The sequence below is a fragment of the Limnothrix sp. FACHB-881 genome, assembly GCF_014698135.1.
Lineage (GTDB): Bacteria > Cyanobacteriota > Cyanobacteriia > CACIAM-69d > CACIAM-69d > CACIAM-69d.
In genome coordinates, this window is sequence record NZ_JACJSN010000006.1 from 1 (window position 1) to 57,671 (window position 57,671).

General features: G+C 54.5%; 41 protein-coding genes, 2 tRNA genes and 1 riboswitch (1 of these 44 running past the window's edge). Of the genes, 16 read left to right on the plus strand and 27 right to left on the minus strand.

Going from position 1 to position 57,671, the window contains the following annotated elements; genetic code table 11:
* Positions 1 to 362: 362 nt before the first annotated feature.
* Positions 363 to 1,085 carry a response regulator transcription factor gene (locus tag H6G52_RS07435; RefSeq protein ID WP_099533157.1) on the minus strand — a complete coding sequence of 241 codons (723 nt, stop codon included), beginning with the start codon at positions 1,083 to 1,085 and terminating at the stop codon, positions 363 to 365.
* 846 nt (positions 1,086 to 1,931) lie between these two features.
* Here H6G52_RS07435 and H6G52_RS07440 point away from each other — a divergent pair.
* On the plus strand, positions 1,932 to 2,552 hold the full coding sequence (locus tag H6G52_RS07440) for a CPP1-like family protein (RefSeq protein ID WP_099533156.1): 621 nt from the start codon (positions 1,932 to 1,934) through the stop codon (positions 2,550 to 2,552).
* Between the two features lie 225 nt (positions 2,553 to 2,777).
* Here H6G52_RS07440 and H6G52_RS07445 read toward each other — a convergent pair whose 3' ends face one another.
* Both H6G52_RS07445 and H6G52_RS07450 read right to left on the minus strand, forming a co-directional pair.
* On the minus strand, positions 2,778 to 4,343 hold the full coding sequence (locus tag H6G52_RS07445; protein ID WP_190527465.1) for a trypsin-like peptidase domain-containing protein: 1,566 nt from the start codon (positions 4,341 to 4,343) through the stop codon (positions 2,778 to 2,780).
* Positions 4,344 to 4,547: 204 nt separating this feature from the next.
* The gene (locus H6G52_RS07450) at positions 4,548 to 6,356 is read right to left on the minus strand and encodes a tetratricopeptide repeat protein (RefSeq protein WP_190527467.1); all 1,809 of its coding nucleotides are present in this window, start codon (positions 6,354 to 6,356) and stop codon (positions 4,548 to 4,550) included.
* 375 nt (positions 6,357 to 6,731) lie between these two features.
* On the opposite strand from H6G52_RS07450, the gene rpiA reads away from it, so the two are divergent.
* Both rpiA and H6G52_RS07460 read left to right on the plus strand, forming a co-directional pair.
* Complete coding sequence (gene rpiA, locus H6G52_RS07455; RefSeq protein ID WP_099533153.1) at positions 6,732 to 7,442, plus strand: ribose-5-phosphate isomerase RpiA; 711 nt, start codon at positions 6,732 to 6,734, stop codon at positions 7,440 to 7,442.
* Between the two features lie 448 nt (positions 7,443 to 7,890).
* A complete protein-coding gene (locus H6G52_RS07460) occupies positions 7,891 to 8,748 on the plus strand; it encodes a cyanophycinase (RefSeq protein ID WP_099533151.1) in 858 nt (285 codons plus the stop codon).
* Between the two features lie 258 nt (positions 8,749 to 9,006).
* Here the strand turns inward: H6G52_RS07460 and petM are convergent, their stop codons facing one another.
* Positions 9,007 to 9,111 carry a cytochrome b6-f complex subunit PetM gene (petM, locus tag H6G52_RS07465; protein ID WP_099533150.1) on the minus strand — a complete coding sequence of 35 codons (105 nt, stop codon included), beginning with the start codon at positions 9,109 to 9,111 and terminating at the stop codon, positions 9,007 to 9,009.
* Positions 9,112 to 9,305: 194 nt separating this feature from the next.
* Complete coding sequence (locus H6G52_RS07470; protein ID WP_370567683.1) at positions 9,306 to 10,034, minus strand: pentapeptide repeat-containing protein; 729 nt, start codon at positions 10,032 to 10,034, stop codon at positions 9,306 to 9,308.
* Between the two features lie 172 nt (positions 10,035 to 10,206).
* Between H6G52_RS07470 and H6G52_RS07475 the strand changes: the two genes are divergently transcribed.
* From H6G52_RS07475 to fba, 4 genes are all read left to right on the plus strand, one after another.
* A complete protein-coding gene (locus H6G52_RS07475; RefSeq protein ID WP_190527469.1) occupies positions 10,207 to 10,416 on the plus strand; it encodes a hypothetical protein in 210 nt (69 codons plus the stop codon).
* Positions 10,417 to 10,872: 456 nt separating this feature from the next.
* Complete coding sequence (locus tag H6G52_RS07480) at positions 10,873 to 11,895, plus strand: glycosyltransferase (protein ID WP_190355929.1); 1,023 nt, start codon at positions 10,873 to 10,875, stop codon at positions 11,893 to 11,895.
* A 225-nt stretch (positions 11,896 to 12,120) separates the two neighbouring features.
* Positions 12,121 to 12,192: transfer RNA gene (locus H6G52_RS07485), tRNA-Lys, on the plus strand.
* A 441-nt stretch (positions 12,193 to 12,633) separates the two neighbouring features.
* Positions 12,634 to 13,707, plus strand: coding sequence for a class II fructose-bisphosphate aldolase (gene fba / locus H6G52_RS07490; RefSeq protein ID WP_099533146.1), 1,074 nt, complete (start codon positions 12,634 to 12,636; stop codon positions 13,705 to 13,707).
* 292 nt (positions 13,708 to 13,999) lie between these two features.
* On the opposite strand, the gene H6G52_RS07495 is transcribed toward fba, so the two are convergent.
* From H6G52_RS07495 to H6G52_RS07505, 3 genes are all read right to left on the minus strand, one after another.
* Entirely contained in the window at positions 14,000 to 14,395 is a 396-nt protein-coding gene (locus tag H6G52_RS07495) for an aspartate 1-decarboxylase (RefSeq protein ID WP_190355930.1), read from the minus strand.
* A gap of 96 nt (positions 14,396 to 14,491) precedes the next feature.
* Positions 14,492 to 15,589, minus strand: coding sequence for a tRNA dihydrouridine synthase DusB (gene dusB, locus H6G52_RS07500; RefSeq protein ID WP_190527641.1), 1,098 nt, complete (start codon positions 15,587 to 15,589; stop codon positions 14,492 to 14,494).
* A 573-nt stretch (positions 15,590 to 16,162) separates the two neighbouring features.
* Positions 16,163 to 16,864 (minus strand): hypothetical protein, encoded by a 702-nt coding sequence (locus tag H6G52_RS07505; protein ID WP_190527471.1) that lies wholly within the window; start codon positions 16,862 to 16,864, stop codon positions 16,163 to 16,165.
* 528 nt (positions 16,865 to 17,392) lie between these two features.
* On the opposite strand from H6G52_RS07505, the gene H6G52_RS07510 reads away from it, so the two are divergent.
* A tRNA-Glu gene (locus H6G52_RS07510) sits at positions 17,393 to 17,465 on the plus strand.
* A 288-nt stretch (positions 17,466 to 17,753) separates the two neighbouring features.
* Here the strand turns inward: H6G52_RS07510 and H6G52_RS07515 are convergent.
* Entirely contained in the window at positions 17,754 to 18,194 is a 441-nt protein-coding gene (locus H6G52_RS07515; protein WP_099533142.1) for a hypothetical protein, read from the minus strand.
* A 197-nt stretch (positions 18,195 to 18,391) separates the two neighbouring features.
* A riboswitch (TPP riboswitch) is annotated at positions 18,392 to 18,492 on the plus strand.
* 10 nt (positions 18,493 to 18,502) lie between these two features.
* Here H6G52_RS07515 and thiC point away from each other — a divergent pair.
* Positions 18,503 to 19,891 carry a phosphomethylpyrimidine synthase gene (gene thiC, locus H6G52_RS07520; protein WP_099533161.1) on the plus strand — a complete coding sequence of 463 codons (1,389 nt, stop codon included), beginning with the start codon at positions 18,503 to 18,505 and terminating at the stop codon, positions 19,889 to 19,891.
* A 295-nt stretch (positions 19,892 to 20,186) separates the two neighbouring features.
* Here the strand turns inward: thiC and H6G52_RS07525 are convergent, their stop codons facing one another.
* From H6G52_RS07525 to H6G52_RS07575, 11 genes are all read right to left on the minus strand, one after another.
* Entirely contained in the window at positions 20,187 to 22,736 is a 2,550-nt protein-coding gene (locus H6G52_RS07525; protein WP_190527473.1) for a COR domain-containing protein, read from the minus strand.
* Between the two features lie 147 nt (positions 22,737 to 22,883).
* Entirely contained in the window at positions 22,884 to 26,435 is a 3,552-nt protein-coding gene (locus H6G52_RS07530) for a leucine-rich repeat domain-containing protein (RefSeq protein WP_190527475.1), read from the minus strand.
* Positions 26,436 to 26,960: 525 nt separating this feature from the next.
* A complete protein-coding gene (locus tag H6G52_RS07535; protein WP_190527477.1) occupies positions 26,961 to 28,019 on the minus strand; it encodes a hypothetical protein in 1,059 nt (352 codons plus the stop codon).
* Positions 28,020 to 28,217: 198 nt separating this feature from the next.
* Positions 28,218 to 28,922 carry a M15 family metallopeptidase gene (locus tag H6G52_RS07540; RefSeq protein ID WP_190527479.1) on the minus strand — a complete coding sequence of 235 codons (705 nt, stop codon included), beginning with the start codon at positions 28,920 to 28,922 and terminating at the stop codon, positions 28,218 to 28,220.
* A gap of 79 nt (positions 28,923 to 29,001) precedes the next feature.
* Positions 29,002 to 29,835: a pyrroline-5-carboxylate reductase gene (gene proC / locus H6G52_RS07545; RefSeq protein ID WP_190527481.1), complete on the minus strand. Its 834-nt coding sequence runs from the start codon at positions 29,833 to 29,835 to the stop codon at positions 29,002 to 29,004.
* 177 nt (positions 29,836 to 30,012) lie between these two features.
* Complete coding sequence (locus tag H6G52_RS07550) at positions 30,013 to 30,714, minus strand: cell division protein SepF (protein ID WP_099533630.1); 702 nt, start codon at positions 30,712 to 30,714, stop codon at positions 30,013 to 30,015.
* 668 nt (positions 30,715 to 31,382) lie between these two features.
* Positions 31,383 to 32,051, minus strand: coding sequence for a YggS family pyridoxal phosphate-dependent enzyme (locus H6G52_RS07555; protein ID WP_190527643.1), 669 nt, complete (start codon positions 32,049 to 32,051; stop codon positions 31,383 to 31,385).
* A 72-nt stretch (positions 32,052 to 32,123) separates the two neighbouring features.
* The gene (locus H6G52_RS07560) at positions 32,124 to 32,393 is read right to left on the minus strand and encodes a PipX family protein (protein WP_099533635.1); all 270 of its coding nucleotides are present in this window, start codon (positions 32,391 to 32,393) and stop codon (positions 32,124 to 32,126) included.
* Positions 32,394 to 33,037: 644 nt separating this feature from the next.
* The gene (locus H6G52_RS07565) at positions 33,038 to 33,583 is read right to left on the minus strand and encodes a 4'-phosphopantetheinyl transferase superfamily protein (RefSeq protein WP_190527483.1); all 546 of its coding nucleotides are present in this window, start codon (positions 33,581 to 33,583) and stop codon (positions 33,038 to 33,040) included.
* Between the two features lie 58 nt (positions 33,584 to 33,641).
* Complete coding sequence (locus H6G52_RS07570; protein ID WP_190527485.1) at positions 33,642 to 35,015, minus strand: hypothetical protein; 1,374 nt, start codon at positions 35,013 to 35,015, stop codon at positions 33,642 to 33,644.
* A gap of 138 nt (positions 35,016 to 35,153) precedes the next feature.
* Positions 35,154 to 36,413, minus strand: a complete 1,260-nt coding sequence (locus H6G52_RS07575; protein ID WP_190527487.1) for an extracellular solute-binding protein — start codon at positions 36,411 to 36,413, stop codon at positions 35,154 to 35,156.
* 354 nt (positions 36,414 to 36,767) lie between these two features.
* Between H6G52_RS07575 and H6G52_RS07580 the strand changes: the two genes are divergently transcribed.
* Complete coding sequence (locus tag H6G52_RS07580) at positions 36,768 to 37,151, plus strand: hypothetical protein (protein WP_099533624.1); 384 nt, start codon at positions 36,768 to 36,770, stop codon at positions 37,149 to 37,151.
* A 733-nt stretch (positions 37,152 to 37,884) separates the two neighbouring features.
* Here the strand turns inward: H6G52_RS07580 and H6G52_RS07585 are convergent.
* Together H6G52_RS07585 and leuB are read right to left on the minus strand one after the other, a co-directional pair.
* The gene (locus H6G52_RS07585) at positions 37,885 to 38,703 is read right to left on the minus strand and encodes a TlyA family rRNA (cytidine-2'-O)-methyltransferase (protein WP_190527489.1); all 819 of its coding nucleotides are present in this window, start codon (positions 38,701 to 38,703) and stop codon (positions 37,885 to 37,887) included.
* A gap of 166 nt (positions 38,704 to 38,869) precedes the next feature.
* Positions 38,870 to 39,961: a 3-isopropylmalate dehydrogenase gene (leuB, locus tag H6G52_RS07590; protein ID WP_190527491.1), complete on the minus strand. Its 1,092-nt coding sequence runs from the start codon at positions 39,959 to 39,961 to the stop codon at positions 38,870 to 38,872.
* Positions 39,962 to 40,102: 141 nt separating this feature from the next.
* Here leuB and H6G52_RS07595 point away from each other — a divergent pair, with 141 nt between their 5' ends.
* The 3 genes from H6G52_RS07595 to H6G52_RS07605 all read left to right on the plus strand — a co-directional run bounded on the left by H6G52_RS07595 (position 40,103) and on the right by H6G52_RS07605 (position 42,313).
* Positions 40,103 to 41,119: a thioredoxin domain-containing protein gene (locus tag H6G52_RS07595; RefSeq protein WP_190527493.1), complete on the plus strand. Its 1,017-nt coding sequence runs from the start codon at positions 40,103 to 40,105 to the stop codon at positions 41,117 to 41,119.
* Positions 41,120 to 41,452: 333 nt separating this feature from the next.
* A complete protein-coding gene (locus tag H6G52_RS07600; protein ID WP_099533621.1) occupies positions 41,453 to 41,665 on the plus strand; it encodes a hypothetical protein in 213 nt (70 codons plus the stop codon).
* Between the two features lie 90 nt (positions 41,666 to 41,755).
* A complete protein-coding gene (locus H6G52_RS07605) occupies positions 41,756 to 42,313 on the plus strand; it encodes a glutathione S-transferase family protein (protein ID WP_099533620.1) in 558 nt (185 codons plus the stop codon).
* Positions 42,314 to 42,526: 213 nt separating this feature from the next.
* Here H6G52_RS07605 and H6G52_RS07610 read toward each other — a convergent pair whose 3' ends face one another.
* From H6G52_RS07610 to H6G52_RS07620, 3 genes are all read right to left on the minus strand, one after another.
* Entirely contained in the window at positions 42,527 to 43,732 is a 1,206-nt protein-coding gene (locus H6G52_RS07610) for a VWA domain-containing protein (RefSeq protein ID WP_099533619.1), read from the minus strand.
* Positions 43,733 to 43,803: 71 nt separating this feature from the next.
* A complete protein-coding gene (locus H6G52_RS07615; RefSeq protein WP_190527494.1) occupies positions 43,804 to 45,210 on the minus strand; it encodes a hypothetical protein in 1,407 nt (468 codons plus the stop codon).
* A gap of 202 nt (positions 45,211 to 45,412) precedes the next feature.
* Positions 45,413 to 45,679: a hypothetical protein gene (locus H6G52_RS07620; protein WP_190527497.1), complete on the minus strand. Its 267-nt coding sequence runs from the start codon at positions 45,677 to 45,679 to the stop codon at positions 45,413 to 45,415.
* A gap of 889 nt (positions 45,680 to 46,568) precedes the next feature.
* On the opposite strand from H6G52_RS07620, the gene plsY reads away from it, so the two are divergent.
* From plsY to H6G52_RS07635, 3 genes are all read left to right on the plus strand, one after another.
* Positions 46,569 to 47,243, plus strand: coding sequence for a glycerol-3-phosphate 1-O-acyltransferase PlsY (gene plsY, locus H6G52_RS07625; protein ID WP_190356129.1), 675 nt, complete (start codon positions 46,569 to 46,571; stop codon positions 47,241 to 47,243).
* A gap of 344 nt (positions 47,244 to 47,587) precedes the next feature.
* Entirely contained in the window at positions 47,588 to 49,000 is a 1,413-nt protein-coding gene (pds, locus tag H6G52_RS07630; protein WP_190356128.1) for a 15-cis-phytoene desaturase, read from the plus strand.
* A gap of 49 nt (positions 49,001 to 49,049) precedes the next feature.
* Positions 49,050 to 50,003 (plus strand): phytoene synthase, encoded by a 954-nt coding sequence (locus tag H6G52_RS07635; protein WP_099533555.1) that lies wholly within the window; start codon positions 49,050 to 49,052, stop codon positions 50,001 to 50,003.
* Between the two features lie 79 nt (positions 50,004 to 50,082).
* On the opposite strand, the gene H6G52_RS07640 is transcribed toward H6G52_RS07635, so the two are convergent.
* Both H6G52_RS07640 and H6G52_RS07645 read right to left on the minus strand, forming a co-directional pair.
* On the minus strand, positions 50,083 to 55,530 hold the full coding sequence (locus H6G52_RS07640; protein ID WP_190527499.1) for an ATP-binding sensor histidine kinase: 5,448 nt from the start codon (positions 55,528 to 55,530) through the stop codon (positions 50,083 to 50,085).
* Positions 55,531 to 55,673: 143 nt separating this feature from the next.
* A protein-coding gene (locus tag H6G52_RS07645) for an ATP-binding sensor histidine kinase (protein WP_190527501.1) crosses the window boundary here: on the minus strand, positions 55,674 to 57,671 show its final stretch. Its footprint extends 3,861 nt past the window's final position; the window shows 1,998 of its 5,859 coding nt (coding positions 3,862-5,859); its start codon lies beyond the right edge, outside the window; it ends in the stop codon at positions 55,674 to 55,676.

The window sequence follows — 57,671 nt, forward strand, 5'->3', positions numbered from 1 at the left end:
TTCTCAGGACGCTATCGCAATCGTCGTCGCCGTTTTGGCTTGAGGCTTCATCTGCTGGCCGGGTTGCTCAACTACCAGGCAACACATCCAATTTGATTCGTGCAAGAGGTCTATTGACGATTGGTTTTTGAAGTCCCGATCGACCGCCCGATCGACCGCCCCAACATTTCCCCCTGAGCACCCTCGGGAATCCTGAGGGGATGGGCGAAACAGCCAAATCACAGCCAAATCGGCGACCTTGTGGGTGGCATCGATCAACGAAGACAAGGGACTTAAGCCCCTTGCCCTGATGGCTACTAGCCCCTTGGCAAGTCCTTTGGCAAGTGCCCCAAGTTACTGCTCAGGCATCCTCTTAGAGCATCCTATTGAGCCGGTGGTGCAGCATCGGGAGGATTAAATCGATAACCAACTCCGCGCACCGTTTGGATAATTTGGGTTTTCGCGCCTGCACTTTCCATCTTTTTGCGAATTTGACCAATGTGGACATCAACAACCCGCTGGTCGCCCACATAGTCGTAATCCCAAACTCTTTGCAAAAGTTCTTGGCGATTCCAGACCCGTCCTGGATGATTGGCCAAAAAATGCAAAATATTGAACTCTAAGGCCGTTAGGGTAATTAATTGATCATCAAGGGTGACTTCGTGGCGTTCCGGATCGATGACTAAGCTGCCAAAATTAAGGGAAGGTTGCGGTAAATCACGCGGAGAATTGCCCCGCCCCCGCTTGAGAATGGCACTAACGCGCACCCCTAATTCCATCAAGCTAAAGGGTTTTGTCAAGTAATCATCTGCCCCTTGACGAAACCCTTTAATTTTATCGGCTTCATCGGAACGACTGGTGAGCATCAAAACGTAGACACCCGTTTTGGCTTGCATTTCCCGACACAGTTCGTACCCTGTTGCATCCGGTAGATTGACATCCAAAATCACCAGATCGGGTTGAAACTTTTCAAAGAGCGCTAAGGCCGTCTTCCCGTCAGGAGCCGACTCCATTTGATATTGCTGTTTGCTTAAGAAGCGATGGATCAACTTTCGGATCGCTGGATCGTCATCCACAACCAGCAGCTTTGGAGGCGTGTCAGTCATCGCTTTGAAGCCAAGATAATCGGCAGAGAAATATTATGGGGCCATTGGGGGTGCGACGGTCATCGCGGGGTGGAGATTTGGGTAGCTGTGATGAACCCAAATAAATAGGGGCTGCTCAATTGTGCCCCTTTCACTCAATCAGGTGCAAATCGTTGTCCAACGATCCAACTAAAATTTGTCCAAATTTGTCCAAATAGGATGATTGTCCAAATCATTTGCGGGGCTGATTGGGGTTGCACGCCAGTTTATTGACCCTTTCTACGGGGATCAGGGATCAACCGGATGTGACCAAACGCATTTCTAGCTTATTTGGGCGCTTGATTGCTTGTGGGGGAGTGTTTAGGAAAGTTTTGGACAGTGGGCTGCATGTTATTGCGCGTATTCTATCAAACCGGCACTATTTCACTAACGGTTGTGGCGATTCGCTTTTGACCAACGGATGATTGGCAGATGATTGGCAATTGACGGGCTATCATCCCAAACCCTTGGGAGCTGACTGGTGCAAGGTTTTGGGCCAAGGATCCGACTGGTCTGGCGCAGTGGGTCGATTCTTATAGATCCGGATAGATCCGGACAGATCCCGTAGATCCGGCTGCAGATTCGGCTGATCTGGCGCAAGGCTTGGGGGGGGAGGGACTGGCTCAATGATGAGGACTTGTTGCCAATCCGAACTGCTCAGGTGCCGGTTGCTTAGAATTTAGACTAGATTTAAATAGTGTTTTCACGGTATTAGGGCGATCGCCAAGTGCCGCGATCATGCAGTGATCACTAAAACAGTACTGAACAGATAGCGTCGAAGGCGCTGTTTCACTCGATCGCCGCCAAGAGACTAGCCCCACCCAACGCATGAGCAACCCGAACCCCTACGAACAGCTTGGCGTGACCGAGGATGCGTCTTTTGATGAGATTCAATCGGCGCGCAATCGGCTCCTCAAGGAACATGAAACAGACCGCCAACGGATGGAAGCGGTTGAAATGGCCTATGACGCAGTGTTGATGGATCGGCTGCGGCTGCGGCAGGAGGGACGAATTAAAGTCCCCGATCGAATTCGGTTTGCGGAACAGGACGATCGCCCTGCGCCGGCCGCTCCCCAGCCCAGTCAGCCGCCGCAACTGCCCAATTGGTTAGCGGGGTCGATCGATCAGCCCACCCGTACCGATTGGATCCAGGCCGGCGGCACGTTTTCGGTGCTGTTGGTGCTGGGGTTGTTGAACCCTGGTGGTGATGGTGCACTGCTGCAATTGGTGCTGGCGATCGGGGCAGGGGCCAGCTTGTTTTTCCTCAATCGCAAGGAACGGCGCTTTGGCCGAGCGGTGTTGCTGACGCTGCTGGGGCTGATTGGCGGTCTGATTTTGGGTTCGTTGATCACGGGCCTGATTCCGCCTGTGGTTGGCCTGCGCACGGAGCAGTTGGTGGCGGTGGTGACGCTGATTACCCTTTGGCTCACCAGTTGCTTGCTGCGATGAGCAGGGCGATCGTCATTGCAGACAAGGGCCAAGACTCGGAATTCAAGAGCAAAATTTAATTTAAGGGCAAAATTCAAGGCAAACAGCAACAATCAAGAACCAAAGCTTGAAAGTTAGAGCCAAGCCTTAAAAGCCCAAAATGCCCAGCGATCAGAGATAACCGTTGATCGCTGGGCATTTGCCGTTTAGAGGGGTTGGTTTCTGGTTAGCTCACGGAACGCTCCCCTAGTTGCTAACCTCGCGCACCGTGAGTTGATAGCGTCCTCGCCCTTGGGGATCGTAGGCATTGACGATGATCCGGTAGGTTCCGGTGCTGGGCAACTGCACCACGAGAGCGGCGTTGGTGTTGGTGTCGCTGATGTCGTCGGCATCGGCCAGTTTTTCATCTTGGGGATCCGCCACCATGAGGTAGGGATCAAAGTCATTGCTCTCCAGCAGGATTTCAATTCGTTGGCCGGCCCGCCCATTGAATCGATATTCCTGGTAGGGGCTGTTGTCGGATTGCAGACGGGGCGAACTGGCGGTTAGGCTGCCGGCATCTTGCAGGATGAGGGAGCCGGCCTGTTGTGTACCGGACTGCGTGCCGGGGTTGGTGGCGGCGGGGCCACCCGATCGCGCCCGCAGGGTATAGCGTCCTTGTTGGTTGGTGGCGGCGGTGTTCACAAACACGGTGTACAGGCCGCTGCTGGGCAGGGTGGCGGTGACGCGGGCGTTGGTTTGGCCACCGCTGTCGTCGTCCTGGGCTAACTCTTCTCCTTCGGGATTGAGCACGATCAGGTAAGCATCGAAGTCGCCGCTGGCCAGGTCGATCGTGACTTGGTTGCCCGCTTCGCCCGTGAAGGTGTAGATGTCGTAGAGGGTTTGGTCTTGGCTCAAAACCCGATCGCCCTCGGCCAGTTCGCCGGCCAGGGGCTGATTATTCAGAGCCAGGGTGGTGACGGGGATGGAGGGGCGCAAATCTCCCGATCGCGCCTTGGCCAGGAAGTCCAACACGCGATCGGTGGAGATGGCGAAGCCAATGCCGATGTTGCCACCGCCGTCGCGATCGACATAGATCGAAGTGTTGACCCCAATCAGTTGCCCTTTGCTGTTCAGGAGTGGGCCGCCGGAGTTACCGGGGTTGATGGCCGCGTCGGTTTGAATTAGCCCTTCAATGTTGTCCAGGCGGCTGACAATGCCCACGGTGAAGGTGTTTTGGAATTTGCCAAAGGGATTCCCGATCGCGAAGGCCCGCTGCCCCACTTCTACGGAGCCGGGCGGCGCAATGGGCACCACCGGCAACCCACTCGCCCCCCGCAACTTCAGCATGGCGAGGTCTAGGCTGCCTTCCGCAAATCCCAGAATATCCGCCTCAAATTTTTGACCATCGGCCAACACCACAGTCACGGGGCTGGCGGCATCATCCACCACATGGGCGTTGGTCAGAATCAGGCCATCGGCGCTGACGATGCTGCCGCTGCCGGTGCTGCTGCTGGTTTCGATCGACACAACGGCAGGGCTGGCGGTGCGATAAACCCGCACATTCACTTCTTCATCACTGTTGCCTTGGGCCCGGTGACCGGGAACCACGGGGCGCAACGGCTCGATCGACTCGTTCGCCGGGCCTAGCCGTCCTGCGTCGGGGGGCATTTGCCGCGCTGCGACGGGACTGGCCGCCCAGCCAATGGAGCCGATCGAGAGGAGGATCATTCCTCCCAGCCCCCAGAGGGCATGGGGAAGCCGATATGGCGGCATAGGCTGCGATCGCTGATTGATACTCATGGCCCCAAACCCTTCTGCAACGATGGTCACAACGTGGTCACAACAAAACCGCCAGCGCCGGGCCCCACTGGTGGGTGCGCTGGCGTTGGCATTGTACTTTTCTTGAACTTAGCAGACCGATCGGGAGATACCGATGCGATCGCAGACAAATCCTGTCTTGGTTTCTGTCTTAGCGGCTCGCTGGGTTGGCGGTTGGAAGCTGAAGAACGTGAGGTTAATCAACCGAAAATTCACTCAGGAACGGGGCCCAAAGGGGGCTAGTCCCGATCGCCATTGGTCGATCGCCTGAGCCAAGGCGGGCCGTACCTGCTGCCAAACGCCCGCCCAATCTCGGGGTTGGAGCTGACGAAACAACCGAGCCGTGGGATACCAAGGGCAATCAGTGCGATCGAGCATCCAGCGCCAATTGGGCATCTGTGGCAACAAAATCCAGGTGGGCAAGCCCAGGCCGCCTGCCAAGTGGGTGACAGAGGTGTCAACACAAATCACCAAATCCATTTGGGCCACGAGGGCGGCGGTGTCGGCAAAATCCCGGAGTCGATCGTGCCAGGCCTGGACTTGCGGAAATTGGGCGATCGCCCCGGCATCATGCCCCACTTGCAAGCTATGCAGTTGCACCTCCGGGCAATTCAGATGCTCCACAAATTGGGCTAGGGGAATCGATCGATTGTGATAGTCCCGGCGGCCGTCGCGATTGGCTTGGTAACCACTGGCCCAGGCAATGCCCACATGAAGTCGATCGCACCGAAAGGTAAAGTCCTGCTCTGGTCGCCAGTCCGTGGCCTGGGCTGACAGGTAAGGAATCGATCGGGGAATGGCCGCCAAGCTGGGCGTGAACACCTTGGGCAGGCTCAGGAAGGAAATTTGCCAATCGAAGGCCGGCAGGGCCGCCCCTTGAACCACCACTTGCGCCACCCCTGGCAGGGCCGCCAAAATTCGGGCCGTGGGCTGCGGCGACTCCACCACCACCCTCGCGCCCCGAGCCGCCAACAGGGGCAAATATCGCGCCAAGTGCAAAATATCGCCCAAACCACACTGGGCATAGACCAAGATGGTTTGCCCCGCGATCGGCTCCCCATTCCAGGCCGGTTGCTGGAAGGGCCGCCGGGGCAAAACGTTGGGCCAGCGCCATTCAAATTCCGCAAAGCCCCGTTCATAGTCGCCTTGGTGTAACCAAAGGTTGGCCCGTCCCCAGTGAACATCCGCTTCATCGGGTTGATGGCGGAGGGCGGCTTCGTAGCAGTCGGCGGCGGCGGCCAATTCCGCCAGCTCAAAGTGGCAATTCCCGATCGCCCCCAGGGCCCGCGCCTGCACACCGGGATCGGGCGGAGCCAGGGTCAGTCCCCGTTGGTGGGCGGCGATCGCCTCCCGAAATTCTTGGCGATAAAAACAAACCCGTCCCAACTGGAACCAAGCACCGGGATAGTGAGGATCCAATGCCAACGATCGCTGAACCGCCGCATAGGCCAGCTCAGGATCGTCCCCAGCTTCGTGATCGAGCGCAATCCAACTTTGCAGCAGGTGGGCCAGGGCGCGATCGGGGTTGCGTTGCAAGGCCTGCTCGATCGCCGCCGCTGCTTCCGGCCACCGACATTGCTGGCAAAGACTTTGGGCCAGGTAAAGATGTAAGTCCGGTAGCTCAGGGTTAGCCTGAATGGCTTGCTGATAGTGCTCGGTGGCCGTTGCCCAATCCTGTTGTTGCAGGGCAATGGTGCCCCGATTAGCCCAGACTTCTGCCCAATCGGGTCGATAGTGCAAGGCCCAGCCATAGGCGCGATCGGCCGCGGCCCACTGACCTTGCCCCTGCAAACCATTGCCCAACCAGCGGTAAGGCTCTGGCCGATCGGGAATCAGCCGAATGGCCCGACGGGCCTGCTCGATCGCCCCTTGGGCCTGGCCCTGTTGCCAAGCCGCCTCGGCCGCCACCAAGGCCTGGTCAAACTCCGTCACCAGCATTTTCAAGGCGATCGGGGGTGCAGTTTTGGGGGTGATTGCTCCGATCGTTTCTTCCTGTCTGGGGGCTGTGGTTTCGCCTGCTTGCATGGATCTCCTCGCATCTCCTCGCATCCGCCCGCGTCTGGCTGCTGATAACCGGGCTGGCTCAATCTAATGGGTTAAATCGGGCTGGTTAAATCTAGTGGGGTAAATCTAGTGGGGTAAATCGGGCTGACCGAACTTGATCGCTTGGATTTTCTTGATCGCTTCAATTGGCTTGATGGAATCTGAATTGATCGAATTTGGCTGATGGCACGACACCTGCTCCAGGTCACGGTTTAGGGCCTGGGTTTCCGGATCCCGCTGCAATCTCGGCCGCCGGAACTCGCGATCGGGTCAGCCATCCGGTGTTTAATTGAACCCGGTTTGCATAACCCGATCCCCCTGAGATCAATCTTTCAAAACTTCACAGGAGTTTGACCCATGAGCCAGCTCGATCCCGCAACCATCATGAAGCAACAAGTGGCCCGGGCCGCCGTGGCCCGCGTCAAGTCGGGAACCGTCGTGGGGTTGGGCAGCGGCTCAACGGCGGCCTTTGCGATCGAATATTTGGGCGATCGGCTCAAGTCCGGTGAACTCACCGACATCATCGGCGTGCCCACGTCGTTCCAGTCGGAAGTGCTGGCCAAGCAGTTTGGCATTCCCTTGGCCACGCCCAACGATGTGGATCGGATTGATGTGGCGATCGACGGGGCCGACGAAGTGGATCCGCAAAAGAACCTGATCAAGGGCGGCGGCGCGGCCCACACCCGGGAAAAAATTGTGGACTGCTTGGCAGCGGAATTTATTGTGGTGGTGGATGCCAGCAAATTGGTCGATCGGCTGGGAACCACCTTCCTGTTGCCCGTGGAAGTGTTGCCCATGGCTTTGGAGCCGGTGAAGCGGGCGATCGTCGCCCTGGGTGGTGAGCCGCAATTGCGGATGGCCGTCAAAAAAGCCGGCCCCGTGGTGACGGATCAGGGCAACTTGGTTCTGGATGTGAAGTTCCCCAACGGCATTGACGATCCCGCCACCTTGGAAAAAGCCCTGAATAACATTCCCGGAGTCCTGGAAAACGGCCTGTTTGTGGGAACCACAGACTGCGTGCTGATTGGGGAAATTGTGGACGGGGAACCGCAAGTCCGCCAAATGTAGGATGAATGCCGTCTGGGCTAGATCGGGGTGGGTAATGCCCACCCTGCTAGTGAGTCAAGGTCTAACTGAATGCCCGACTCAGTAACTGGCTGAATGTCTGCCCCATCGCTAACCAATTCATAGAAATTCATTAGCCGCTGAACAACACTCGAACGATTGAAGGGCCCGCGATCGCCATCATGGTCAATTCTGTCGGTCAAAATCTTTGCCAATTGCAGGATAGAAAGATGATTAAATATCTGTGCGATCGCTAATTACTCCTAAGTTGGGTCTTGTGCGCGATCCTTGCCCGAATGTCTACCTGTTTCGGTCATTCGGCAGAATGACAATCCAGTCAAAATTGAGCGCAGAGTGAAGCGCAGGGTTGAGTGCCAATGCCATCTGCAACCACTCAACGCAAGAGATCATGGCTCCTCAATTTTGCTCTCCCCCTCGCACGTTTAAGCCCATGGTGCAAGCTCACACGCGAATGTTGGATCGTTCAGTTCCCCAAGCCGTAAAAGCCGCAGTCATGGTCATTGGCGGCGCAGAAGACAAGATTCACGGTCGTGAAATTCTGCACGCCTTCTTTCAGCGATCGGGCGGAACCGGTGCCAGAATCGCCATCATTCCGAGTGCTTCGCGGGAGCCATCGGTGATTGGCAGCAAGTACCGCATGATTTTCGAGAGCATGGGAGCCGAGTCGATCGAAATTCTTGATGTGCGCGATCGCGACCAAGGCTCCAACGAAAGCTATCTGGAATATGTCTACAGTTGTACGGGCGTGTTCATGACCGGCGGCGATCAGTTGCGGCTGTGTGGCCTGCTGGCGGAAACGCGGCTGATGGAAAGCATTCTGGAGCGGGTGCGGCGACGGGAGATTTCCCTGGCCGGAACCAGTGCCGGGGCGGCGGTGATGGGCCACCACATGATCGCGGGCGGTGGCTCGGGCGAGTCCCCCAATCGATCGCTGGTGGATATGGCCACGGGGTTTGGTGTGTTGCCCCATGTGATTGTGGATCAGCACTTCCACAACCGAAATCGGATGGCGCGGCTCTTGAGCGCTGTGTCCTTGCATCCCGATCGCCTGGGCATTGGTATTGATGAAGATACCTGCGCCTGTTTTGAGGATGACGGTTCGATCGAAGTGCTTGGTAAAGGCACGGTCACCATCATTGACCCGGGCGACATCACCTACACCAATCAATCCCTAGTGGGAGCCAACGATCCCGTTAGTCTGCATCACCTCCGCCTGCATGTGCTCAGCTACGGCGATCGATACTCAATTCCCATGCGGCGTGTGGTCAGCACCGGGCAACCGCGCTAGTCGTTAAACCATTTCCGTGATCTTCCGTGATCTAACGACTTTCGCGCTCCTGGGCTAAGCCAACCGAAAGAGCACTGTTCAAAACCACAAAACCCAGCCTCAGTGATGCACCGGGGCTGGGTTTTGCGTTTGAGCTTTGAAATCTTGACCCGATCGCGCGAACCGGCATTGAACGGGCAGCGAATTGAGAATCGAGGATTGAGCCGATCGACGTTGGGCTAGCCACCGATGAAATCGGCAAACGCTGTTCCAAGTTGCCTACTTATCGGCCCCTTGCAACCGCAGCAACAGGAAACCACCGCCCAAGCCAATCAAAATCAAGGTGAATGCCAAAAAAGCCGTGCTAAAAATTTCGCCGCTCATGGTGTTATTTCGGTTTCGGTAACGTGCCTCGCCATTGTATCAACGCGCGTAGGACTGGGACTCGAATTGAGACTCGAATTACGGCTTGAATGGCAGCTTGAATAGTGGCCCGAATTGAGACTTGGATTCAGCCCTTTGCTGGCCTTCCCCGCGAGCCGACTGGTGGCCTGGCTGGCCACCCAACCCAGCCAAACTTACGGTGCGCTGCGAATCAACAGAGCGGTGCTTTCCTTTTGGGTTGCCAAAATAGTGCCCTGCAAGCGAGCGTTTTCCAAGCGGGCATTCGCCACATTTGCCCCATGTAACTTGGCAAACCGCAAATCGGCATTGGTCAGGTTGGCCCCGGCCAAGTCAGCCCCTTCCAAGCTGGCGCGGCTGAGGGAAGCATTGTGTAAATTCGCATCCCGCAAATTAATCCCCGCCACATCCATCGGCACATCCATGTTGCCGTAGCTGGCCTGTTGCCACCGCAGCAACCCGGCCATGGTCTGGCGAGCATTGTTCAGGTTGGCCCCAGCTAACTGGGCCCCTTCCATGTTGGCTCCCAACAGGTTGGCATCCTGGAGATTCGCCGAGCGCAAATCTGCCAGCACCAATCCCACCAGGGTCAAATCCGCCTGTTGCAGGTTGGCTTGGGCGAGCTTAACTGCGTGCATCCGCGCCTCGATCGCGCTGGCTCGGCTCAAATTAGCGGCCGTCAAGTCCGTGCGCCACAGTTTGGCTCCATTCAAATTCGCCCCTTGCAGGTTAGCCCCAGCCAGATCAAGATCAGACAGGTCAGCACCACTCAGGTCACAATTTGCGCAACTTTTGGTTTCCAGCAGTTGGCGCACATGGGCAGGGTTTTCCGCAACGCTCGGGAGCGCCGTCACTGCCAATGTGCTGGCGAAGAATGCAACGCCCGCCACTACTTTCGTCAACACTTGAACTGAATTCATTGCGCCTTCCCCTCGTTCAACCTGCCTCTAATATCTAGGATAAATTGGGTGGGGGCGGTGACCGCTTGCTGTTGCGGAATGCGATCGTTACGCTTTAATACGCCGGCCGCCATTACAGAGCAATGGTGATCTCGATCGCACATCCCATCAAATACCCTTGGTTTCCATTGACTCGCGAAATTGTGCGGCAAAAAATCGCGATGTGACAGTTTCTGAACCAGATAAATCAACGGTTCCAGGCTTTAGTTCGGAAATCCGTCCCTACAACCGAAAATCGATTCAGCAGTCGATCGCGCCGATCATCACCACCTCGCTCGATCAAAGCAACTCAACGCTTGCGGGGATCGATTTTGTTAGGATCTGCTGAGAAAAATGATTCCTCTCCAGTAAGAACCCTATTGATTTATCCTGCATTTCAAATTCAAATTTACAGAATGTAAAGAATCGATTGTTGTTTTTACGCAACTATGATCGATTGGGTTAAACGTTGTTGCCGACTTTCAACTATTGATCTGAGTGTCGATATTAAGTGTCGATTTGAGTATTGATTACGATCGCGGATCAAGTGCCGACTTAGCGATCGACCCCATATCCACCCGATATTCACATCCCAGCGATCGGGTCTGGGCCAAAGTATTGCTTAAAGGTCAATTGGAATATTGGCTAGAGTCTGCATTGGAGAAACATCAAGTTTCGATGAAGATTCTTGACAGTTGCGCAACAATAGCTGACTGCCTTGGCCCATGGTTCTGTTACGGTCTGCCCCAAGGGCGGTAGGCTAAATGCGGGCGATCGCCCCTAGCGTCTTCCTGGCGACTGAACCGTGACTAAGCTGATTATTCAGATTCCCTGCTTCAACGAAGAAGAAACCCTGGGCATTACGCTCCAAGCCTTGCCCCGCGAGGTGCCCGGCTGCGATGTGGTGGAGTGGTTGGTGATTGATGATGGCAGCGTCGATCGCACCGCTGAGGTGGCTTTGGCCCATGGGGTAGACCACGTTGTGCGACTGTCCACCAATCAGGGACTGGCAAAGGCGTTCATGGCCGGTTTGGATGCTTGCCTGAAGGCCGGAGCAGACATCATCGTTAATACCGATGCGGACAATCAATATTGTGCCGATGACATTCCGGCGCTGGTGTTTCCAATCCTGGCCCATCAAGCAGAGATGGTGATTGGGGCCCGCCCGATCGCGGAAATTGAGCATTTCTCGCCCGTCAAGAAGGCCCTGCAACAGTTTGGCAGTTGGGTAGTGCGCTTGGCCAGCGACACGGACATTCCCGATGCGCCCAGCGGTTTTCGGGCCCTGAGTCGGGAGGCGGCTCTGCGGGTCAATGTGTTCAATGGCTATACCTACACCCTGGAAACGATTATCCAAGCGGGGCAACAGGGAATCGCAATTGTTTCCGTGCCGATTCGCACCAATGGCTACCTGCGCCCCTCGCGCCTAGTCAAGAGCATCCGCAGCTACATCCAGCGATCGATCTTCACGATCCTGCGGATTTTCATGACCTACAAGCCCCTGCGATCGTTTCTGATTTTGGGGACAGTTCCTTTCTCAATCGGGGTGTTGCTGGGAATTCGCTGGCTGCTGCTTTACTTTGGCGGCTCACCCCGGGCCCACGTGCCTAGCTTGATCCTGGCGGCGATCGGGATTTTGGTGGGGGTGCAGCTCTGGATTTTGGGATTGGTGGCGGATTTGCTGGCCGTGAACCGCAAAATGCTCGAAGACATCCAACTGCGGGCCCGCCGGGCAGAAATTGAAGCCGCCCGCCAAGAAAGCGATCCTCCGGTTAGCGGCCCCCTGGCTTCGCTATATCCCATGCACGACAACCGTTCCAGCCGCTAAAGTGACCTTGCATCACGTCGCATCACGGCAAAATTTGATCGACTGGCGGATCAATTGGGCGCAATTGGGCGCAATTGGGCGCAATGATTTGCAACGATCAGTTGACGAGCTTCAAAAAGCCTGCTAGATTAATCACCCGTGTTCGGAATTTCACTGCGACACCCAACCGGCCCGGTTGTGCTTGCAGTCCCCAACACCACCTCATAGCCCCCAACAGGGCGATGGGGGTCGCTAACTCAACGGTAGAGTACTCGGCTTTTAACCGATTAGTTCTGGGTTCGAATCCCAGGCGACCCATTTTTTTCAGAATCCACAGTCCCCAAAATAGTCTTCAGAGATAGTCTTCAGATCCTGTCTTTGGGATCCTGCTCTGGATTGAACTGCCTGGATCTTCCACAATCCGCCATGCCTGCACAACGCCCCAAGGGCTGGTTTTGGGCGATCGAGTCGATCGGGAGATCAAGTCACTTTCCACAACTCCCTGCCACAACTCCCTGCAACTCAGGATTTTCCACGGGCCAGAATCGCCCGAATCCTTTCGAGATCAGGTCTCTAGGCTTGGTCGATCGGGCGCTGGGTCAATTCGAGATCTCCAAAACCGCCAAATCGCCGAAATTTTAATTCTTGCTTCCAGAAAAACAGAGGGGCTGGCAACAATTGTTTTAAGATTAGTGCCAAGCACTCGACCGGCCGAGAGTTATCGAGGCATCGATATAAATCTATCTTAGGAGGATTCCTATGGCGCTCGTACCCATGCGGCTTCTGCTCGACCACGCGGCAGAAAATGGCTACGGCATTCCTGCCTTCAACGTCAACAACATGGAGCAGATCCAAGCGATCATGCGGGCAGCCGATGAAACCGATAGCCCCGTGATCCTGCAAGCGTCGCGTGGTGCTCGTAACTACGCTGGCGAAAACTTCCTGCGTCACTTGATCTTGGCAGCTGTGGAAACCTATCCCCACATCCCCATCAGCATGCACCAAGACCACGGTAACGAGCCGGCCACCTGCTACTCGGCCATCAAAAACGGCTTCACCAGCGTGATGATGGATGGCTCGCTGGAAGCTGATGCGAAGACCCCCGCGAGCTACGAGTACAACGTGAACGTGACCCGCGAAGTGGTGAAAGTTGCCCACTCGCTGGGTGTGAGCGTGGAAGGCGAACTGGGTTGCTTGGGTTCGCTGGAAACCGGCATGGGCGAAGCAGAAGATGGTCACGGCTTTGAAGGCAAGCTGGATCACTCCCAACTGCTGACCGACCCCGATGAAGCAGCCGACTTCGTGGAAAAGACCCAAGTGGATGCTCTGGCAGTGGCGATCGGCACCAGCCACGGTGCTTACAAGTTCACCCGCAAGCCGACCGGCGAAATCCTGGCCATCAGCCGCATTGAAGAAATCCACAACCGTCTTCCCAACACCCACTTGGTGATGCATGGTTCGTCTTCGGTTCCCGAAGATCTGCTGGCGCTGATCAACCAATACGGCGGCACGATCCCCGAAACCTACGGCGTGCCCGTGGAAGAAATCCAAAAGGGTATCAAGTGCGGTGTGCGCAAGGTGAACATCGACACCGACAACCGCTTGGCGATCACCGCTGCGGTGCGCGAAGCCCTGGCCGGCAACACCAAGGAATTTGACCCCCGTCACTTCCTGAAGCCCTCGATCAAGTACATGCAAAAAGTGTGTGCCGATCGCTATAGCGAGTTCTGGACCGCTGGCAACGCTAGCAAGATCAAGCAAGTCTCGGTGGACGAGTTTGCTCGCAAGTATGCCAAGGGCGAATTGGTGGCTAAGGCTGCTGCCAAGGTCTAAAAGGTTCGATCGGGAAGTTGGGTGATGGATGATTCAAAATGAATCGGGCGATCGCCCAACTCTGCCTTCGATTGAGCACTGATTGATCATTGATTGAGCACTAATTGATTACTGATTAGTCATTAATTGGTCATTGATTAATCACTGAATTTTTGACCCAAAAATGACAATAGCGGTGAAGCCAAGTGCCTCGCCGCCATTTTTTTGTTGAGGGGGGTTGCCTTTGGGTTATTGGCCCTTGGGTTTGTGGCTTGGGTTGATTGTTGATGTCGATCGGCCAACAGCAACAAGCTTAATGAACCGGAACCACCCAATCGTTATGGCCCGTCAGGTTGCCGCCTTGAATGTGGTATTGCATGGTGTCAGCAATGGCGTTGTTTTCATCACAAAAAACAACGGGAGCCGTGAAGGGTCGATCGCTCAAGCGATAGGCGATCGCTAAACATTTGTCGCCCACTTCTCCCAACCGCGCAGAACCACCATTGAGCGTAAATTCGCCCGGCCCGGCGGGAATGGCGTAGGTGACCCAACGTTCACCATTGCGCAGATTAACCAAATGCACTTGCTCATAGGCTTCAATGCCAGCACGCTCCATCAACGCCGCATCAATGCCGACGCTGCCGTTGTAATCCACACTTTTGTCGGTGACGCGGATACCGTGAATTTTTCCGGAAACAAAGGTCTTCATTAAAGAAGCGATAAGAGAAGGATTGCCGATGATTATTTCAGAGTCTTTCCTGTTTCAGGGCCTTTTAGTTGACAGGTTCTGAGGAGTCGATCGGGGCTAGGCCAAAACGGGTTCGTTGATTGGCTCGTTAATTGGCTCGTTTGGTTGTTCTGATTCTGGGCCGATCGCGCCGAATTCGGCTTCGTGGCGTTCAATTTGGGCAATGGTGCGATCGATCAGGGCCACCCCTTCGGCGGCCGTTTCAATTCGGCAGAGTTGGCCGCGCAACTCCGCCGCCCCATAGAACCCCTTGGCATACCAGGTCATGTGCTTTCGGGCCTGGCGAACACCCCGATCGCCCTTGTAAGCGGCCAACATGGTCAGGTGTTCTTGGGCACAACGCAACCGCTCGATCGGGCTGGGCTGGGGGCGCAACTCGCCGGTTTTCAGGAAATGGTCAATTTCACCCACCAAGAACGGATAGCCCATGGTTCCCCGCGAGCACATCACCCCATCCGCGCCGGTTTCCGCCAAACAACGCACCGCAGCCTCCACGGAAAAAATATCCCCGTTGGCAATGACCGGCACGGAAACCGCTTCCTTCACCCGTTGGATCCAAATCCATTTGGCGGGGCCGTTATAGCCCTGGGCCCTGGTGCGACCGTGAACGGTCAGCATGGCTGCGCCGGCCGCTTCCATCCGCCGGGCAAAATCCACGATGTTAATTTCGCTTTCGTTCCAGCCAATCCGTGATTTCACGGTGACCGGCACGTTCACCGCCGCCACCACGGCCCGCACGATCGCCTCGGCCGTTTCTGGGTCGCGCAACAGGGAAGAACCACCACCGTTTTTGGTGATTTTGTTCACCGGGCAGCCCATGTTGATGTCCACGGTGTCGGCCCCTTCTTCAACGGCCATTTGGGCCGCCTCGGCCAAAAATTGCGGGCGACAGTCAAACAGTTGAATGCTGATGGGACGCTCTTCGGCGGAAACCTCCATGATTTGCGGAAGCTGCCGTGCGTAGTGCAACCCGGTGGCGTTCACCATTTCGGTGTACATCATCGAGCTGGGTGCATAGCGCCGCACCAAACGCCGAAAGACCAAATCCGTGACACCAGACAGGGGCGCTTGCAACACGCGGCTCTGAAGGGTGACGGAACCAATTTGGAGTGGTTCGGCCAAACGGGCTTTGAGTTCAGGGGATAGGGTCAACATGGGCGATCGAAAGGGGCGATCGAGGCATTGGTCACCGGCTGCAACCGTGGGCAATGCGACCGGGACAGGAAACCGTGGCTGAGGGATGGGGAATTTCCCCTAAAAGTTGGCTTTTGAATATCGTCTAGGAAATATCGCCTCAAGAGGATGTCTGGAAAGTGTCTTTCGACACGGGCCAAGCATCAACCGTCGCGGGGCAAGGGGCTTAGGGCCTGTCGTTATTTCCATCGCCGTAGGGGTTGGGTCTCCCAACCCTAACCCGGGCGATCGCCACAACCCTGTCCACCCCTGGGAACGCCCAAGGATCACGGGAACCGGGCGGGGCAACCCCGCCCCTACGACTGATTGGTTTGAAGAACGAGGTCATCAGGGTTTCAGGAAATTTGGCGACAGGCCCCAAGTCCCTTGTTGACGTTGATTGATCAGGCCCGCAAGGTAGCCATTGGGGCTGTTCAGACATTCCCTAAGCATCTTTTTTAAAATCTTTCTTTAAGAATACATGGGAATTTGATCGCCCTTTCTGGAAATCGAGCGGCGGCGACAGGGCCTTAGATTGGCACTGTTGCCAAGGGTTCAGCGCTTCGTGGGGGCCCCAGCGGGCGGCAGTTCTCCACCGATGACGGTCGATCGCTCAAAGAGCAACTGTCGAGCGCGGGCGGCTCCCAATTCTCCATAAACCCGCAAGGTGTAGGAACCGGGCGGCAAGGGGCCGATCGTGCCGGTAATTTGGTAATCGCATAGACAGCGACAATGTTCCCCCTCATTGCGTTCCACGACGGTGATGATCGATTGGCCGCCTTCGCGATCGAGGGAGCGATCAAGCACAAAAGCCGCACAGCAGGTGTAGGTCAAATCATGGCCAAAGACCAGCGTTCTACCTTCGGTGCTGATGGCGATGTTGCTGACCAACTCTCGTCCCAAGGCCAAGGGGGAACGGGTCAACCCCTCGGATGCCCCACTTTTGCAGGTTAGGGCCCGAGCCGCCGCCCAAAGAGGCGCAACCGCAGGCGATATCGAGGCATCTTCGCAACCGGAAACCGAATAGTCAAACTTCAGCTCACGATCCGAGCCGGGCGCAGTCACCCGGGGCGCAGGCTGAGGTTGCCCAACCCGGTCGATCGCCCCCGGGAGTGCCTGGGCCACCGCCGATCGCCCTTGATCAATCGCCTCAATGGCCAACAGGGCCACACAACCCAGCACCACAGCCCAGCCCAAGGGTGATCGGGAGGGCGATCGCTGGCCCGATCGGTCACGCGATCGATGAATTTGTTGCATTCCCCCAATCCTCCCTTGCGCCTCGTGCAATTTACCAGTTCCCGATCGCCCCAATACTCCACTTATTCATGGCTGCCCGTCGCCATTCCGCCAGGGTGGCCAACCAATCTCGCTCGATCGCCCCAGGCTTCCGCAGTCAAACATCAAACGGGCTGGTTTGGGATCTGGCCGGCGCTGAATCGGGCTGGTCTTGGATTTTGTCTAGGATTTGCTCCAATCATAACGAGCACCCCCAAGCCGGAGTCATCCATCAAAGCAGTTGCCACCGCGTCCTGAACCGGTGCATCGTGCAGGTTAATGAATTGACCGCTGGCTGACCCGAGCGATCGGAATGCTGAGATTAATTATTAACGATTGTTAAGAATTAATTGAGTGCTTGACACTTCTAGAGGAGTTCGCTAATTTAGATATCGCGAAAGGCGCGGACGGCAAGCAGAACGCGAGCGAAACGCCCACAGCAAAAGAACTCAAGCGATGGTAAAGTAAGTTTACCGAGCCTGAGCGCTCCGAGCGAAAGCTCAATGATACGCCCCCATCGTCTAGAGGCCTAGGACACCTCCCTTTCACGGAGGCGACGGGGATTCGAATTCCCCTGGGGGTATCAAAAACAGAACTGACTGACGAGCTGGATCACACCAGAAGTTAGAAAGGGTTAAGAGTTGAGAGCCTGTCGTAGTCACGACAAGCTCTCGATTTATTTTGGGGTTTGCGGTCAGGTGCTGGGTGCAGTGCAAAACCGCTCGATCGCCCGCCCTGACCCAATTCCAACGCGACGAAATCGGAGAAGGCAAGGGGCTTAAGCCCCTTGTCTAGGGCGGCGGCGACCGTTGAGGTATGGAAACAACCATTTCAGCTTGATTCCAGGAAATGGCGATCGACCCTAACGCCTTTACAGAACCGCGCCGAGTTGTCGCTCCAGTTTCCGAATCAGGCCCGCACGACTGACCACGGTGGCCGTTTGCCGCTCGATGCGCACAAACACACGCCCCGAAAACCACTTGCGCCAGGAAGCGCGTTCATAAACCTGGATGCCGGTGCGATCGCCCAGCACGGTTGTGGGATCCACCGTCACAAATTCCCAGCTCGTGAGCAGTTGCTCCAGTTGCGTTTGCAGATCATTGCCCGATCGCACCGTCAGCTCCAGCGAAGCCGTGCGGTTGAAATAAGCCCCCAACAGCCCCAACACTAGCCCGATCGGCAAGGCTGTTTCGATCGCCTCCAGGCCCAACCGTCCACCAAACAGCAACGGCGCACTCGAGAAAGTGGCCACCACCGTCGCCATCACGGTGTAGTAGACAAATGTGAACAAAAATCCTGGCCCCTGTGGCATGGTCTGGCGACTCCGTACAACGTTTCCAACACAATTTCCCACCCAATTTAGACGCGATCGCCCGCCAATCAAACCCCGATCGCGATTCTGTGGCTTTCCCCAATTGATCCTTTCCCCAGTCGATCCCCGCCCGGTTTTCCAGCCAATGGCAGCCAAGGCAAAATGGTAGGATGAAACCTCAGCGCCAGCTCCACCACTGGCCAAGCTAGGGGTGTCTGGGATCCTTGCCCAGGCTGAGAACACACCCTTAGAACCTGATCCGGTTCAAACCGGCGTAGGAAAGCTACTTTTTTGAGGAACCAAATATGTTGCGTAGCGAATGGGTTGCCAAGCGTCGCGGTCAAGAAAACGTGTCGCAAATGCACTACGCACGTCAGGGCATCATCACCGAAGAGATGCTCTACGTTGCCCAACGCGAAAACCTCACCCCCGAACTGATTCGCGACGAGGTGGCCCGCGGCCGGATGATCATTCCGGCTAACATCAACCACCCCAACTTGGAGCCGATGGCGATCGGGATTGCCTCCAAGTGCAAAGTCAACGCCAACATCGGCGCATCGCCCAACTCCTCCAACCTGGCCGAAGAAGTGGCCAAGCTGGAACTGGCGGTGAAGTATGGCGCAGACACCGTGATGGACTTGTCCACCGGCGGCGGCAACCTGGACGAAATCCGCACGGCGATCATCAACGCCTCTCCCGTGCCGATCGGGACTGTGCCGATCTACCAAGCCCTAGAAAGCGTCCACGGTCGGATCGAAAACCTGACCGCCGATGATTTCCTGCACATCATCGAAAAGCACGCCCAACAAGGTGTGGACTACATGACGATCCACGCCGGGATCTTGATTGAGCACCTGCCCTTGGTCAAGAGCCGGATCACCGGCATCGTGTCGCGTGGCGGCGGCATCATCGCCCGCTGGATGCTGCACCACCACAAGCAAAACCCGCTCTACACGCACTTCGACGACATCATCCAAATCTTCAAGAAATACGATGTGTCCTTCAGCTTGGGCGACTCGCTGCGTCCCGGCTGTACCCACGATGCGTCCGATGAAGCGCAATTGGCCGAGCTGAAAACCCTGGGCCAACTGACGCGCCGCGCCTGGGAGCACGATGTGCAGGTGATGGTGGAAGGCCCCGGCCACGTGCCGATGGATCAGATCGAGTTCAACGTGAAGAAGCAGATGGAAGAGTGCTCCGAAGCGCCTTTCTATGTGTTGGGGCCGCTGGTGACGGACATCGCACCGGGCTACGACCACATCACCAGTGCGATCGGGGCGGCCATGGCCGGCTGGTATGGCACGGCGATGCTCTGCTACGTCACGCCCAAGGAGCACCTGGGCTTGCCGAACGCGGAAGACGTGCGCAACGGTTTGATCGCCTACAAGATCGCGGCCCACGCGGCGGACATTGCTCGCCACCGGCCCGGTGCGCGCGATCGGGACGATGAACTCTCGGCAGCTCGCTACAACTTCGATTGGAACAAGCAGTTTGAGCTGTCCCTCGATCCGGAGCGGGCCAAGGAATACCACGACGAAACCTTGCCGGCCGACATCTACAAAACCGCTGAGTTCTGCTCGATGTGTGGGCCCAAGTTCTGCCCGATGCAAACCAAGGTGGATGCGGATCAACTGACGGAACTGGAGAAATTCCTGGCCAGCGAGGCCGCGAAGAAAGACTTGGTGGCGGCTCCGTAAGGGTCAAGCACAGGATTGATGGGTGGTTCGATCGAGCCGCCTAACTAGCCAGGGGTGGGATTTTCCTACCCCCTTTTTTATGGGTTTTGGGGAGGCGTTGCGGCTCAAAAGGTCGGTTTCAAGCACCATGTTGAAGGCGGCGGCGTTTTTGAAGGCAGCCCAGAGGGTTTACTGCCAAGTGAAATCTTGGATCATCACCCGGTTTTGCAGTTTGGCGGCGGTTGGCGAGGCGACGTTGCAGGCTTTCCCAGGTGTAGGTGTGGGGTGTTTGGCTGCCTTGTCACTGACTGCAATTTCAGGGGATCAGGACTTCATAGGTGAGGCGATCGTAGCTGCGGTTAATTTTGTCGAGTTCGTGACCAACAATGGTCAACAGTCGGCGTTTGTTGGAGCCAGAAACGCGAATGGTGATGTTGGCTTCGGAGTAGCGATCGTCTTCAATAACTTCGGCGCGGGCGGAACCGTTGGTAATCACCATGCCATGTTTCCAGACGCAGAAAGTCTTCTCAATTTTCTCAATTTGTTCGTGGAGCGCCAAGATCAGTTGCGGGAAAATGGCTTTGGGTTTGAATTGGTAGCGATAGCTGAGGATTAGGTTATCGGTGTTGTCCCAATCATAATCAAGGCGTTCTTTTTCAAGCAGTTGAGGGGCAATGTAGCGACCTTGGCAACCGGGAATTTCATAGCAAAGGGCAAACTCCTTCATCAGTTGCAAGAGTGCGTTGCGTGTTTGCGATTCATTGCTCTCATCCCACAGTTGTTCAAGGGTGTCGTCATTGAAGCGGCCAAAGTTGGCTCTAACTTCTTGGTTATCAAGAATTTTGTAGAGCGAAACAGTAGCCCATTCAGGTCTGAGAATCAGGAATCTCTTGAGGGATGGGACATTTTGAAAATGTAGACAGATGCCCAAGTCGTGCAGAAATTGGCTGGCAGCTAGCATATCTGCTTCGGTGCTGAAGCCATTTTTCCGACAAAGATCGAAATAGTCCCCGAGTTCTAGAATGTTGCGGCTTTGGGAATAGTTTTCAATGACGGTGCGAATGTTAGCCCAGTGAGCGGGAATGATTTGTTGAACGTGATCAAGGCTGCTGAGATACTGTTGAATTTTGGCGCGAATGGTGTCTAGTCCACGATTGGTTTCTAGGTTGAGGCTGAGGGATTCTTTGAGGTTGCTGAATTCGCCGCGTAGGGTGCGATCGTCGGGCTTGCATTGGCGATCTTGTTTTTCATTTCTGATGATGAGCAGTGGGTTATTATCGCCAAAAGTTTCTACAACATTTAGCCAGTAATAGAAGTTGGTTTCATCTTTTTGATCATCGACCACCAGCAAATACAAGGAGCGCTTAGTTAGGAAAAATTGGTGAGTGGCGTGGTAGATTTCCTGACCGCCAAAGTCCCAAATATTGACGCGCATCGGTGTGCCATCTAAGTGGGAGATTTCCCAGGGCAACACGTCAATTCCCTCAGTGGATTTTTCTTTAGGTTCGAGTTGACAAGTTGCGTCTTCGAGCTTTCTGACGAGACTAGTTTTACCTGCGCCGCCTTCACCAAGGATCAACAATTTGGCTTCGTAGAGGGGTTTGGGGTCACGTTGGCTATTGAAATAAAAATCCAGAATAGTTTGTGACTCGTAATAAAGACTCCATAAATTTTCAGACAACTGTTCTTGTCTACATAGAATTTCTGGAGGAATGGGTAGAGGATTTCCAGACAAATCTAGATGTTCGAGGTTTGGTAATTCTCGAATAGATGCTGGCAACTCACTCAGATGGTTATCGCGAAGGTCAAGATCTGTCAAATTTTGCAGTTGTGCGATCGCCGCTGATAGCTCTCTCAGTTGGTTATAGCTGAGGTTAAGCATAGTTAGATTTTGCAATTGCGCGATCGCCGTCGGTAGTTCCCTCAATTGGTTATCGCCGAGGTCAAGCGATGTCAGATTTTGCAATTGTGCGATCGCCACTGGTAGCTCGCTGATTTGGTTGTCGCCGAGGTAAAGCGTAGTCAAACTTTTCAATTCACTGGTTGCCGCCGGTAGTTCTCTCAATTGGTTATCGCGGAGGTCAAGCTCTGCCAAATTTTGCAGTTGTGCGATCACCGCTGGTAGCTCGCTGATTTGGTTGTTGCCGAGGTCAAGCGATGTCAGATTTTGCAATTGTGCGATCACCACTGGTAGCTCGCTGATTTGGTTGCCGCTGAGGTCAAGCGATGTCAGATTTTCCAGTTGTGTGATCGCCGCTGGTAGCTCACTGATTTGGTTGTCGCCGAGGTCAAGTAATGTCAGATTTTCCAGTTGTGCAATCGCCGCCGGTAACTCTCTCAGTTGGTTTTCGCGGAGGTCAAGCTCTGCCAAATTTTGAAGTTGTGCGATCGCCGCTGGTAGCTCACTCAGTTGGTTTTCGCAGAGGCTAAGCGTAGTTAGATTTTGCAATTGCGCGATCGCCGCCGGTAGCTCGCTGATTTGGTTGTTGCCGAGGTGAAGCGTAGTCAAACTTTCCAGTTCACCAATTGCCGTCGGTAGCTCACTCAGTTGATTGTCGCGGAGGTCAAGCAATGTCAGATTTTTCAGTTGCGAGATCGCCGCTGGTAACTCGCTAATTTGGTTGTAGCTAAGGTCAAGATTTGTCAGATTTTGCAGTTGACCAATTTCGGGCGGCAGCGTCGTTAATTGATTGCCCTTCCATTTTTCGGTTTCCTCGTCCCACTTTCCTAAAATCAAAACCTGAAGCTGAGTTAGCTCACCAATTTCCGGGGGCAACTCCACCAAATCCAGCCCCGCCAGATCCAGTTCCGTCCAGCCCTCCGCTTTCGCCCGCTCCAGCAGCGCCAACAACTCCGCTCGTTCCATGCCGCCGCCCCCTCACATCACCGCTCCAATTGTAGGAGCCTATCCCCTAAGAATGTTGGGGATATGGGAGCAATGCCGCAGAGAAACTAGCAAGGGGTGGGATTTTTCTGCCTCTTTTTTTGTGGTGTTTTTAGGAAGCGTTGCGGCTCAAAAGGTTGGTGTCCCAAAGGGGTTGTCTTCACCGGGGGGCAGGGCTTCGCGGGCTTCCAGGCCGCCGCGCACTCCTTCGACCACCACGTTAAAGGCGGCGGCGATGATCGCGCCGGGTAGGCCAGCGCTGGCCAGGGCGATGCCAACGGCGCTTTTGGCGAGTTCGGGGCCAGCGTTTTTGAAGGCGGCCCAGAGGGTTTGTTGCCATTCCAAATCTTGGATCGTGACTTGGGTTTGCAGTTTGGCGGTGGTGGTTTGTTCGTTGATTTTCAGTTGTTTCAGCAGGTCTTGGATTGTCTGTTGGGCGGCTTCAGGGCTTTGGGGAGCGTGGTAGTTGTTAACGGTTTTGTTGCCTGCTACGTTGTCGCCGCTGCCGTGGTGGTTTTGGGTGATGTTGGTGGTCATGGGTTGATTGTCGTTTCGGTTGTAGATGTTGATTGTGGTTGGTTGCGGGCTGAATGGGGAGGCGGATTGGCTTTGGTTGGGTTGCTCGAATCTCTCCATTTTGTCGAGGTTGTCGCGGGGTTGGGGTTCGGCGATGTCGTCGATGAGGCGGCGCACATCGACATCTTCATAGCTTTGGTCACATTCGACGGTGCGGCGGCCGTTGGCGAGGCGGCGTTGCAGACTTTCCCAGGAGTAGGTGTGGGGGGTTTGGCTGCCTTTGCATTGGCTGCAATTGCAGGGGATTAGGACTTCGGTGGTGAGGCGTTCATAGCTGCGGTTAATTTTGTCGAGTTCGTGCCCAACAATGGTGAGCAGTCGGCGTTTGTTGGAGCCAGAAACGCGGATGGTGATATCGGCTTCGTAGTAGCGATCGTCTTCAATGATTTCGGCGCGGGCGGGGCCGTTGGTGATTACCATGCCATGTTTCCAGACGCGGCAGTTGTGCTCGATTTGTTCATGGAGCGCCACGATCAGTTGGGGGAAAATGGCTTTGGGTTTGAAGGTATATCGATAGCTGAGGATCAGGTTGTCGGTGCTGTCCCAATCATAATCAAGGCGTTCTTTTTCGAGCAGTTGGGGGGCAATGTAGCGACCTTTGCAGCCGGGAATTTCATAGCAAAGGGCAAACTCTTTCATCAGTTGCAAGAGTTCGTCGCGCATTTGGGATTCGTCGCCTTTATCCCAAAGTTGTTCGAGGGTGTCGTCATTGAAGCGGCCAAAGTCGGCTCTGACTTCTTGGTTATCAAGAATTTTGTAGATCGTGCCGGTTGCCCATTCAGGTTTCAGGATCAGAATTCTTTTGAGAAATCGGACATCTTGAAAATGGAGGCAAATACCTAAGTCATGCAGAAATTGGCTGGCAGCTAGCATATCTGCTTCGGCGCTGAAGCCATTTCTGCGGCAGAGATCGAAATAGTCCCTGAGTTCTAAAACGTTGCGGCTTTGGGAATAGTTTTCAAGGACGGCGCGAATATCAGCCCAGTGAGCAGGAATGATTTGTTGAACGTGGTCGAGGCTGCTGAGATATTGCTGAACTTTGGCGCAGATGGTGTCTAGACCGCGATTGGTTTCTAGGTTGGTGCTGAGGGATTCTTTGAGGTTACTGAATTCGCCGCGTAGGGTGCGCTCATCGAGCTTGCATTGGCGATCTTGTTTTTCATTTTTGATGATCAGCAGGGGGCTGTTGTCGCCAAAGGTTTCTGCAACCTTTAGCCAGTAATAAAAATCAGTGTCATCTTTTCGTTCATCGGCAACCAGCAAATATAAGGAGCGCTTAGTTAGGAAAAATTGGTGGGTCGCGTGATAGATTTCTTGACCGCCAAAGTCCCAAATATTGACGCGCATCGGTGTGCCGTCTAGATGAGAAATTTCCCAGGGCAGCACATCAATCCCTTCGGTGGATTTTTCCTGGCTTTCGATTTGATAGCTTTCATCTTTTAGTTTTTTAGCAAGGCTGGTTTTGCCTGCGCCGCCTTCACCAATGATCAACAGCTTGGCTTCGTAAAGGGGTTTTGGATCACGTTGGCTGTTGAAATAAAAATCCAGAATTGGTTGTATGTCACCTGGTTCGTACCGATTTTTTTCACCCAAAATTTCTGGGGGAATACGAACCGGATTGCCGCGTAAATCCAGCTTTTTGAGCTTGGGCAATTCTCGAATGAAGTCTGGTAGCTGACTAAGTTGGTTATTGTTGAGGCGAAGCTCAGTCAGATTTTGCAGTTGAGCGAGCACCGCTGGTAACTCCCTCAGTTGGTTGGAGCTGAGGTAAAGCGTGGTCAGATTTTGCAGTTGAGTGAGCACTGCTGGTAACTCGCTCAGTTGGTTATCGCTGAGGTCAAGCGCTGTCAGATTTTTCAGCTCACCGAGCACCGCTGGGAACTCGCTCAGTTGGTTGTCGCTGAGGTCAAGCGCTGTCAGATTTTTCAGCTCACCGAGCACCGCTGGTAACTCCCTCAGTTGGTTCATGCTGAGGTCAAGCGCTGTCAGATTTTTCAGCTCACCGAGCACCGCTGGGAACTCCCTCAGTTGGTTGTCGATGAGGTTAAGCGATGTCAGATTTTTCAGCTCACCCAGCACTGCTGGTAAATCACTCAGTTGGTTGCTGTAGAGGTTAAGCGATGTCAGATTCTTCAGCTCACCGAGCACCGCTGGTAACTCGCTCAGTTGGTTGTCGCTGAGGTCAAGCGCTGTCAGATTTTTCAGCTCACCGAGCACCGCTGGGAACTCCCTCAGTTGGTTCATGCTGAGGTCAAGCGATGTCAGATTCTTCAGCTCACCGAGCACCGCTGGTAACTCGCTCAGTTGGTTCACGCTGAGGTTAAGCGATGTCAGATTTTTCAGCTCACCGAGCACCGCTGGAAACTCCCTCAGTTGGTTGTTGCAGAGGTTAAGCGATGTCAGATTTTTCAGCTCACCGAGCACCACTGGGAACTCCCTCAGTTGGTTGAAGCGGAGGTCAAGCGATGTCAGATTTTTCAGCTCACCGAGCACCACTGGGAACTCCCTCAGTTGGTTCATGCTGAGGTCAAGCGCTGTCAGATTTTTCAGCTCACCGAGCACCGCTGGGAACTCCCTCAGTTGGTTCATGCTGAGGTCAAGCGCTGTCAGATTTTTCAGCTCACCGAGCACCGCTGGGAACTCCCTCAGTTGGTTGTAGTGGAGGTCAAGCTCAGTCAAATTTTTCAGCTCACCGAGCGCCGCCGATAACTCCCTCAGTTGGTTGCCGACGAGGTCAAGCGATGTCAGATTTTTCAGCTCACCGAGCACCGTTGGTAACTCCCTCAGTTGGTTGCCGATGAGGTTAAGCGATGTCAGATTTTTCAGCTCACCGAGCACCGCCGGTAGCTCCCTCAGTTGGTTGTTGAAGAGGGAAAGCGATGTCAGATTTTTCAGTTGACCAATTTCGGGCGGCAGCGTTGTTAATTGATTGCCTTTCCATTGTCCAGTTTCTAGCTCAAACTTCCCTAAAATCAAAACCTGAAGCTGAGTCAGCTCACCAATTTCCGGGGGCAACTCCACCAAATCCAGCCCCGCCAGATCCAGCTCTGTCCAGCCCTCCGCCTTCGCCCGCTCCAGCAGCGCCAACAACTCCGCCTGCTCCATGCCACCGCCCCCTCACATCACCGCTCCAATTGTAGGAGCCTATCCCCAACATCCCGTAGGGTGCATGGGAGCACGGCCAAAGAGAAACGACGATTTCGTCTCATCTCCCATGCACCACAATCCGTCACGCACTTAACGACCATTTCTTGAAAGCATCTGATCGTGAGGGAGCGATCGCGCTGCGGTGCATGGGAGAACCCATCCAGCGTGTTTTAACCATTGGGCCGTCCTCCCATGCACCCTACGGTTTTTGTTTTGATCAGCGCTGATCGCCCATCACGACAAACCCACCCCAAAAATGCAAGACTGAATTGCCCAGCCGCCCGATCGCGATTGGAGTCTCAAACCATGCTGAAACGACCCATCCTCGATCCAAACCATCACCCAAGATCTGCAACAACGCTCAATCTTCAGTAATTTGCCAGAAATTACCAGCATCCTCGTGGGCATCCTCAAGCCGATCGAGGCAAGCTCCCACCAGTCCCCAGCCGAATCAGCCCCCCGATCGGGATGATGGCCATGGTTCTAGCGTCCCCAGATCCAATGCAAGAGCAGAATCAGCAGATACACCACCGCCAAAATCGCCAGACCATAAAACAGAATCGATCGCTCGTCCTTGGGGCTGGGTAGCGAGGGATCCGCCTCCACCGGACAAAACCGCACCAGACTCCGATTCACAAAAGCCTCGCCTAACACAGGATTGCTGAAATAGGCCAACAGTTGCTTACCCAACGTGGTTTCAATGCCCAGCCCATCGCGGGACACACCCACGCGGGAAATGCCCCCATAGGCAAAAGCAGCCAGCTCCCGCACCGGTTGCTGGCTCCAAAAAGCGGGCAGGGCGATCGCGCAAAGTCGGGTACTGGTCACCAGCAACACCGCCGGCCCGTCATCAATGCGCACGGAAACCACGTCAATGAGCTGTTCTTCCGGTGCGTTCAGGAAATACACCAAAAATTCCGCCAGCTTGGGAATTGCCCCCTGCATCGGGAAACCCAGTTGGCCCGTTTCCGCCAGCCAATCTTCATAGACCTTTTCTGGCTGAATTAGGTCGATCGCCTCTTCGGGGTTGGGATAGGTCGGCTCAGGATAAATCGGCGGGAGTTGGGGCGCGGGGGCTGGGTTGGGCGCGGGGGTCGGCGCAACAAACCCGGTATTCCCCGGATCGTAGGTGGCGCTGATCTCTGAGGGCGCGGGGGCCGGGCTGGGGGCGATCGTGTAGCTGGGCGAACCGGTCAGGCCCAGAGCGCTCAACGGGGGCGTGGCCAAGGACATGCCAGAGCCATCATTGGCCAGGTAGAGGGCATCGGTCCAGGTGGGTGCGCCGGCCCCGGCCGCCCAACCGGAGACCCGCACCACGCCCACGGGTTCGACCTTCAAGATGTTCATGCCCTTGCGAACAAAGGTCATCAGCGCCGGGCGATCGGGGGCGCGATCGGCCCCCAACAGATTCAAAATTAGGCAATTGCCATCAAGGCTCACTTCCACTGCAATCCCCGCCGTCTGTAACTTGCGGTTCATGAGGGTGGCGATCGCCTCTACATTGCCCTGCCGGGCGAGCAGTAACAATTCCGTCTGAGACATAGACCGGTGGTTCAATTGCCTGAAAGCCTGGAGGCTGCTCACCCAATCAACAGGGGCCCGGGGGGCTGCTGTTGGCCGGAAGCGCCATTTCTCGCAATCATACACCTGGTTTTCGGTGGCTCGCCCATGGTGGCTCGCCCATGGTGTCTTGCCGTGGGGGGGCGGCATCCTCAGGCGCGATCCCTTAGGCGCGGCCTCTCAGGCCCGGCCATAGTGGGCTAGGGGCTGACCGGTGCGATCGGCCCACAGTTGATCGCCCCAGGAAAAGTGCCACCACTCTTGGGCATGTTGGGCAAACCCGCCCGCGGCCATGGCCCGTCGCAATAGTTGGCGATGGGCGTGGAACTGCTGGTGTTGGGAATCGGTGGCTGGGGCGAAGTGGTCGGGAAATGAGCGATCGGAACATTCATCGATCGGGGATCCCATGTCCAGCACTTGCCCGGCCGCGTCGATCAGGGTCAGATCCAGAGCGGCTCCGGTGCTGTGGGGTGGCGGGGTGGCGGGGTGGTCGCTGGGGCTGGCCCAAAACTGGCTAACGCGCGATCGCAGGGCTTGGGTTTGGGGATGCTGGGGATTTTGCGCCAGGGCAACGGGATCCAACCCTTCCATGAGGGCCAATTCGGCAAAGGTGTAATCCACCATGAATTGCTGAACGACCAAGGGGCGATAGGCATCAAAGATGCCCAGTTGCCAGCCCGGTTGTTGCTGGGCTAACCATTGGGCGGCCTGCAACAGCCGATCGAGCACGCCCGATCGCACCCAAAAGGGCGATTGGTCACCATAGGGCGCACCCAACACCGCGTAGGGATGTGGATCCCAGAGCTGGAAGCGATCGGGCGGGATGGGCACTAGGGGTTCGCCACAGTCCGCGATCGGGATTTTTTGATAGGGCTTGAGGGCCATGGGGCTTATGGGTGCGGCGGTTGCGGAGCCTGAGGCTAGAGCTTGAGGGTAAAGCTTGAGGGTTCATCAACGGCGAACCCTAGGCGCGGCCCAATTCCTGCGATCGTTGCCAGGCCGCGCGTACCGCTTCGATGGTGGCGGAACGGAATCCAGCCTGCTCCAGGGCGGCCACCCCCGCGATCGTTGTGCCGCCGGGACTGGTGACCCGATCTTTCAAGATCGCCGGGTGTAGTTGGCTGTCTTGCAACAGTTGGGCGGTTCCCAAAACCGTTTGCAGGGCCAGGGTGCTGGCAGTGACTCGGGGCAACCCGGCCGCCACACCCCCATCGGTGAGCGCTTCCACAAACAAGGCCACAAAGGCCGGCCCTGACCCAGACAACCCGGTGACCGCATCCATCAAAGATTCCGGCACTTCCACCACTTGTCCGATCGCCCCAAAAATCTGGCGAGCCTGTTCCATGGCCGCCTGCTCGGCCAAAGAACCGGGGGCGATCGCCGTGACCCCTGCGCCCACGGTGGCCGGTGTGTTGGGCATGGCTCGCACCACCGGACAGCCACCGAAGGCCGCTTCCAGTTTGGCCAAGGTTGTGCCGGCCAAAATCGACAGGATCAGGGGCGATCGCGCGGGATCCCAAGCACCGGCCACCTGGGCCGCCACCGTGGCAAAAACTTGGGGCTTGATGGCCAAAAGAACGATTTGGGATTGGGCCAGGAGCGATCGATTGTCATCGGTGACCTGTACCCCATAGCGCTCGGCCAGGGTCGCTCGGCGCTCGGCCATGGGTTCACTGACGCAAATTTGCGCTCCAGGAATCACGTCCCGATCACACAACCGGGCCAAAATTGCCTCGGCCATCACGCCCCCGCCAATTACGCCCAACTGCCAAACCGCACCGGCCCCAGAATCCGTCATAAACCTTGTCTCGTGCTGAATTTTTCGATCCAATCGATGCGGATTGGATTGGTCAAGGGCAAAAATATAGGGCAATAGATTGACTACTGCCCTACAGTTTGGCCCGGTGTTCAAGGGCCCCTCGATCGTGATTGATCGTTGAAGATTGAGCCGTGATTAAACCGACTGAGCGGCGGCCTACTGAGCGGCGGCCTGTTGGAAGCGATCGGTTGCCCAAACGGGGGCTTGGCCAGGGCGAGCGGCAGCCTGGGCCGCAGCCTGAGCTTGGAACACTTCGCGCACCAAACCGCTGTGGGTGCTGACCTGCACACAACTGGGCGTGAACAGGAAAATGCTTTCGCCAATCCGCTCTTGGTGACCATCCAGGGCGTAGGTTCCGCCAGCGATGAAGTCCACGGAGCGTTGGGCCTGGTCGGGATCCATCATCGTCAGGTTCAACACCACCGACTTCCGCTCCCGCAGGGCCTGAATCGCTTGGGGCATTTCCTCAAACGAGCGCGGCTCCATCACCACCACTTCGGAAATTCCGTTTACCGCACCCGGCATACCAATCACGTTGCTCATAGAAGAAGTTGTTGGGGTTCCAGTTGTCGCGCGGGGGCTGGGCGGCACAATCGGCTCGGGCGATCGGGCCGCAGCCGGTGCCGGAAACCCACCGGCCAACGAAGCGGATGCATCAGCAACGGCGGCATAGCGACGGCTACGGCGGGCGTTGGCCTCATCCGTGGGAGCCGCAGCGGGCTGGGATTCCGCCGCTGGTTGCTGATACGAACCACGGTAGCCATTGTTATTGCTATCGTTTTCGTCGTAGTCGTAATCGTATTCCACTGGATCACCCAGACCCACAAAATCCCGAAGTTTCGTAAAAATAGCGTTCACCTCGTCCTCTCCACTTACTAACCACGTTGGGGGCTGGAGTACCGACGAGTTTCTAGGGGCTGATTGAACGCCGCCAAAACTCCGTCGGCTTGGTTGCCTAACATCCACTCCTCGATGAACCACCATTAACCACCATTTAAACCGCCATTGACCACAAGAGTTGCATCATTGCTTCCGGCGGGATTGATCGTCACCTTCAGCGTTTTTAGCGCTTGTTGTCTTGAAAATGGGGTTCCAGCGCGGGGCTGTTCAATGATTGTTGAATGGGTTGGGGTTTAGGTCGCCCCGATTTTATCAGACTGGACTAAAAGCCGCCTGCTGAAAGGTCTGAATTCTGAATCCAGACCCAAATTCCCCAATCAGCACCCCAATGAGCTATTCAAAAGGAGCCATATTATTGATTGGCCGCCCATTTTTTGGTCAACAGTCTACTCCAATTTTTTTGATTCCACCATGATCGGGTTGGCCGCTGAAGGATGGATGGTTGCCAAGGACGATCGGGCTGCGGAGGGGGAGCGATCGGGGTTGGCGGTTACCTATGGTCACCATTCACGAAGATCAGTGGTCGATCGGGTCAAAATTGGCCACTTTCAGGCAGATCTTGACAGATCTTGCTGAATGGTTGGGGAATTTTTTGTGCAATCTCCTCAATTCAATGGGTGAGGAATCTAGGCCCGATCGCCAAATAGGGTTCGTCCTAGGCGAATCATGGTGGCTCCCGCTTGCAGGGCGATCGGCCAATCGTTAGACATGCCCATCGATCGCTCCGTCATGGCCAAGCGTTGCCAAGGTTGGGCTTGGATTTGATCCGCCAGCGATCGGGCTTCGGCAAAAAAGTCCGCTAATTCCGCTTCGCTTAAGCCCAGGGGAGGAATTGCCATCAATCCTCGAATTTGCAGATGGGTTAACCGATCCAGCTCGGGCAAGGCCGCTTGCAGTTCACTCGGCGACCAACCGGCCTTGTTGGGGTCGGGCCGCAACTTCACTTGCAGACAAATTTGGGGTGGGCGATCGCGCTCGGCGGCCAAGCGATCGAGCCGTTGGGCCAACTCCAGTCGATCGACCGAATGAATCGACTCAAACAGTTCCAGGGCTTTTTTGGCCTTGTTGCTTTGCAGTTGGCCAATTAAGTGCCAGCGAATATCCGTCAGGTCACTGAGGGCGGCGCGTTTTTCTGCCGCTTCCTGCACGCGATTTTCCCCAAAGTCCCGAATCCCGCATTCATAGGCTTCTCGCACACATTCGGGGCCAAAGGTCTTGGAAACGGCCATGAATCGCACCGAGTCCGGCAAATGATCGCGCAAAAACTCGACCCGCTGGGACAAACGGGGCAGCATAGCCAAAGCCTGCACCCAATCCTGGGACATAGACGGCGCACTCATGGCAACAGGATGATTCGTAAGGCGATTTTACTGGAAGGTGCGCTGGTAGGCGGCCCGCACCGCTTGATATTCCTCCCGGTTGCCATTGCGCTGAAGCGCTCGCATTCTGACCTCGACCATGGTTCGGGCATCGCTGCGGGTAACCGGTTCAAACCGGAGGCCCGTCTCCGCGATCGACACCAAAAAGAACAGACGATGGGCGTATAGCGTCGTAAATAATTCGCGACTGTTTTCCAGCCGACAAATCATCAGCAATAACCCAAACGTGGGGTGATTTAGATAGGCTTCGAGGCTCATTCCAGCTCTAGTGGGGTAGGACAGCAAGCCGGCCACCCAGAGCGCTTGGCTCGGGATGGCCAAGGAAGTGCGATCGGGTTAGTTTATGGCGTGCAGATTGCCATCAAATCATGACGCAGCAAAACGTTCGTGTCGAACAGTTGCATCGAACAGTTAATAGTATCGGAATGCGATCGCCTTTCGCCGGGATAGCCTGTGAAATCTCTACGGGGTTTCTCCAATTTCCAGGGATTTTGCAAGGCGTTGCTAACGGGCGATCGGGATTTTGGGTCGAGATTCGATCGGGGTTTGACCCAAATTCAGCCCAATTCGGTTGAAATTCTTAATTCCGATCACTGCGCCGGGATCAGAAACCGGGGATCAATCAAACACAATCATTGCCTGGGTTTGCTGCTTTGTGGGGGCGATCGGCTCGATCGGCCCCCAGATCCGATTCTGGATGGTTTGGCTACCTAATGTTGAGCCGTGGGGCCGGGGCGAGAACCGTTTTCATGGTCAGGATCATCCCGGAACCCAAGATGCTGCGGTTTCAGGGAAATGTTACGGCGGGCTAACTTTCTCAGGATCCGTCGAATTCCACCCCAGATTTTCACCCCCAGAGACAACGCCCAATTCAATCTCTGATCCAATACCTAATCCAATATTCAACATTCAACATCCGATCCTGTGCGGGTTGCCTTGGGAGCTGGGCCCAAAGAGCCAGACCCCGATCCACAAACCAGAATGGCGGAAGCGGTGGCATAGTCCCGATCGTGGCTGAAACTGACTTGCCAATGGGCTTCGGGCCCAGCACTGGCAGCGACGGGATGGGTTTGGCAATGGAGGGCACAGCGGCGATCGAGGGCGGCCAGGGCCCGGCCATGCAAACAAACGCCCGGTTCGCCCGTGGCCCGGCGGGTAATTTCCACATCCTTGTAACCCACTCCATACCAGCCTGTGCCCAGGGCCTTGACCACGGCTTCTTTGGCGGCCCAACGACCCGCCAACCGGTTCACCACATCGGGCGTGAGGTGATTGTTCAGCAGAGTTTCGGGATTGAGGGTTTCCCAGGGGATCGATCGAGCCAGCGATCGCCAACAAGTTCGCTGTTCCTGGGGAGTATAGACCCGTTGCAGAAAGCGGCCCCCGAATCGATCGAGGGCTGCTCGGATGCGGGGGATATAAACCAAGTCAGTACCCAGATAAAACACGGCGACCTAATATCCAAAGTCCAAACCCGAAATCTAAACCCCAATCCCTGCCCCCTGCCTAGTCCGCAGAGCCAGCGGAGTTCAGCCGCTGCTGCCAGGCCCGATCGACCGCTTCCGGGTTCAGGGCTTCTTGCTCCGTCACGTCCATTTCTGTGGTGTAGGTCAAATCTCGATCGGTGATTTGGTTGCGGGCTTGGGTTAGTTGTTGTCGGGCAGCCAGCTTGTGAGCCAAGTCTGGATCGGGATGGGTCACCAAATCCGCCAGGGCACTGCGCTGCTGGTTGCGCCGCTCGATCACCCGATTGCGCCCCGAAATCACCCACCAGCGAACCGCCGGGATGCTCAAAAATGCGCCGCTGTAGCCCAATCCCAACAGGCAGGTAAAGCGCAAGAACCCATAGGCCTTGCCAAAGGTTGCCGCATCCCCCGCCGCAATCAGCCCCCCTAACACCAAGGACAACACCAACAGCACCACCCCGAGGGCGATCGCCCCGGCCCGTTGCCCCGAGCTGGCGCGACTGAAGTTATAGATACGCTCCGACTGGAATCGCGGCAGGGTTTCGGGCAGATCGGCCAAATCCTGCACGGTGGTTTGCAAGTCGGGGAACTGATAGATAATTTCGCCGCGATCGGTCACCTGGGGATGGCCATTAAACCGCACCAAAACTGGCAACATCCAATCTTCGTCCAGGTCTTGAGCCTTGGGCATTGCCCGATCGGGCAGTTCCAGATAGGGGGCCACCTGTTCCACCACCACCGCCCCTTGGTTTTGGCGAATCACTTGGGCAATCAGTTGCCAACGTTCCTTTTCCAAATACAAATTCGGGTTGCCATCCCCAAACAGAAAGGAATAGATCGCCTCTAAAAAGTTGAGATCGGGCTTTTCCCGTCGCCGTTGGTAAGCGTAGTTGTCGTAGTCGGGCCACCAGATCCAAATCCAATCGGACCAGCCATAGTAGCCGCCCCCGATCGGGAAACCAATATTCCAACTGCCCGAGCTGGAGCCAGACCCCCGCGAATCGCCGCCACCACCGCTATCACTATCGCTGTCCCGAGAACTGCTGAGGGCCACCAAAGCGACGACGATCGCCACCAGCACCGCCGCAATCAACAGCACCAGCACAATGCCAACGGACAGCCGAATCAGGTAAAACAGGACTTTCCAAATCTTGGCCCAGGTTTCCTGAAGTTGGAGTTGCCAGTACTTGTTGCGCAGGATGTCGCGAAAGTCGCGGGAAAAGACGTAAACCACGTCACCGGACTCGGCCACCTGCAGGTTACCGCCGGCCGAAGTCGCCAACACCATCAGTCCCCGTTCCGCCAGGTTTAAATCCAAACCTGCTTGGGCAGCCACATCGGCCACGGTGACACGGTAGTTCAGTTGCTCAACGGCTTCTAACAAGCCAGATTCGATCGCGGGCACAGCAGCCATAGGTCTATAAATCAGCCGCTCTGGGTCTTTTGCGGTTTTGCTCAGTGCTGTTCCCAGTATAGGGAAGCTGTCTGGGTTTGAGCTTGGGTTTGAGCCGATCCCAACCGGTTCGGGCCGTTGGGCTGAGCCTGAGATTGCTTAAGCAACCGATCGACGCATTGCCACCCACAGGTCTTGATATTGCCGTAGCGACTCGATCGGCAACGGTTGCAACAGTTCGCAGCGATCGAGCTGCTCAGGTGTCGGCAGCAACACATCCCGCTGAACGCTGGCTGTCATAGCCGTTCGATCGCCCTCCAGCCAAGGAGCCGGAGCCGCATCCAACCACCCGGCCAACCCTTGGGCAATGTCCGATCGCCAAGCAAGACTGGCCCACAGGGTCGCCAAATCCAGCGATTCCGGAGCCGCATGAACCGGCCGCACCCACAGATCCGCCCAAAGGGCCGTGCCCGACTGGGGAACCACCGCCCGCAAACTCCGTTGGCGAGCCAGGGCCGTCACCACCTCATGGGACCAACCCACGGCCACCCAAGCATCCCCCAACAGCAGCGGTTGCAAATAATCCTGAGTGGCATAGATCAGGGCCTGTTGATTGAGGGCCGCCAAAGCAGCGGTCAAGCCGGTTACGGACTGGGGTTGAGCTTCGTTATACGATCGCCCCAATCGCTTCAGAGCCAGACCAATCACCTCCCGAGGCCGATCGAGCAGCACCACCTTGCCCCGCAGCTCCGGCCGCCACAAGTCCGCCCAATCGCGCGGTTCCCATCCCAAGGCCGCAAACCGATCGGGCCGGTAAACCAACACCGTCGTTCCCCAACGGTAGGGGATTCCCCACAGGGATCCGGCGCGATCAGGCAATCCTTGGCGATTGAGTTGGATGACGGACTGCCAGCGATCGCCCAAAGTTACCCCCGCCGGGCGATCGGGCCAGGGTTGGATCCAACCGCGCCGCACTGCCCCCGCCAGCCATTCATGGCCCAGCAGTCCCGTTAACCCCACCGGCCCCGCCCCTGCCGGCCGCAAAAACGGAATCCACGATCGCCAATCACCTTGGCCAATGGTGGTTCCCGCCGGATCCCGTTGCCAGTCTTGCAACTGTTGCATCAACAATTCCGCCTGATCCAGCAAAGTCAGGTGAATGCCTCGGGTGGCTCCCTGCGCATTCGCCAGCCGCTGAAAGGCTTGGAGCAGTTGGGCAGGAACCGTATTTTCGATCGCCAGCACGGTCAAATCGTTGGGATTGCGCCGCCCACAGCCCCCCAGCAACAGGCCCGCCGCGATCGCCCCCGTGCCGAGCAACCACTGCCGCCGCCCCCACCGAGGCTCCAGATCCACCGCCATTCCGGGCGATCGATTCCCCTTCAACTCCGCCCTTGCCTCGGGATTTTGCAAAGCCATGGCCGCCTAGATTGCCTTAATTGATGCGAAATTGATGCGACTTGCGCGTCGCTTGTCCGTTAATGGCGCATTCATCGCGCATTCATTGCGCAGTGTTTTGCCAGGTCATTTTAGCGATCAACTCTCGATATTTGAAGTTTTATAAAGTTTTGACAAGTTTTTTGTGCATATTTTTCTAAAAGATCATTCTTTGGAAAAATGCGAAACACTTTCCAAAACAACAATATCCTGCACAATCTACCATGCGGATAATCGTTAAATGATTCAGCGATTGCTGAACTTTTGAGGATGGGTTATTTACGATAAAAACACAAGCCTCCGCCAGTGCAATCTAAAACCATGCGCTGACCTCCTATGGAACCATTGCAAGATCAAATTACACTCCTCAACCACAAGCTCGATGCGCTACATCAGTCGATTGAAACACTCTTGGGACGCTTAGCAAGTCGTGTTTCTTCCGAAGAGTCATCGTCCTTACATGAACCAATGGCTCAAATTCTTCAACGGGGTGCAGCCTTGGTTGATTCCCCCAGCCCTATCCTCCATTCCATGGCTGATCTGAATGCTGAATATAAAGATATTCTGATCGATGATAGCTATCGGGAACCGAGCGATCGCGCGGGCGATAAGGAACTCACGCCGGAAATTCAAGTGCAACGGTTAATGGCTCAATTAACTGCTGCCTACAATCGGATTGCCGACTTAGAGGAACAACTCCTTTCGCGACGGATCCATTAACTTGGATGCCTCCAAGCAACGAGTCGATCGACCCTTTGCCTTGGCCTCAATCCGATTGTAGGCAAGTCTGAAATTGGCAGTCATTCGCCGATGACGGTTCGGATTTGGGTCAACTTTATCATGCCTTTCTCATCTCCCAGAGGGGCAACTTTGAGACTACTGCTGTTAGTTTGTGATCAAAAACTTGATCAGATCCTTGAAGGTTTCTTGAAGGAATTTCTCTGAATTTTGTGGGATCAGCGGATCGCGTGGAAGTAATTCTGTTAGAGATCCCCAACCATTGCCCATGCTTTACGCATCAGGCCTCAGCAATTACAGAGCCTACCAGGGCTGATCGATCACGATCGGTGCGCAATATTCAATTCTGGAACCTGCAAGCTCAGTGGTTACTCCAGAATTCGTAATCACCCTCTGACTTCCTTAGCAAATCGGTGGGAAGACTTTACAAAGTATTATGTGGCTGCTTACCCTCTGGCTCAAAGGGGGGATGTGATGCCAATGGCCGGTTCAGGGGCGCTTTGGTTGCGATCGATCGCCCCCTGAAAGCCCTGAACAGCCCTGCAAAGTCCTGCAAAATTTTGAACAATCAGCGTTGCTGCTCAGTCCAAAATGATGGGACGGGATGATGGATCGGGGCGCACCGCTGTGCATCCCGATCCGGACTCTCGGACAGGATTTTGGGACAGAATTCTTGATCTAACTTGATTTGATTGGTTTTGGCTTAGTTGTTGGCTCAGTTGTCGGCCATTTGCACCACGGCCAAAAATTCTGCCAAATCGGGAGCCGATCGCCCCGCAATTTCCGCGTCACGCAACCACAGCAAAAATTCCACATTGCCCGCCGGGCCCGTAATGGGCGATCGCACCAGGCCGCCGTAGTGCCAACCGATCGCCTCGGCCCCTTGCCAAACCGTGGCGATCGCCTCAGCCCGATCGCGCGGATTGCGCACCACGCCGTTTTTGCCCAGGCGATCGCGCCCCACTTCAAACTGCGGCTTCACCAGCAAAATCACCTCGCGCGGCGGTTGCAACAGCGCCCACAGGGCCGGCAACACCTTCGTCAGGGAAATAAACGACACATCCGCCACACCCAAATCGGGCATCGGATCATCGGGCCCGTAAAGTTCCGCCGGGGTCAGGTGGCGCAGATTCGTGCGTTCGCGCAACACCACTCGCGGATCCTGGCGCAGGCTCCAGGCCACCTGCCCATAGCCCACATCCACGCCATAGACCTTGGCCGCACCCGCCTGTAACAGGCAATCGGTGAAGCCACCCGTGGAAATGCCGCCATCCAAGCAAACTCGGCCCGTGGGATCGATCGGGAAGGCCTCCAGGGCGTGGATCAACTTCTCACCACCCCGGGACACAAAGCGCGATCGGGCCGCCACTTCAATTTCGGCATCTTCGGCAATCAGGGTTCCGGGCTTGTCGATGCAGGTGCGATCGACCCGCACTTCGCCGGCCCGAATCCACCGTTGGGCCAACTGGCGCGACTCGCACAACCCGCGACTCACCAACAGCGCATCTAATCGTTGTTTGCCCGTTTTTGCCACCCAATCAACCGAAATTAAGGGATTTTTGCCAAGATCCTGGATTTGGGCGCACAGCGGTGCGCCCCTACCCAATATTTCCGGTCTGTAGGGGCGCACGGCAGTGCGCCCTCCGGTTCGATGCGCCCTCCGGTTCGATGCGCCCGATGCGCCCTCCGAGTCGATACGCCTACGCCTCGTTCAACACCGCGATCAGGGCCTCACCCATGGCCGTGCAACCCACCAGGGTCTTGCCTTCAGACATGATGTCACCCGTGCGGAAACCCCGATCGAGCACTTCATTCACAGCTTTTTCAATCCGGTCAGCGCCCTCCGGAAGATCCAACCCGTAGCGCAACATCATCGCCGCACTCAACACATGGGCCAACGGATTCGCCTTATCTTGGCCCGCAATGTCCGGCGCGGAACCATGCACCGGCTCAAACACACCCGGCTTGCCCGGTTCGCCCAAGCTGGCCGAGGGCAACATGCCGATACTGCCGGTCAACATCGCTGCCGCATCCGAAAGAATGTCGCCAAACAGGTTGCCCGTGACGATCGTATCGAACTGTTTCGGTGCGCGAACTAACTGCATGGCCGCATTGTCCACGTAGAGATGAGACAACTCCACATCGGGATAGTCCGCAGCCACGGCCGTCACCCGATCGCGCCACAGTTGCGACACTTCCAACACGTTCGACTTATCCACCGAGCAAAGCTTGCTGCCCCGACGCTTGGCGGTTTCAAAGGCCACACGGGCGATTCGATCGACCTCGCCTTCGGAGTAAACCATCGTGTTTACGCCGCGCTTTTCGCCGTTTTCGCCCTCAAAGATGCCGCGCGGTTGCCCAAAGTAAATGCCACCGGTCAGCTCGCGCACCACCATAATGTCCGTACCTTCGACGACTTCCCGCTTGAGGGTCGAGGCATCCACCAACTGGGGCAAAATCGTTGCCGGCCGCAGATTGGCAAACAGACCCAAACCGGCCCGCAGCCCCAGCAGGCCGCGCTCGGGCCGTTGGGCGTTGGGCAAGCTGTCCCACTTGTAGCCGCCGATCGCCGCCAATAACACCGAGTCACTGTTGCGGCAAATTTCCAGGGTGCTGGCGGGCAAGGGTTCGCCGGTTTGGTCGATCGCGCAGCCCCCGATCGGCGCTTCGGTGAACTCAAAGGTCACCCCAATCTTTTGGGCGACGGTTTCGAGCACCTGAACAGCAACGCGGGTAATTTCGGGGCCAATGCCATCACCGGGCAACAGCGCAATGCGATAGGTCTGGGTCACGGGTCGGTCAAATGTCGGGAGGGTTGAACGGATTTCATCATAGGACGGGAGGCGGCCCTTTCCATGGGAGATTTTCCTGACAACTTAGGGCATAGTCGTGAAGACAAATGATTGATGGTTATCAAGTAAAAGGTCTAAACCATGAATTCCAAAGTTGATATCACAGCCCAAAATTTTCAGACCGAGGTGGTGAGCAAATCCAGCGAGAAGCCGGTGGTTCTGTACTTTTCCTCGCCCACTTGCAGCGCCTGCCAACAGCTCAGCCCGGTTCTAGAAGAGATCGTTAAAAACTACGACGTGGTTTTGGCCAAGGTGAACACCCAACAGGAGGTGGGCTTGGTGCAACAGGCGGGGGTGCGATCGACCCCCGATGTGCGCTTGGTGCAAAGCGGCCGCGCAACGGATCAGTTTGTGGGTGCAGTGTCCGGCAACGAGGTACGCAGCTTCCTCACCCGCAACAGCGTGAACTTGTTGGCGGGGCCCAAATTTCTGGACTTGACCAACGACAGCGATAACCGCGTTATTCCCGTCAACAGTCTCAGTGAATATCCCAGTGGGGTGCGGGCCTTGGGGGGCAATGACACCGTGACTGGCTCCAGTGATGTGGATGTGCTGTTTGGCAATGCGGGCAATGACCTGTTGTTGGGCAACGATGCCAACGATGTGCTCAATGGCGGTGCTGATAATGATGTGCTGGATGGCGGCTTGGGCAATGATCTGCTGAGCGGCAACCGGGGCAACGATTCCCTGGTGGGCGGCGATGGCAATGACATCCTGCGGGGTGGTCGGGAGAACGACACGCTGTTGGGTGGGGATGGGGATGATGTGTTGTCCGGCGACTTTGGCACGGATGTGCTGACGGGGGGTGCGGGCCGAGATTTGTTTGTGCTGCGAGCTGAGGAAGCCGTGGCCGGAGCCGGGGTGCAAACGGTCGATCGAATTACGGATCTCAGCGTGAGCCAAGGAGATGTGGTGCTGTTGGCGGCAGATTTCGCCATTGCCGATGTGACGGTGACCGCTGGCAATGTGGACAACAGCGGAGCCGCCGATGCCATCATCAGCCGCACCTCCACTGGGGCCCTGTTGGGGGTGGTGCTGGATCAAACGCCGGATGTGGTGCGATCGGCCTTGCAGGTGATTCCGCCCTCTTCTCTCTAAACCGGCCCCGTTCGGGGGCTGGGGGCTGCTAGGCGATCGCCCTGGCAGCCCCTTTTGTTTGGGTTGGTCTGGATATCAGGCTGCCCCGGTTCCAAGGGAGGTTCCTAGAGCGGAGATGGCTAAAAACCAGTTACAAAACTGGACGCTGGATCGCCGCCACCGCCAACGAGAGGATCAGCCTTTCAGCGATCGGGCGATCGGCCAGCCTCCGTAGTTTCACGGCTGCCCCTCTCCGGATTTGCAACGCCCACGACAGTAAGAGTCATCAGGAGCGCGACGCAATCCAATCGCGACCCTGGCTGACCTTCACGACTCGCATCAGGGGCTTGAATCATGACCGCGCTTCAAACTTGCACCCGCATTGGCCAAAGCTTGACCCTCGTGGGCGTAATTCTGGGTTCGGCCGCCGTGATGCAACCGATCGATGGCCATTCGATCGATGCCGCGCTGGTGGCGGCCGTCGCGCCCCAAAGCGCCTCAGCCGCCCAGCCCACGCCTCCCGACAACGGTGGCCCCAGCCGCACTCAAGGTACGGGCACTCGCTAATCCTCCGGGGCGGGGGTTTCGGTTGGGGCCCTGCGTTAATGATTAAAATTTCAGTCTGAGCAAATTAATCAAAACTGGGACTGAAATTCGATGGCTATTAAGCTTTATGGCGGTGCGCGCAGCCGGGCCTCGATCGTGCAGTGGTATCTCGAAGAGTTGGGCCTAGACTACGAGTTCATTTTGCTGGATATGCAGGCCGGCGAACACCGCCAACCACCGCTGACGGAGATTAACCCCTTTGGCAAAGTGCCAGCCATTGAAGATGGCGACTTCAAATTGTGGGAATCCGGTGCGATTTTGCTCTACTTGGATGCGAAGTACGGCCCCGAAAAATCCACGGAGCAACGGGCAGTGGATCAACAATGGACGCTGTTTGCCAATTCCACCGTTGCCACCGGAATTTTTGTGGAAGCCAACCGCGATCGGGAAGCTCCGCGCTTGCTGGGCGGCATCAACGAGCTGTTAAGCCAGTCGTCCTATATCACGGGTGAAACTTTCGGGGTGGCAGATGTGGCCCTGGGGTCAATTTTGGCCTACATCCCCATGATGCTGAAGATGGATCTGTCGCCCTATCCAGCGCTGGGCGCTTACCTGAAACGACTGAGTGAGCGGCCGGCTTTCCACAAGGCGATCGGCTCGCGAGCTTAGACAGCACGGCTAGCCCACGGATAGGGATCAACCTCACGATCTCAACAAAAAATCCCAACAAATACGCAAAGGAAAGTGGGGGTCGATCGGGCGATCGGCCCCCATGCTTCGTGCTCAATTCGTCATCAACCTGAACGGATTAGTTCGATCGCGCCCCGATCACACGGATCGCCCGCTGGTGGGTGGCAACGGGAATCGCAAGCATCGCAGGAACTACTTGCCTTCCACAAACGCCTGGCAGCAACAGAAGGGTTGCGCGGCCGGCGCAGGCGTTGGCGTGGGGGTTGGCGCAGGGGCCGGAATCACCGTCTTGCTGCCGCAGATTACCTTTTGCAGCAGCCCCGTGAAACCGCTCAGGGCATCTTGCGAAGTGAAACCCTGCCCGCCGGTTTCCTTGGCCACACGGGCATATTCACCCTCGATTTCTTTTTTCACACTGGCCTTCACACCGGAAGTCCCCAAATAGGTGTGGACTTTCACCTTGGTTTGCTTGGCCGTGGCGATCGCCCGGTTGGCGGCTTCGATGTCTGCCTGATCCTGCTTGGCGTTCTCGTTGCCCCCTTCCAAGGACTCATCGCCCAGGAAGAAGACGGCCCGCGATGCGCCCGATCGCCAGTCAAAATTCAGGGACACATCCTCGATCGCCCTTGCGCCGTCCTCTTGGGCCCCGCCGCCGGCCACCGTGCCCACCTTGCGGCCCTTCAGCACCGATTCCGACACCTTGGCCGTTTCCGTCAGGTAATTGCGCACGGTGCGATCGAACCGCGTTCCCTTAAACACCCCCTCAATTCCCAAATAGGTCACCCGCAAGTCAGAAGGACAACTGGTTTTGGCCGCCTCGATCGCCGCGCCCACCGCCTCACTCAGGGCCGTCGCCTCATCCTTCATCGACACGCTGGAATCGATCACCACCACCAGATCCACCTTGGGAATCGTCAAGACCTCCGTGGGCGAGGGCGTTGGCACGGGGGCCGGTGCGGGAACCGGCGTGGCGGAGCCGCCCTGGCCGGTCATGGTGGCCGGAGCCAAAGTGGGCCATTGCAGCCGCTTTTGGGTTGAAACATCCCCATTGCCCCGGTGACCGGAAATGGGGCCCAGGCGGTTCGGTTGGGCTTGGCCAGCGGTCATGCCGTGGCTGTTGTAGGGATGGTTCCAGAGGTTGAAATCAAACCGATAGTGGGCCCCCTGCCAACCATTCGTCCAGTTGAAATTAATCAGTGCGCTGATATCCAGCGTGCCAGTCACCGGGTCGCTATACCAAAACGACAGCATCTTATTCGCCGTTCCGCCGGCCGACGTGCCGAAGTTGTATTGAATATCAACCCCGTCCGGCGGCCCTTCATAGGCAAAACAGCCCCGGCCATAAACCGAACCATCCGGATTCAAGGTGTGAAAAACGAAACTCGTGACCTGAGGCATAGCAGCAAATTCCTGTGAGGTTTGGGCTTGGTGATCGTGAAACGTTGGGCAGACCGCTGACTGGTGAACCCCTAGGATTCAACGTAGGCCTGGCAGCAACAGAAGGGATGTTCAATGCGGCGCGGTGCGGGCTTGCTGCCGCAAATCACGTCTTGCAACAGGGCTTGGAAGCCCCGCAGCGCATCCTGGGAGGTGAAGGATTGACCGCCCGTTTCCCGAGCCACCCTGGCGTATTCCCCTTCAATTTCCCGGCGCACTCTGTCCTTCACCGAGGAAGTTCCAAGATAGGTATGCACCCGCACGCCAGCTTCCTTGGCCACCGCGATCGCGAGGTTGGCGGCTTCGATGTCTCCTTGATCTTGCTTGCCATCCTGGTTCCCGCCATCCAGGGACTCATCACCCAGGAAGAACAGGGCCCGCCCAGCCCCCGGCCGCCAGTCAAAATGGCGACTCAGATCCTCGATCGCCCTTGCGCCGTCTTCTTGGGCCCCGCCGCCGGCCACCGTGCCGCGTTGGCGACCCCGCAACTCGGCCTCCGCCACTTTGGCCGTTGTGGTCAGGTATTTGCGAATGGATTGATTAAAACGGGTGTCTCGGAACGTGCCTTCAATGCCCAGATAGACCACTCGCAAGTCAGAGGGGCAATGGGCCCGAGCCGCCTCGATCGCGGCGGAAACGGCCGCATCCAGCGCCACCGCTTCGTCCTTCATGGAAACGCTGGAGTCGATCGCCACCACCAAGTCCACCAGCGGGATCGTCACGCCATCTTCTTCGATGACCTCGATCGTGGGCTGCCCGATCGCCACCCACTCCAACTTGCGCCCTTGACAGCTTCCGTCTTCCGTCGCTCCCCGGTGCGCAGACACATGACCCAGTTGATCCGGCGTTGCACCACCGGCCACCAAGCCCCGATCGAAGTCTGGCTGGGCCCAGGCATTGAACTGAAACTGTTGCTCGCCTGCCCGATCGCTGAAACTCAAGCTCAACAGAGCACTGAGATCCAACACACCGACGATCGGGTCGCGATACCAAAACGCCGTCAAGGTTTCCGCACTGCCCCGGCGATATTCCACCGAAGACTCGCTGCCATCCCCTAGGGTAAAGCACCCTTTTCCAAACTCAGTGCCGTCGTTGTTCAGTACCCGAAAGGTGTAGGCCTTTCCTGGGGTGGACGGTGCTGAGGTAGAAGAATCTGCTGTTGTGTTGGTTGTTTCTGCGGTTGAACTCCAGGGAATCACAACACTGGGCGTGACATCCAGCCAACCACCATCCGTGACCGTGCCCACATCCACCAACGATTGTGCGTCCAAAAACTCCATCAACCGCTCACCATCGTCCTCAAACCGATAGTGGCAAATGCCCTGATCAGCAAAAACAACCAGGTCTGAATCTTGGCGATAGACGACCTTAACGAAATTGGCTCCATCAATTTCCCAGCGGTAGCCAGGCATCGCTTCAACAATCTTTTGATTCTTCACAAATCACTTCTCCAAAAAGCACTGCAACCCTAGGGAAATACCAGGCAACTGATTCGGTCGATCGAGTCGATCGAGCTAATGGGGCTAAGGAGTCTATCGATGGGTTCTCAATTGGAATCTTGATTGAGTGGCTAACCTGCATTCTTGGGAAATTTAGCCATCACCCTTGAATTAGCCCATGGCTTATCTCGATCGCCTTGATCTACTCCAAACGAATCTGCTTATTGGCTAATTCCAAATCAAACGGGTAATCTTCATTTCCCCCCGCAAGGGCCCTTTGGAAAGTTTCCTCATTCGCAAACTCACTAACGCGAAACCACCAATCTTCAAATACAATCACCCGCCCATCGGGACAGCGGTAGACCAAGACATGGTAGTCGTCGCGAAATTCGTTGCTGAGATCAAGAACCTCACCACCCATTGCCTGAGCAGCGGTGTCTGCACTGTTCACTTTCCAATCTACTGACATGTTGCACAATCTCCAGCTTAATTGGAGGGTTGATCAGACTTTCCAATTGGACTCTACGAATTGTGCCTCAAGCTAATTGGAATTTGAGAGAAGTTAATGTTAATTTTTTCATTTTTCTAAACAATTCCGTATAAACACGCAATTAAAAATTGGCAACAATTCTCTTAAAAATAAATCATTTCATTTTTAAACATTTGCAATACAATTTTTTACAGAAAATTTCAATTAATTTCAATTGTCAATCAAATTAATTTTTCTTTTTGTTGTAATTTTCATTATTCAATCCGAGCCGAAAATCAAGAATAATTTCTTGTGAATTTCAATTTGATTTGATTTTATTTAATGCTTAAATGCGAATAGTTCAATTGTTGAAATTCATAAAATTCTCAGAAATCTCAAGATTGAATATTTTTTCTTTGTTTCAAGTCATTTTTGATAATTGTATTTTATTTTACATTGACGTTTCTGAAGAAAAAATGATGCTTGGGGTCAGAATTTTGGACTGAGAGGCCTTTAATAAAGACTAACTTTGCCTGTTGCTGGAAGCGATCCGCGATCGACTCCCGTTGACGATCGAAAGTGATTCGCCATTTTTAGGTTGGCTGGCGTTCGATCGTCTGAATTTTGAGGATGATTTGTGGTGGCTTTGGGCTGCTGCTGCCCAGCCAAAGACGAGGATCAGGGCGATCGGGGGTTTAAGTCAGGGTTGGCAATTTTTTTGACCTGTCTGCTGGGCGTTGGTGTGATAAATGGTGCAGCCGGACTGAGAGAGCGCAGTAAACGGTCACCATTGCCCTGTGACAAAGCAACACGATCAAGGCGACTGCATGGGCTGCATTGGCTGATAAAGTGGCGTTGAATTCAGCTTGGCGTTGGCGGACTGGAAACTATGGCTGTTGCGATCGCACTAGGATTACTCGTTTTGGCCTACCTGCTCGGCTCCATCCCCGCTGGATATCTAGCCGGGCGCTGGCTCAAAGGCATCGACATCCGCCAATATGGCTCCGGCTCCACCGGGGCCACCAACGTGATGCGCACCGTGGGCAAACCAGCTGGGATCACCGTCTTTATCTTTGACATTCTGAAAGGGGCGATCGCCATTGGACTGGTGCGCACCTTCTGGACTGGCGACCTCATCGTCGATCCCACCTGGCTGGCAATCAAGCCCTGGTTAGAAGTGGTCGCCGGCCTCACCGCCGTGATTGGCCACAGCAAATCCCTGTGGCTGAATTTCCAGGGCGGCAAATCCGTCGCCACCAGCCTGGGCACGTTGCTGGCCCTGTCTTGGCAAGTGGGCTTGGGTGGGTTCGCGGCCTTCTGTGTGGTGCTGGCCATTTGGCGATATGTGTCCCTCGGGTCGATCGTCGGGGCAATCATGGTCAGCGTGTTGATGCTGTCTTTGCAAAATCCCTTGCCCTACTGCTTATTTGGCTTGGCGATTACGGTGTTTGTGATTGCGCGACACAAGACCAACATCAGCCGCCTGTTGAAGGGAACAGAACCCAAATTTGGCCAAAAGGTGCAAATTCCCGAGCCTGTGTCCGACAGCGCCAGCGGTTCTTAGGATTTTGGCCCTACTTCTGTGGTGGCGTGCCGGGTCGAAAGCAGGTCGGTCAAGAGCTGGTTAGGTCTCAAAAGCTCGCATCCCAGCGCCGCTTAACCTTGATGGATTGGGGACTTGGGCCTCTGGCCTGGCTCGATCGGGAAGTGGCCTGGGGATGACCATCTTTTGATTAGCCCCCAAATGTAACGAATTGCAACGTATAATAGCTCTGAAAAATTAATTCTTAAGAATTATTCAAGGGAATCCAACACCCATCGCATTTCAAGCGCGATCGGGCGGTTTCCACCCCCATCAGCCCTGTGGCTTCCGTTGTTTACCCCTAGCGAGTAGGACTGTTGAAATCCATGCGAGTTGCAATCGCCGGTGGCGGCCTAGCGGGCCTGGCCTGTGCCAAATATTTGGTCGATGCGGGACACCAGCCGATCGTGTTGGAACGCGAGGCCGTGTTGGGTGGTTTGGTGGCCGCTTGGAAGGATGAGGATGGTGATTGGCTGGAAACGGGGCTGCACGCCTTTTTCGGCGCTTATCACAACATGAAGCAACTGATGGGCGAGCTGGACATTCTCGATCGCCTGCAATGGAAGCGCCACGCCCTGGTGTTTAACCAACCGGAGAAGCCGGGAACCCTGTCTTGGTTTGATGTGCCGGACATTCCCGCCCCGTTTAATGTGATCATGTCGATTCTGCGGAATAACGACATGCTGACCTGGGAGCAAAAAATTCGATTCGCGATCGGGCTGTTGCCAGCGATCGTACGGGGTCAGCAGTACGTGGAATCCATGGATAAATACAGCCTCTTGGAATGGCTGCGGCTCCAGGGGGTGGATGAGCAGGTGAACACCGACATTTTCATCGCCGCCTCCAAGGCCCTGACGTTTATTAATCCTGAGGATGTGTCGGCGACGGTTCCCCTGACGGCGCTGAATCGATTTTTGCAAGAGCGATATGGGTCCAAGGTGGCCTTTTTGGATGGGGCCCCGCCGGAGCGGTTGTGCCAGCCGATCGTGGACTACGTGACGGCTCGGGGCGGAGAAGTGCGCACCCAAGCGCCGCTGAAGGAAATTGTCTTGAATGGCGATCGATCGGTGAAGTCTTTCATTGTGCGCGGTCAAAACGGCGCGCCCGATGAGGAAATTGTGGCCGATGCTTTTGTGTCCGCCATGTCGGTGGATGCCTTAAAGATCATGATGCCGGACGCTTGGAAAGCCGTGCCGGAGTTCGAGAAGCTGCAAGGCCTCGAAGGTGTGCCGGTGATCAATGTGCAAATTTGGTTTGATTGCAAGTTGCCGACGATCGACCAGTTGTTGTTCTCCCGATCGGATATCCTCAGTGTTTATGCGGATATGAGCCGCACCACTCGGGAATACGAAGACCCGGATCGATCGATGCTGGAATTGGTGTTGGCTCCGGCCAAGGATTGGATCGGCCGTTCCGATGAAGACATCATTGCTGCCACCATGGATGAGCTGGCCAAGCTGTTCCCCGATCACATTCCCCACCAGGCAAAAGTTCGCAAAGCCAAGGTGAAGAAAACGCCCCGATCGGTCTACACGGCTCGGCCGGGATGCCAGGCCCTGCGCCCCCAACAGGAAACCTCGATCGGGAATTTTTTCCTGTCCGGTAGCTACACCATGCAAGAGTTTCTAGGCAGCATGGAAGGGGCTGTGCTTTCTGGTAAGCTGACAGCGCAAGCGATTGTCCGCAATGCTGCGCGCCTTGAGCGCGATCGCGATTTGGCCCTGGCCGCTTCCGCCTAAGCCACTCCTTTGACTGACCCATCGACCTTTCCCAGCCCCGCCGGTCTTCATGCTGCACTTGCCTGACCCGCCACGCACTAACACCCTGGCGACCCTGGAAGAATCCTATGAGTTGTGTCGCCAGGTCACAGCCAAGTACTCCAAAACGTTCTATTGGGGCAGTGCGCTGATGCCGTTGGCTAAGCGGCGGGCCATCTGGGCAATTTATGTTTGGTGTCGGCGCACTGACGAGCTGGTCGATGGGCCCATGGCCAAACTGACCACGCCGGAAACCCTGGACGATTGGGAACGGCGACTAGAACAGCTTTTTGGTGGCCATGCGCTGGATGATTCTGATGTGGCCCTGGTTGACACGATCGGGCGCTACAACCTAGATATTCAGCCCTTCCGCGACATGATCGCCGGGCAGCGCATGGATCTCTATCGCAGTCGCTACGAGACCTACGAAGAGCTAGAGCTATATTGCTATCGCGTGGCGGGCACGGTGGGCCTGATGACCACGCCGGTTTTGGGGGTGGCTAGCGAGCCGGCCCGCGCCCCTTGGGATGGGTTTTTGCAAATGCAAACCAGCCCCGATCGCAACCCGGATGACCCCACGGAACGAGCGATCGCCCTCGGCATTGCCAACCAGCTCACCAACATCCTGCGAGACGTGGGCGAAGACCGCCACCGGGGCCGAATTTATCTACCCTTAGAAGATTTGGAGCGATTCCGCTACACCGAGCAGGACTTGATGAATGGTGTGGTTGACGATCGCTGGCGTGCCCTGATGCAGTTCCAAATTCAGCGGGCCCGCACCATTTTCGACAGTGCCGCCAAGGGCATTCGCCTGCTTCACCCCGATGCTCGCTGGCCCGTTTGGGCTGCCTTGATGCTCTACAGCCGAATTTTGCACTCGATCGAGCGCAACGGTTACGACGTGTTCAACAAACGCGCTTACGTCCCCACCACGGGGAAAGTGCGCTGTCTGCCCGTGGCCCTGATGCGATCGCAGGTTCTCTAGGTCAAGCTATTAACCCGCCGCACAAAATCGTTGGGCCAGTCGATCGGTGCTCGTCAGCGGCTGGCTCAATTCAAACTGCTCAGCCCTCGATCGGCAATTGAATTCGGAATGCAGCGCCTTGTCCTGGCTCCGATTCAACGGTCAGACTGCCGCTATGTTTATCCACTACGATTTGTTGGGCGATCGCGAGACCCAATCCTGTCCCTTTGCCCACGGATTTTGTGGTGAACAGATGGTCAAAGATTCTTGACTGCACCTCGGCATTCATCCCCTTGCCATTATCCCGAATCGTAATTTGTACCTGATCATCAATCAGAGTCGTGCTGATGGTGATCTGTTGAGGATGTGCCTCTAATTCCTTGAACGATCGACCCTGGGCCAGCTCATCAAACACATCGATCGCATTAGCCAGGATGTTCATAAATACCTGGTTGAGCTGGCCCGGGAAGCAATCGATCGGTGGTATTTCACCATAGTTGGTAACCACCTCGATCGCCGGTCGATTAGCATTTGCTTTGAGCCGATATTTCAGAATCAGCAGCGTGCTATCAATCCCTTCATGCAGATTAGCGCTGACTTTATACTCCGTATCGGCACGGGAGAAGGTGCGCAGGCTGGTGCTAATGCTTTTGATGCGATCGGTTGCCCCTTGCATTGAATTCAGGAGTTGGGGCAAATCTTCGCAAACATATTCCAAATCAATATTTTCAGCGTGATCTTGAATCGGGAAAGTGGGACTAGGATAATGCTGCTGATACAGGGCTAGATGTTCAAGCAAGTCCTGCACATGCTCTTTGCCATTATCGATGCTGCCATTCAGAAAGCCGATCGGGTTATTGATTTCGTGTGCTACACCTGCCACTAGGTTTCCTAGCGATGCCATCTTTTCGCTCTGCACCATTTGCAATTGGGATTGTTCTAATTGCTGAGCATAGCGCTGAGCTTGTTGAGCATAAAGTTGAGCTTTTTGGTAAAGGCTGGCATTTTCTAAAGAAATAGCAGCCTGGATGCAAAGAAAGTTGAGCACTGCAATGCGATCACTTGTAAATACGCCGCTAGTGGAACAATTTTCTAGGTACAAAATAGCTCGTAAGTTACTCTGGTTGAGCATCGGCAAACACAAAATACTCTTGGGTTGACGCTGATTCAGATAATCACCAATTACTGGCAAATCAGTCTTGAGATCATCAATTACCACCGTTGTTGCCGTGTTTTTGACATACTGAATTAAGTTGCTGGGAATGCTGGAAGCATCCTCCAGGGGGGCAGCTTGCAGCACAACTTCCTCTAGGTTTGCCGTTACCCGCACTTGCCATTGATCATCCTCACCAAGCATCAAGGCACATCGGTCTGCCCCAGAGTTTTCAAGCATGATCTGAGTCAGAGTTTCTAGAAGCTTATCTAGGGCGATCGTGCTGGCTATGATCTGCGAAACTTGCAGCAGAGCAGACAGATCCAGGATTCTATTGATATTGCTAGAAGAGCTATTTTTAGAGGTAGAATGAGTCGAACGATCTAGCGTCGTAGAAGAGTGATGTACCGCAGACAATGTTGTCAGGGTTTCTGCAACAGATATGGGTTGCTTGGCAGCTTGTAGAATAGGTCGCAGCAATTGAGGATAGTGCTTTTCTAAATCAACAACTTTGGCCTTGGCTCCCCAATGAGCATAGGCATAGTAAGCATTCTGCATGTACCCTGCAGCGACCGTTTCTTTTCCCCATTTCAGATAGAATTTTGCAGCCAGCTCGTTCGCGAGGGCCTCTTCCTGGATATAGCCGCTTTCTTTAGCGCCAGAAATCGCGCGATCGTACCAGTCCCCTGCTTCATAGAAATTCCCTAAAACTCGATGGTGTTCAGCAGCAACCAAATCGAATTTATGTTGATAATTCATGGGAGCATAGCTTGCCCATTGTTGTTGTAACTTTGTTTGATTTTCTTCCACCTGTTGTAAGAGTTGTGATCGCTCGCCTAATCCCCGTTCCAGTGCCGCCAATGCTGCCAAAGAATCGTATAAATAAAATTCGGCTTCTCCTACTGTTCCTACCCCGCCGTTAAAATAGCGTCTTACCTCAACAGCGCACATCCGAGCCATTTCCAGCTCGTCAAATAGGCAACATAACATCAGCTTAAACACATAAAATGCGTATAAGCACAGTAGATCATTGACTGAGATGAGTTGAGGAAGAAACTCTGCCTCTTCAATGACTTCTCCTGAAAAAATGTGGGCAGACTCTGAGTTTCCTCGCAGGTTCAAAGTACCTTGCCAGTAGACACGACACCAATTTGCCGGAGTCAACTGATTCATTTGGACTAGTGCCTGGTGATAGGCTTGAATTTCTAGCTCCAAGATATCTAGAGGGGAGCCGCACCAGAAAGAATTAGCACAGAAAGCATGGACGTTATATCCCCCATATTCTATATTTCCAACATCTAATCCTGTTGTGTACCCTTCTTGAGCTAGAGGTAGGGTGTCTCGAACATGAAATTTTCGATGCGATGTAAATAGCACAGCCACATGAAACGCTTCTGGCTTAATCACCTTTGCCTCAGGCGTTGAGGTGAGTTGAATAGCTAATTGAATGAACTTCACTCCAGCATTTACATCCTTAAGAAAATTGGCAGCAATAATGCTGTAGCAAGAATAGGCAGCGATGGAAGCAGGTGTATTACCATATTCAATAGATAATTTTACGGCTATTGTTACCAACCCAATATATAACGAAGAACCTGAGATATAGGCCGATGAAAAGAGACGAGTAATAATCTCAACAATCGCCATAATTCGGCGATCAGTCATTTTGGGTAAATCAACTAAATCTTCAATGTCGCGATCACCTATAAGCTGATTAACTTCAGCAGTGATCGACAAAAAATCATCCTCCGTCATCGTTTCGGGGAGAAATAGATCAAGCAACCCTAAAACGTTTCGAGCTACATCAATTGATTCAAGTAATTTATTTTGAGAAATTAGAGAAACAATACGAATTCGGTAGACGTTAACTCTTTCTATTACAGAGTGCGCTTTCTCAATTACTGTATCAATAGCAGCTTCCATCGCCTCGTAATATCCGCACAAGGATGCTAACTCTGCGGCCAATTCGTAGAAAACAAGGGTAATCTCATACTGCCTTTCCCAGGCTGCTTCTCCCAGCAAAGATAAGCCCATGTGAACGTACTCACGTCCTCCTTGATAGGCAGTCGTTATCCTTGCTTTATGGGCTGCAATCAGATTGAGACGAGCGAGTTCATCCCGTTTGCTTTGTTCCCCGATTAATGCCTGTCCATGATTGAGCTGACCAACTAACTCAAAGATTCTTTCTTCTATCTCGTCCGGTGATCTTTTGGATAAAAGTAATTGTCCAATTTTGAGATGAGTTGCTTGTTTTTGCTCTGCTGCAATCAGAGAATAGGCCGCTTGCTGTACCCGATCGTGCAGGAATCGATAAGTCGGATTGACATGATTTTGAGACTCACATTGCTCAAGTTCCTCAGATTGAAAAAACTTGTAAACCTGAGTAATTGGTATGATCAGCCCTTCCTGCAAGGCTCTCCACAAGATGGTGGCTGCTTCCGTTTGGGATTGCTCTGCCACGATCGCCAGGGTCTGCAAATCAAACTGTGCGCCAATGCAAGCTGCTAACTTCAAGACCTCTTGCGTCGCTGCTGGCAGTTTCTGCAACTGCAACGCCATAAACTCCACCACATCATCCGTCAGCGTCAGGGCATTGACCTGGGCAATATCACACTGCCAATAGCCTTGGTCACGGTCAAAAACGATGTACCCATCTTCATGGAGTGCCTTCAGAAATTGGGTCGTAAAGAAGGGATTCCCTTGGGTTTTACGATCAACCAGTTGAGTCAGCGGCTTTGATAGCTCTTGGCTGCATTTCAACGTATCCGCCACCAAGCAATTGGTATGCTCTAGGCTCAGCGGCAACAAGGTGATTGTATTAACGGTCAAGCTCGCTTTTTTCAGTTCCCCGATCGTCAACATCAGGGGATGAACCGGTGAAACTTCGTTATCTCGATAAGCACCCAACACCAGTAGATAACCACTGCTTTCCATGAGCACTTTCAGCAGTTGCAACGAAGCAGAGTCCGACCACTGCAAGTCATCCAGAAAGATCACCAAGGGATGATTGGCAGTTGTGAAAACTTGAATGAATTTCTGGAATAGCAAATTAAATCGATTCTGGGCTGCGGTTCCTGACAGTTCTGGGACTGCTGGTTGATGACCAATAACTTGCTCTAACTCCGGAATGACTTCAATTAAAACTTCGCCATTGTCACCCACTGCTTCTAGAATTCGATTCTTCCACTGGGCGAGTTGAGCATCGGACTCTGAAAGCAATTGACCCATCAAGTCGCGTAAAGCCTGCACAAATGCAGATAAGGGAATGTTACGATTGAATTGGTCAAACTTCCCTTTAATGAAATAACCTTTTTGCTGAGTGATTGGCTTATGGACTTCATTCACCACAGCAGTCTTACCAATCCCCGAAAATCCCGCCACTAGCATCAGTTCTGATGCACCTTGGGAAACTCGCTCAAAAGACTTGAGCAAAATCTGTACTTCACTCTCACGACCATAGAGCTTTTCAGGGATTAAGAATCGATCGCTCAGATCCCGTTGTCCCAACTCAAACTCAGTAATTTTGCCTGTTGCTTCCCATTGGCTTAAGCATTGCTGCAAATCATGTTGCAAGCCCAAGGCACTTTGATATCGATCCTCAGCATTTTTAGCCATCAGCTTGGCCACGATCAACCCTACGATCTTGGGCACTGACGGATTTACCTGATCCACGGGCTGTGCTGTTTTGGCGATATGGCAATGCAACAACTCCAAGGGATCATTGGAAATGAAGGGCAGCGTATTGGCTATGGTCAATAATTGATAGAGAGTGACTCCTAGGGAGTAGTAATCAGTTCGGTAGTCAATACCACGATTCATACGCCCGGTTTGTTCGGGAGCCAGGTAGGCTAAAGTTCCCTCTAAAATATTTGGATTCTGAATTTCTTGAGTTTCTTTAGGTAATAAAGAAGCAATACTAAAATCAATTAATTTAATTTCTTTTGATTCGGGATTAATCAAAATATTGGCAGGTTTAATATCTTTATGAATAACGCGTTGCTGATGCAGATCGTGCAGAATGGTGGTCAGTTGTAATGCAATCTTGAGCACTTCAACCCAATTAAGCTTGTGCTGCTGTAGATATTGATTGAGAGATAACCCTCCCCAATCTTCCATCACGAGCACATAGCCATTCCCCAAGGACTGAAGAGTCAGGGGATGAATAATGCCAGGTAAACTGAGATTTTTGGCGATTGCATATTGATTCCGAAATTGCACCAGTTCGCCAAAGGTGGGATAGTCCGACAGCAGGATTTTTAACACTACCGATCGCTGATCACCATCCTGTATCCCTCGATAGACGGCCGTTCTTGATCCCGAATAGAGTTGCTCAATGATCGTATAGCCAGCAATTACAGGCAATGGCCGGGATGAAGAGCCAGTGAGAGGTGACATGAATATGGTTAAAAGTAAAATCCACTTTTCAGTATTAGATCTCTTCTGGTGATACAGCAACTTTGATGTGCTAGATATGACACAGCATACGGACGTAATTTGGTTTTATATAACAGTCTAGGATTTCGCAGCAGAATCTATGACTAGATTGGCAGTCGAATCAAAAATTCAGCGCCTTGTCCTGGCTCAGACTCAACGGTCAAACTGCCGCTGTGTTTATCGACTACGATTTGTTGGGCGATCGCGAGACCCAACCCTGTGCCTTTACCTACAGATTTTGTGGTGAACAGATGGTCAAAGATTCTTGACTGCACTTCTACATCCATCCCCTTGCCATTATCCCGAATGGCAATCTGCACTTGGTTGTTTACCAGAGTTGTGCTGATGGTGATCTGTTGAGGATGCGCTTCTAATTCCTTGAACGATCGACCCTGGGCCAGCTCATCAAACATATCGATCGCATTAGCCAGGATATTCATAAATACCTGGTTGAGCTGGCCCGGGAAGCAATCGATCGGTGGTATTTCACCATAGTTGGTAATTACCTCGATCGCCGGTCGATTAGTATTTGCCTTGAGCCGATATTTCAGAATCAGCAGCGTGCTATCAATCCCTTCATGCAGATTAGCGCTGACTTTATATTCCGTATCCGCACGGGAGAAAGTCCGCAAACTGGTACTAATCGATTTGATGCGATCGGTTGCCCCTTGCATTGAATTCAGGAGTTGGGGCAAATCTTCGCAAACATATTCCAAATCAATATCTTCAGCGTGATCTTGAATCGGAGAAGTGGGACTAGGATAATGCTGCTGATACAGGGCTAGATGTTCAAGCAAGTCCTGCACATGCTCTTTGCCATTATTGATGCTGCCATTCAGAAAGCCGATCGGGTTATTAATCTCGTGAGCAACCCCCGCTACTAGGTTCCCCAAAGAAGCCATCTTTTCGCTCTGCACCATCTGTAACTGAGCACTTTGTAGCTCTTGCAAGGTATTTTCTAAGTCTTTAGATTTTTGCCTGATTGTATTTTCAGCCAAGATTCGATCGCTGATGTCTAGCAATAATCCATCCCACATTAAAGTTCCATCAAGCAGTTTTTCTACTCGCCCTTCGCCACGGATCCATTTAACTTTTCCGGAAGGAGTCACAATTCGCCCCTCCCACTGCCAGGGAGTTAAGTTTTGAGCTGAATCTGCCACTGACTGACGATTAGATTCAGCATCTTCTGGATGCACCATGTCCATGAGGATCTGCACATTAGCAATCGCTTCAGAAGCAGTAACTTCATAAAGGTCATAACAATCATTGCTAATGTAGGGCATTGACATCGAACCATCAGGAGCTATCAAATATTGATATACCACCCCAGGAACATTATCTACGAGATTATAGAAGCGAGATTGAGAAATTTTCAGCTCATCCAGCGATCGCTCTAACTGTTGGCTATATTCCTGAGACTGTTGATAAAGTCGAGCATTTTCCAGAGAAATTGCCGCTTGAGTACAAAGGAAGTTGAGCACTGTAATACGATCGCTCGTGAATGCACCACTGGTTGATCGATTTTCCAAGTACAAGATAGCATTTAGATTTCCTTGACTGAAAATTGGCAAGCACAATACACTCTTAGGTTGATGTTGAACGAGGTAATCGCCAATTACGGGAAGCTCAGTCTTGAGATCATCAACCACCACTGTCATTGAAGTATTTTTTACGTAATGAATCAGTTTGGTAGGAACCGTAGAGTTATCTTCTAGCGGCACAGCTTGCAGTGCTACTTGTTTCGCATTTGCCATCACCCGAACTTGCCATCGATCGTCCTCGCAGAGCATTAAGGCACATCCATCTGCTCCAGAGTTTTCAAGCATGGCTTGGGTCAGCTTTTTGAGCAGTTCATCCAGAGCGATCATGCTGGCGAAAGTCTGGGAAATTTGTAGCAATGCAGCTAAATCTAGAGTCTGATTGATATTGTTGGTAGAATAGGTGTGAGGCGTAGAATGAATTGAGTAAGTAGGAGCACTAAGACTCGATAGTGTTTCTAAAACAGTCAAGCGTTGATTTGCAGCTTGCAAAATGGGCTGCAATAACTGGGGGTAGCGTTCCTCTAAGTCATTTACTTTAGCCTTGGCTCCCCAGTGAGCATA

What these genes read in the sequence shown, in the direction of transcription:
- H6G52_RS07640 (WP_190527499.1), bottom strand. Translation starts at nt 55,530, where the DNA reads ATGTCACCTCTCACTGGCTCTTCATCCCGGCCATTGCCTGTAATTGCT.
- H6G52_RS07535 (WP_190527477.1), bottom strand. Translation starts at nt 28,019, where the DNA reads ATGTCTCAGACGGAATTGTTACTGCTCGCCCGGCAGGGCAATGTAGAG.
- H6G52_RS07555 (WP_190527643.1), bottom strand. Translation starts at nt 32,051, where the DNA reads ATGCTGCCCCGTTTGTCCCAGCGGGTCGAGTTTTTGCGCGATCATTTG.
- H6G52_RS07525 (WP_190527473.1), bottom strand. Translation starts at nt 22,736, where the DNA reads ATGGAACGAGCGGAGTTGTTGGCGCTGCTGGAGCGGGCGAAAGCGGAG.
- H6G52_RS07620 (WP_190527497.1), bottom strand. Translation starts at nt 45,679, where the DNA reads ATGTCAGTAGATTGGAAAGTGAACAGTGCAGACACCGCTGCTCAGGCA.
- H6G52_RS07580 (WP_099533624.1), top strand. Translation starts at nt 36,768, where the DNA reads ATGGAACCATTGCAAGATCAAATTACACTCCTCAACCACAAGCTCGAT.
- H6G52_RS07595 (WP_190527493.1), top strand. Translation starts at nt 40,103, where the DNA reads ATGAATTCCAAAGTTGATATCACAGCCCAAAATTTTCAGACCGAGGTG.
- rpiA (WP_099533153.1), top strand. Translation starts at nt 6,732, where the DNA reads ATGAGCCAGCTCGATCCCGCAACCATCATGAAGCAACAAGTGGCCCGG.
- H6G52_RS07505 (WP_190527471.1), bottom strand. Translation starts at nt 16,864, where the DNA reads ATGCAACAAATTCATCGATCGCGTGACCGATCGGGCCAGCGATCGCCC.
- plsY (WP_190356129.1), top strand. Translation starts at nt 46,569, where the DNA reads ATGGCTGTTGCGATCGCACTAGGATTACTCGTTTTGGCCTACCTGCTC.
- H6G52_RS07440 (WP_099533156.1), top strand. Translation starts at nt 1,932, where the DNA reads ATGAGCAACCCGAACCCCTACGAACAGCTTGGCGTGACCGAGGATGCG.
- petM (WP_099533150.1), bottom strand. Translation starts at nt 9,111, where the DNA reads ATGAGCGGCGAAATTTTTAGCACGGCTTTTTTGGCATTCACCTTGATT.
- H6G52_RS07460 (WP_099533151.1), top strand. Translation starts at nt 7,891, where the DNA reads ATGGTGCAAGCTCACACGCGAATGTTGGATCGTTCAGTTCCCCAAGCC.
- pds (WP_190356128.1), top strand. Translation starts at nt 47,588, where the DNA reads ATGCGAGTTGCAATCGCCGGTGGCGGCCTAGCGGGCCTGGCCTGTGCC.
- fba (WP_099533146.1), top strand. Translation starts at nt 12,634, where the DNA reads ATGGCGCTCGTACCCATGCGGCTTCTGCTCGACCACGCGGCAGAAAAT.
- H6G52_RS07435 (WP_099533157.1), bottom strand. Translation starts at nt 1,085, where the DNA reads ATGACTGACACGCCTCCAAAGCTGCTGGTTGTGGATGACGATCCAGCG.
- H6G52_RS07540 (WP_190527479.1), bottom strand. Translation starts at nt 28,922, where the DNA reads ATGGCCCTCAAGCCCTATCAAAAAATCCCGATCGCGGACTGTGGCGAA.
- H6G52_RS07495 (WP_190355930.1), bottom strand. Translation starts at nt 14,395, where the DNA reads ATGAAGACCTTTGTTTCCGGAAAAATTCACGGTATCCGCGTCACCGAC.
- H6G52_RS07560 (WP_099533635.1), bottom strand. Translation starts at nt 32,393, where the DNA reads ATGAGCCTCGAAGCCTATCTAAATCACCCCACGTTTGGGTTATTGCTG.
- dusB (WP_190527641.1), bottom strand. Translation starts at nt 15,589, where the DNA reads ATGTTGACCCTATCCCCTGAACTCAAAGCCCGTTTGGCCGAACCACTC.
- H6G52_RS07600 (WP_099533621.1), top strand. Translation starts at nt 41,453, where the DNA reads ATGACCGCGCTTCAAACTTGCACCCGCATTGGCCAAAGCTTGACCCTC.
- H6G52_RS07530 (WP_190527475.1), bottom strand. Translation starts at nt 26,435, where the DNA reads ATGGAGCAGGCGGAGTTGTTGGCGCTGCTGGAGCGGGCGAAGGCGGAG.
- H6G52_RS07570 (WP_190527485.1), bottom strand. Translation starts at nt 35,015, where the DNA reads ATGGCTGCTGTGCCCGCGATCGAATCTGGCTTGTTAGAAGCCGTTGAG.
- H6G52_RS07450 (WP_190527467.1), bottom strand. Translation starts at nt 6,356, where the DNA reads ATGCAAGCAGGCGAAACCACAGCCCCCAGACAGGAAGAAACGATCGGA.
- H6G52_RS07635 (WP_099533555.1), top strand. Translation starts at nt 49,050, where the DNA reads ATGCTGCACTTGCCTGACCCGCCACGCACTAACACCCTGGCGACCCTG.
- H6G52_RS07515 (WP_099533142.1), bottom strand. Translation starts at nt 18,194, where the DNA reads ATGCCACAGGGGCCAGGATTTTTGTTCACATTTGTCTACTACACCGTG.
- H6G52_RS07575 (WP_190527487.1), bottom strand. Translation starts at nt 36,413, where the DNA reads ATGGCTTTGCAAAATCCCGAGGCAAGGGCGGAGTTGAAGGGGAATCGA.
- H6G52_RS07610 (WP_099533619.1), bottom strand. Translation starts at nt 43,732, where the DNA reads ATGCCTCAGGTCACGAGTTTCGTTTTTCACACCTTGAATCCGGATGGT.
- H6G52_RS07605 (WP_099533620.1), top strand. Translation starts at nt 41,756, where the DNA reads ATGGCTATTAAGCTTTATGGCGGTGCGCGCAGCCGGGCCTCGATCGTG.
- proC (WP_190527481.1), bottom strand. Translation starts at nt 29,835, where the DNA reads ATGACGGATTCTGGGGCCGGTGCGGTTTGGCAGTTGGGCGTAATTGGC.